This is a genomic window from Thermococcus marinus, from assembly GCF_055389025.1.
This window is the reverse complement of record NZ_AP042417.1, coordinates 333,769-389,350: the sequence shown is the minus strand read 5'-3', so window position 1 is coordinate 389,350 and position 55,582 is coordinate 333,769. Positions and strand designations below refer to the sequence as shown.

55 protein-coding genes and 1 CRISPR repeat array (1 of these 56 cut by a window edge) are annotated in these 55,582 nt (G+C 53.4%); of the genes, 30 read left to right on the top strand and 25 right to left on the bottom strand.

Annotated elements, in window-relative coordinates; genetic code table 11:
- The first annotated feature begins 103 nt into the window (after positions 1–103).
- From ACZ5ER_RS02050 to ACZ5ER_RS02020, 7 genes are all read left to right on the top strand, one after another.
- Positions 104–538 carry a hypothetical protein gene (locus tag ACZ5ER_RS02050; RefSeq protein ID WP_227738754.1) on the top strand — a complete coding sequence of 145 codons (435 nt, stop codon included), beginning with the start codon at positions 104–106 and terminating at the stop codon, positions 536–538.
- 169 nt (positions 539–707) lie between these two features.
- Positions 708–1,904: an MFS transporter gene (locus ACZ5ER_RS02045; protein WP_050002260.1), complete on the top strand. Its 1,197-nt coding sequence runs from the start codon at positions 708–710 to the stop codon at positions 1,902–1,904.
- 88 nt (positions 1,905–1,992) lie between these two features.
- The gene (locus tag ACZ5ER_RS02040) at positions 1,993–3,267 is read left to right on the top strand and encodes an amidohydrolase family protein (RefSeq protein WP_050002261.1); all 1,275 of its coding nucleotides are present in this window, start codon (positions 1,993–1,995) and stop codon (positions 3,265–3,267) included.
- A gap of 171 nt (positions 3,268–3,438) precedes the next feature.
- Positions 3,439–4,410: a DUF835 domain-containing protein gene (locus tag ACZ5ER_RS02035; RefSeq protein ID WP_050002262.1), complete on the top strand. Its 972-nt coding sequence runs from the start codon at positions 3,439–3,441 to the stop codon at positions 4,408–4,410.
- A 32-nt stretch (positions 4,411–4,442) separates the two neighbouring features.
- Positions 4,443–4,991 carry a [protein ADP-ribosylglutamate] hydrolase gene (locus tag ACZ5ER_RS02030; protein WP_464934684.1) on the top strand — a complete coding sequence of 183 codons (549 nt, stop codon included), beginning with the start codon at positions 4,443–4,445 and terminating at the stop codon, positions 4,989–4,991.
- 43 nt (positions 4,992–5,034) lie between these two features.
- Positions 5,035–6,477 carry an NAD(P)H-hydrate dehydratase gene (locus ACZ5ER_RS02025; RefSeq protein WP_464935056.1) on the top strand — a complete coding sequence of 481 codons (1,443 nt, stop codon included), beginning with the start codon at positions 5,035–5,037 and terminating at the stop codon, positions 6,475–6,477.
- Between the two features lie 129 nt (positions 6,478–6,606).
- Entirely contained in the window at positions 6,607–6,924 is a 318-nt protein-coding gene (locus tag ACZ5ER_RS02020) for a hypothetical protein (protein WP_144244797.1), read from the top strand.
- 62 nt (positions 6,925–6,986) lie between these two features.
- Here the strand turns inward: ACZ5ER_RS02020 and ACZ5ER_RS02015 are convergent, their stop codons facing one another.
- The 4 genes from ACZ5ER_RS02015 to ACZ5ER_RS02000 all read right to left on the bottom strand — a co-directional run bounded on the left by ACZ5ER_RS02015 (position 6,987) and on the right by ACZ5ER_RS02000 (position 10,027).
- Positions 6,987–8,372 carry an alpha-amylase gene (locus ACZ5ER_RS02015; protein WP_464934683.1) on the bottom strand — a complete coding sequence of 462 codons (1,386 nt, stop codon included), beginning with the start codon at positions 8,370–8,372 and terminating at the stop codon, positions 6,987–6,989.
- A gap of 210 nt (positions 8,373–8,582) precedes the next feature.
- Positions 8,583–9,140, bottom strand: coding sequence for an ArsR/SmtB family transcription factor (locus tag ACZ5ER_RS02010; RefSeq protein WP_050002266.1), 558 nt, complete (start codon positions 9,138–9,140; stop codon positions 8,583–8,585).
- Between the two features lie 3 nt (positions 9,141–9,143).
- A complete protein-coding gene (locus ACZ5ER_RS02005; RefSeq protein WP_050002267.1) occupies positions 9,144–9,446 on the bottom strand; it encodes a DUF211 domain-containing protein in 303 nt (100 codons plus the stop codon).
- 5 nt (positions 9,447–9,451) lie between these two features.
- Entirely contained in the window at positions 9,452–10,027 is a 576-nt protein-coding gene (locus ACZ5ER_RS02000) for a winged helix-turn-helix domain-containing protein (protein WP_050002268.1), read from the bottom strand.
- A 182-nt stretch (positions 10,028–10,209) separates the two neighbouring features.
- Here ACZ5ER_RS02000 and ACZ5ER_RS01995 point away from each other — a divergent pair, with 182 nt between their 5' ends.
- Positions 10,210–11,619 carry an acetate--CoA ligase family protein gene (locus tag ACZ5ER_RS01995; protein WP_050002269.1) on the top strand — a complete coding sequence of 470 codons (1,410 nt, stop codon included), beginning with the start codon at positions 10,210–10,212 and terminating at the stop codon, positions 11,617–11,619.
- A gap of 473 nt (positions 11,620–12,092) precedes the next feature.
- Positions 12,093–13,941: a CRISPR direct-repeat array (repeat unit 30 nt; unit sequence GTTGCAATAAGACTCTAGGAGAATTGAAAG).
- Between the two features lie 464 nt (positions 13,942–14,405).
- Positions 14,406–14,621, top strand: coding sequence for a hypothetical protein (locus tag ACZ5ER_RS01990; RefSeq protein ID WP_050002271.1), 216 nt, complete (start codon positions 14,406–14,408; stop codon positions 14,619–14,621).
- Here the strand turns inward: ACZ5ER_RS01990 and ACZ5ER_RS01985 are convergent.
- Both ACZ5ER_RS01985 and ACZ5ER_RS01980 read right to left on the bottom strand, forming a co-directional pair.
- Positions 14,618–15,385 (bottom strand): MBL fold metallo-hydrolase, encoded by a 768-nt coding sequence (locus ACZ5ER_RS01985; RefSeq protein ID WP_464934682.1) that lies wholly within the window; start codon positions 15,383–15,385, stop codon positions 14,618–14,620. The genes ACZ5ER_RS01990 and ACZ5ER_RS01985 overlap by 4 nt on opposite strands.
- On the bottom strand, positions 15,382–16,227 hold the full coding sequence (locus ACZ5ER_RS01980) for a DMT family transporter (RefSeq protein WP_464934681.1): 846 nt from the start codon (positions 16,225–16,227) through the stop codon (positions 15,382–15,384). The genes ACZ5ER_RS01985 and ACZ5ER_RS01980 overlap by 4 nt, the downstream gene beginning before the upstream one ends.
- 173 nt (positions 16,228–16,400) lie before the next feature.
- Between ACZ5ER_RS01980 and ACZ5ER_RS01975 the strand changes: the two genes are divergently transcribed.
- Complete coding sequence (locus tag ACZ5ER_RS01975) at positions 16,401–17,552, top strand: tryptophan--tRNA ligase (RefSeq protein ID WP_050002274.1); 1,152 nt, start codon at positions 16,401–16,403, stop codon at positions 17,550–17,552.
- 2 nt (positions 17,553–17,554) lie between these two features.
- Here ACZ5ER_RS01975 and ACZ5ER_RS01970 read toward each other — a convergent pair whose 3' ends face one another.
- Together ACZ5ER_RS01970 and ACZ5ER_RS01965 are read right to left on the bottom strand one after the other, a co-directional pair.
- Positions 17,555–18,247: a 3'-5' exonuclease family protein gene (locus ACZ5ER_RS01970; RefSeq protein WP_050002275.1), complete on the bottom strand. Its 693-nt coding sequence runs from the start codon at positions 18,245–18,247 to the stop codon at positions 17,555–17,557.
- Between the two features lie 45 nt (positions 18,248–18,292).
- Positions 18,293–18,535: a hypothetical protein gene (locus ACZ5ER_RS01965; protein ID WP_050002276.1), complete on the bottom strand. Its 243-nt coding sequence runs from the start codon at positions 18,533–18,535 to the stop codon at positions 18,293–18,295.
- Between the two features lie 112 nt (positions 18,536–18,647).
- On the opposite strand from ACZ5ER_RS01965, the gene ACZ5ER_RS01960 reads away from it, so the two are divergent.
- The 4 genes from ACZ5ER_RS01960 (at position 18,648) to ACZ5ER_RS01945 (ending at position 22,965) form a co-directional block, all read left to right on the top strand.
- Positions 18,648–19,727 (top strand): hypothetical protein, encoded by a 1,080-nt coding sequence (locus ACZ5ER_RS01960; protein ID WP_050002277.1) that lies wholly within the window; start codon positions 18,648–18,650, stop codon positions 19,725–19,727.
- A 583-nt stretch (positions 19,728–20,310) separates the two neighbouring features.
- Positions 20,311–20,895 (top strand): HXXEE domain-containing protein, encoded by a 585-nt coding sequence (locus ACZ5ER_RS01955; protein WP_464934680.1) that lies wholly within the window; start codon positions 20,311–20,313, stop codon positions 20,893–20,895.
- Between the two features lie 285 nt (positions 20,896–21,180).
- On the top strand, positions 21,181–22,221 hold the full coding sequence (locus tag ACZ5ER_RS01950) for an aromatic amino acid transport family protein (protein WP_464934679.1): 1,041 nt from the start codon (positions 21,181–21,183) through the stop codon (positions 22,219–22,221).
- A gap of 66 nt (positions 22,222–22,287) precedes the next feature.
- Positions 22,288–22,965, top strand: coding sequence for a fumarylacetoacetate hydrolase family protein (locus tag ACZ5ER_RS01945; RefSeq protein WP_464934678.1), 678 nt, complete (start codon positions 22,288–22,290; stop codon positions 22,963–22,965).
- 94 nt (positions 22,966–23,059) lie between these two features.
- Here ACZ5ER_RS01945 and ACZ5ER_RS01940 read toward each other — a convergent pair whose 3' ends face one another.
- From ACZ5ER_RS01940 to ACZ5ER_RS01895, 10 genes are all read right to left on the bottom strand, one after another.
- Positions 23,060–23,221 carry a hypothetical protein gene (locus ACZ5ER_RS01940; RefSeq protein WP_158506631.1) on the bottom strand — a complete coding sequence of 54 codons (162 nt, stop codon included), beginning with the start codon at positions 23,219–23,221 and terminating at the stop codon, positions 23,060–23,062.
- Between the two features lie 53 nt (positions 23,222–23,274).
- Positions 23,275–23,865, bottom strand: coding sequence for a phosphate signaling complex PhoU family protein (locus tag ACZ5ER_RS01935; protein ID WP_050002282.1), 591 nt, complete (start codon positions 23,863–23,865; stop codon positions 23,275–23,277).
- A gap of 9 nt (positions 23,866–23,874) precedes the next feature.
- Positions 23,875–24,480, bottom strand: coding sequence for a PhoU domain-containing protein (locus tag ACZ5ER_RS01930; protein WP_464934677.1), 606 nt, complete (start codon positions 24,478–24,480; stop codon positions 23,875–23,877).
- Positions 24,477–25,235 (bottom strand): phosphate ABC transporter ATP-binding protein, encoded by a 759-nt coding sequence (locus tag ACZ5ER_RS01925; RefSeq protein ID WP_050002284.1) that lies wholly within the window; start codon positions 25,233–25,235, stop codon positions 24,477–24,479. The genes ACZ5ER_RS01930 and ACZ5ER_RS01925 overlap by 4 nt, the downstream gene beginning before the upstream one ends.
- Entirely contained in the window at positions 25,232–26,065 is an 834-nt protein-coding gene (gene pstA, locus ACZ5ER_RS01920) for a phosphate ABC transporter permease PstA (protein WP_050002285.1), read from the bottom strand. Before pstA ends, ACZ5ER_RS01925 begins: the two co-directional genes overlap by 4 nt.
- Positions 26,052–26,966, bottom strand: coding sequence for a phosphate ABC transporter permease subunit PstC (gene pstC / locus ACZ5ER_RS01915; RefSeq protein WP_050002286.1), 915 nt, complete (start codon positions 26,964–26,966; stop codon positions 26,052–26,054). The genes pstA and pstC overlap by 14 nt, the downstream gene beginning before the upstream one ends.
- Positions 26,942–27,751, bottom strand: coding sequence for a sugar phosphate isomerase/epimerase family protein (locus ACZ5ER_RS01910; RefSeq protein WP_464935054.1), 810 nt, complete (start codon positions 27,749–27,751; stop codon positions 26,942–26,944). Before ACZ5ER_RS01910 ends, pstC begins: the two co-directional genes overlap by 25 nt.
- 25 nt (positions 27,752–27,776) lie before the next feature.
- Positions 27,777–29,273, bottom strand: a complete 1,497-nt coding sequence (locus ACZ5ER_RS01905) for an alkaline phosphatase (RefSeq protein ID WP_050002288.1) — start codon at positions 29,271–29,273, stop codon at positions 27,777–27,779.
- A 48-nt stretch (positions 29,274–29,321) separates the two neighbouring features.
- Positions 29,322–30,485 (bottom strand): phosphate ABC transporter substrate-binding protein PstS, encoded by a 1,164-nt coding sequence (gene pstS / locus ACZ5ER_RS01900; RefSeq protein ID WP_464935053.1) that lies wholly within the window; start codon positions 30,483–30,485, stop codon positions 29,322–29,324.
- A gap of 109 nt (positions 30,486–30,594) precedes the next feature.
- A complete protein-coding gene (locus ACZ5ER_RS01895) occupies positions 30,595–30,981 on the bottom strand; it encodes a hypothetical protein (protein ID WP_464934676.1) in 387 nt (128 codons plus the stop codon).
- 439 nt (positions 30,982–31,420) lie between these two features.
- Between ACZ5ER_RS01895 and ACZ5ER_RS01890 the strand changes: the two genes are divergently transcribed.
- A complete protein-coding gene (locus tag ACZ5ER_RS01890; protein WP_050002291.1) occupies positions 31,421–33,139 on the top strand; it encodes an OPT family oligopeptide transporter in 1,719 nt (572 codons plus the stop codon).
- Positions 33,140–33,143: 4 nt separating this feature from the next.
- The gene (locus ACZ5ER_RS01885) at positions 33,144–33,662 is read left to right on the top strand and encodes a cell division protein (RefSeq protein ID WP_227738755.1); all 519 of its coding nucleotides are present in this window, start codon (positions 33,144–33,146) and stop codon (positions 33,660–33,662) included.
- 23 nt (positions 33,663–33,685) lie between these two features.
- Here ACZ5ER_RS01885 and trm14 read toward each other — a convergent pair whose 3' ends face one another.
- Positions 33,686–34,783 (bottom strand): tRNA (guanine(6)-N2)-methyltransferase, encoded by a 1,098-nt coding sequence (trm14, locus tag ACZ5ER_RS01880; protein ID WP_464934675.1) that lies wholly within the window; start codon positions 34,781–34,783, stop codon positions 33,686–33,688.
- Positions 34,784–35,046: 263 nt separating this feature from the next.
- On the opposite strand from trm14, the gene ACZ5ER_RS01875 reads away from it, so the two are divergent.
- Entirely contained in the window at positions 35,047–36,081 is a 1,035-nt protein-coding gene (locus ACZ5ER_RS01875; protein WP_050002295.1) for an ABC transporter permease subunit, read from the top strand.
- A gap of 1 nt (position 36,082) precedes the next feature.
- Positions 36,083–37,354: an ABC transporter permease gene (locus tag ACZ5ER_RS01870; protein WP_464934674.1), complete on the top strand. Its 1,272-nt coding sequence runs from the start codon at positions 36,083–36,085 to the stop codon at positions 37,352–37,354.
- Here the strand turns inward: ACZ5ER_RS01870 and ACZ5ER_RS01865 are convergent, their stop codons facing one another.
- Entirely contained in the window at positions 37,355–38,428 is a 1,074-nt protein-coding gene (locus ACZ5ER_RS01865) for a GTPase (protein ID WP_464934673.1), read from the bottom strand.
- Positions 38,397–38,717 carry a TIGR04076 family protein gene (locus ACZ5ER_RS01860; protein WP_050002298.1) on the bottom strand — a complete coding sequence of 107 codons (321 nt, stop codon included), beginning with the start codon at positions 38,715–38,717 and terminating at the stop codon, positions 38,397–38,399. The genes ACZ5ER_RS01865 and ACZ5ER_RS01860 overlap by 32 nt, the downstream gene beginning before the upstream one ends.
- 88 nt (positions 38,718–38,805) lie before the next feature.
- Here ACZ5ER_RS01860 and ACZ5ER_RS01855 point away from each other — a divergent pair, with 88 nt between their 5' ends.
- From ACZ5ER_RS01855 to ACZ5ER_RS01835, 5 genes are read left to right on the top strand one after another with little or no spacing between them, the layout of a single operon-like run.
- Positions 38,806–40,254: a DUF515 domain-containing protein gene (locus tag ACZ5ER_RS01855; protein WP_050002299.1), complete on the top strand. Its 1,449-nt coding sequence runs from the start codon at positions 38,806–38,808 to the stop codon at positions 40,252–40,254.
- Between the two features lie 10 nt (positions 40,255–40,264).
- A complete protein-coding gene (locus ACZ5ER_RS01850) occupies positions 40,265–41,293 on the top strand; it encodes a hypothetical protein (RefSeq protein WP_050002300.1) in 1,029 nt (342 codons plus the stop codon).
- Positions 41,294–41,299: 6 nt separating this feature from the next.
- Entirely contained in the window at positions 41,300–44,938 is a 3,639-nt protein-coding gene (locus ACZ5ER_RS01845; RefSeq protein ID WP_464934672.1) for an ATPase, T2SS/T4P/T4SS family, read from the top strand.
- Positions 44,939–44,947: 9 nt separating this feature from the next.
- Positions 44,948–46,000, top strand: a complete 1,053-nt coding sequence (locus ACZ5ER_RS01840; protein WP_050002302.1) for a type II secretion system F family protein — start codon at positions 44,948–44,950, stop codon at positions 45,998–46,000.
- Positions 46,001–46,005: 5 nt separating this feature from the next.
- Positions 46,006–46,917, top strand: a complete 912-nt coding sequence (locus ACZ5ER_RS01835) for a type II secretion system F family protein (RefSeq protein ID WP_169741386.1) — start codon at positions 46,006–46,008, stop codon at positions 46,915–46,917.
- Here ACZ5ER_RS01835 and ACZ5ER_RS01830 read toward each other — a convergent pair.
- A complete protein-coding gene (locus tag ACZ5ER_RS01830) occupies positions 46,873–47,373 on the bottom strand; it encodes an FKBP-type peptidyl-prolyl cis-trans isomerase (protein WP_050002304.1) in 501 nt (166 codons plus the stop codon). The genes ACZ5ER_RS01835 and ACZ5ER_RS01830 overlap by 45 nt on opposite strands.
- 114 nt (positions 47,374–47,487) lie before the next feature.
- Here ACZ5ER_RS01830 and ACZ5ER_RS01825 point away from each other — a divergent pair, with 114 nt between their 5' ends.
- Positions 47,488–47,796 carry a hypothetical protein gene (locus tag ACZ5ER_RS01825; RefSeq protein ID WP_227738756.1) on the top strand — a complete coding sequence of 103 codons (309 nt, stop codon included), beginning with the start codon at positions 47,488–47,490 and terminating at the stop codon, positions 47,794–47,796.
- Here ACZ5ER_RS01825 and ACZ5ER_RS01820 read toward each other — a convergent pair whose 3' ends face one another.
- Positions 47,797–48,288, bottom strand: coding sequence for a DUF2118 family protein (locus ACZ5ER_RS01820; RefSeq protein WP_050002306.1), 492 nt, complete (start codon positions 48,286–48,288; stop codon positions 47,797–47,799).
- 60 nt (positions 48,289–48,348) lie between these two features.
- Between ACZ5ER_RS01820 and ACZ5ER_RS01815 the strand changes: the two genes are divergently transcribed.
- Genes ACZ5ER_RS01815 through ACZ5ER_RS01795 form a run of 5 tightly spaced genes read left to right on the top strand, consistent with a single transcriptional unit; the run spans position 48,349 to position 52,233 of the window.
- Entirely contained in the window at positions 48,349–49,194 is an 846-nt protein-coding gene (locus tag ACZ5ER_RS01815) for a DUF4129 domain-containing protein (protein ID WP_227738757.1), read from the top strand.
- A complete protein-coding gene (locus ACZ5ER_RS01810; protein WP_050002308.1) occupies positions 49,181–49,612 on the top strand; it encodes a hypothetical protein in 432 nt (143 codons plus the stop codon). The genes ACZ5ER_RS01815 and ACZ5ER_RS01810 overlap by 14 nt, the downstream gene beginning before the upstream one ends.
- Complete coding sequence (locus ACZ5ER_RS01805) at positions 49,602–50,555, top strand: AAA family ATPase (RefSeq protein ID WP_464934670.1); 954 nt, start codon at positions 49,602–49,604, stop codon at positions 50,553–50,555. The genes ACZ5ER_RS01810 and ACZ5ER_RS01805 overlap by 11 nt, the downstream gene beginning before the upstream one ends.
- 5 nt (positions 50,556–50,560) lie before the next feature.
- On the top strand, positions 50,561–51,805 hold the full coding sequence (locus ACZ5ER_RS01800; RefSeq protein ID WP_464935052.1) for a DUF58 domain-containing protein: 1,245 nt from the start codon (positions 50,561–50,563) through the stop codon (positions 51,803–51,805).
- Entirely contained in the window at positions 51,802–52,233 is a 432-nt protein-coding gene (locus tag ACZ5ER_RS01795) for a hypothetical protein (protein ID WP_464934668.1), read from the top strand. Before ACZ5ER_RS01800 ends, ACZ5ER_RS01795 begins: the two co-directional genes overlap by 4 nt.
- Here ACZ5ER_RS01795 and ACZ5ER_RS01790 read toward each other — a convergent pair.
- Complete coding sequence (locus tag ACZ5ER_RS01790) at positions 52,230–53,063, bottom strand: carbohydrate kinase family protein (protein ID WP_464934667.1); 834 nt, start codon at positions 53,061–53,063, stop codon at positions 52,230–52,232. The genes ACZ5ER_RS01795 and ACZ5ER_RS01790 overlap by 4 nt on opposite strands.
- Before the next feature lie 146 nt (positions 53,064–53,209).
- Between ACZ5ER_RS01790 and ACZ5ER_RS01785 the strand changes: the two genes are divergently transcribed.
- A complete protein-coding gene (locus tag ACZ5ER_RS01785) occupies positions 53,210–54,709 on the top strand; it encodes a carboxypeptidase M32 (protein WP_464934665.1) in 1,500 nt (499 codons plus the stop codon).
- A 53-nt stretch (positions 54,710–54,762) separates the two neighbouring features.
- Here ACZ5ER_RS01785 and ACZ5ER_RS01780 read toward each other — a convergent pair whose 3' ends face one another.
- A protein-coding gene (locus tag ACZ5ER_RS01780; RefSeq protein ID WP_144244798.1) for a hypothetical protein crosses the window boundary here: on the bottom strand, positions 54,763–55,582 show its 3' portion. The gene runs 599 nt beyond the window's last position; only the last 820 of its 1,419 coding nucleotides appear in the window; its start codon lies off the right edge, out of view — the gene reads right to left on this strand; its stop codon occupies positions 54,763–54,765.

The window sequence follows — 55,582 nt, the reverse complement described above, 5'->3', positions numbered from 1 at the left end:
ATTCGTAGATTAATCCGGGGGTAGGAAAATGAAGTGGTGGGTACTGATATTATTGACAGTCTTGGCTTTGGGATGTATTTCCCCCACCTATTCCAAAGGGGATATGGTCCCCTACTGGCACTCTATCAAGTCCTTCTCCGCCGAAGAGACAATAAAAATCGGCAATCAGACGTTTGAGAGCTACGTAAACTTTACAAAGCCCGACGAAATCTCCCGGGCCGACTACATAAACGGCTCCCTAATTCAGAAGGTTGTTATCAAAAACGGGATTGAGAAAATTGTAACCTCCAACGGGACTTTTACGCTCAACGCCACCATATATGACGTCAACGCCCTCGACCCATTCGCAGCAATACTCAACAACCTTGACTCCTTCAATGTTACGATGGGAGGTAACACTCTCATCTTGAAGCCGAAAAAGCCCGGCATGCCCGCTTACGAAGTTGAACTCAACGGAAAACTTCCAAAGAAAATTACAATAAAGCAGGACGGTTTGGTTGTTGTCGTTGAGTATCGGAAGATTACGACTAAGGCCTAATTCCGTCCAGCGATTGGCCGTAATGGTACGTTGGTTAGTTTGATTTCGTCCTTTCATTTCCTCAGCCCTATTTTTGACCCAAAATCTCGTGTGGTACTTTTGCAGGGGGTAATCCTTAAATATGAGTTCCCCTTCATAAGTAACACACTGCCTGCTTGGGGGTCTGAGCTTGGGCTCGAAGGGAGGGCCGGGCTACCGGGCACTGCTGAGAAGCGGCAACATTAAGGCCTTACTCCCTGCTTACTCTCTAAACATTTTCGCTGTGTCTTACCTCATCGGCTACTACCTGAACATAACACTCGCCTCCATCGGCGGCCCGGCGCTCGTGGGCCTCTTCGCGACAATCAGCAACGTCTTAGCGGGCTTTCTGCCGATTGTTGCCGGCGCTTTCGCCGATTCACACGGGAGGAGGTATATGATTGTTGTATCTGCGGTTTTTGAGGTGCTGGCGTTACTTTCTCTCGCCCTTGTGGCCGGTTCCGGAGGTAAGTTAATCGTTCTACCGGCAGTAATGCTCAGCGCCTCTTTTACATCCTCCTCCCCAGCGTTGTTCTCCCTCATGGGCGAGTCCGTGCCGGGAGATAGCATGGGAAAGGCCATGTCGCTCCTCTTCATCGCGAGCAGTGCCTCCGGAATTCTGAGCTATCCCACCTTCGGTTATCTTGCTGGGAGGATTGATGACTCCCGTCTTTTTGTCCTTTCGGCCCTTCTGGTGCTCGTCTCCATCCATCTCTACCTTCGCGTTTCTGAAACCGCCGGAAGAAGAGCCGGCAGACCCTTTGAGAGGTTTAAGGAAGCCCTTAAGGGAGTAACCCTTCTTAAAGAGCCTCCCTTGAAGCTTTTCATGGTTTGCATCTGCTTTGAGCTGTTCGTCAGCTCGATAGCCTCGCCCTTCGTTCCGGTGTTCCTTCAGAAAGTTTACTCGCTCAGCGTTTCCCAGATTTCCTGGCTGTACTCCGCCATAGGCTTTGCAACCCTTGTGGGTGCGTTTATAGCCGGCTACGTTGTGGACAGAATTGGCAGTCTAAACTCCCTAATACTGAAGGACTCTCTTTCGGTGCCCCTGCTAATTCTCTTCGCACTCGCCCCGTTCTCTGGCGCTTTCCTGTTCTTGGCGGTTCTCGCCTTCATCGAGCAACTCAACGTCGCTTCCAACAGATACGTGGTCGAGAACACGACACCTGAGCATAGGGGCCTTATTCTTGGCTTTAAGTCATCGCTGGCAAAGCTCTCCGCGGTTCCGGGACCGGTTGTGGGAACCCTTCTCTGGGGCATCGGTCCGGGGGTGACCTTTATAGTGCCGGCACTGCTAACGCCAATCGGAATCGGGCTTCTCTTCATGCTTAGGTCTGCTACGATTAGTTGATAGCCCGACTCTTGTTGAGTTTTAGACCCTTTTCCGACACCTTTTTAACTTCCAGGGGAAACACACCCCTTTAAAAGGGGTGGTGATCATGGGCATTCTCATCAAAAACGGCCGCGTTATCTACGGGGAGGGCTTTGAGGTCGTTGAGGCCGACGTTCTCATCGAAGAAAACCGCATCGTTAAGGTGGCCAAAAACATTACCGAGGCCGCGGATATCGTCATAGACGCAAAAGGAAAGGTCGTCTCTCCGGGCTTCATAAACCTCCACACCCACTCCCCGATGGGCCTCTTCCGCGGCCTTGCCGACGACCTTCCGTTGATGGACTGGCTCCAGAACCACATCTGGCCGAGGGAAGCGAAGCTGACAAGGGATTACACCAAGGTCGGTGCCTATCTCGGTGCCTTGGAGATGATAAAGACGGGCACGACTACGTTCCTCGACATGTACTTCTTCATGGACGCAGTTGCCGAGGTCGTCGAGGAGTCCGGGCTCAGGGGCTACCTCTCATACGGAATGATAGACCTCGGAGACCCTGGGAAGACTGAAAAGGAGGTAAAAGAGGCTCTCCGCACGATGGAGTTCATAGATAAGCTCGGCTCGGAGAGAGTTCACTTCGTCTTCGGGCCCCACGCGCCCTACACTTGCTCCATAGCCCTGCTCAAGGAAGTCAGGAAGCTGGCGAACGAGCATGGGAAGCTGATAACGATCCACGTCAGCGAGACGATGGCGGAGATGGGCCAGATAAGCGAGCGCTACGGCAAGAGCCCCGTTGTCCTGCTCGATGAAATCGGCTTCTTCGGGAGCGACGTCATAATAGCCCATGGGGTCTGGCTCGACAGCAGGGACATACAGATACTCGCGAGGCACGGCGTTACTGTTGCCCACAACCCCGGCAGCAACATGAAGCTCGCCAGCGGCGTGATGCCCCTCCAGAGGCTCATCAACGCCGGTATAAACGTCGGCCTCGGCACAGACGGCGCCGCCAGCAACAACAACCTCGACATGGTGGAGGAGATGAAGCTGGCCGCCCTGCTCCACAAAGTCCACAACCTCGACCCGACCGTCGCCGATGCAAAGACTGTCTTCAAGATGGCCACCCTCAACGGCGCGAGGGCGCTCCGCCTCAACGCCGGCGTGATAAAGCCGGACTACCTGGCGGACGTGGTCATCTTCGACTTCAACAAGCCCCACCTGAGGCCGATAAACGACGTCGTGAGCCACATTGTCTATTCGGCAAACGGCAACGACGTCGAGACGACGATAGTGGACGGAAAAATCCTCATGCTCGACCGCGAGGTTCTCACGCTGGACGAAGAGAAAATCCTCGATGAGGCCGAAAAAACTATAGAAAAGCTGGCTTAGCTCGACAGTTGGTTACAGAAGGACTACTTTTGAGTCCTCTTTCCCTCATATATCTTTCTATGCCGTTAGGTCTCAAATATTTCGGGTGTTAGAGGGTGGCGGAAAGGTTTTAATGCTTGAGGGAAATTTAACCTTGGGTAGATGTGTGTAAGCTACAGCCGGTGAGCGGTAATGATAGAGTTTGTTTTTGGCGTGGCGCTTCTCGTGTCGTACGTCCTGCTCTTCTACAACTATCACCTGACTGGGCGGAAGGCGCTTTTTTACTACGCCCTGGCCTGGGTCAGTCTCTCCGTGCCCTTCTTCGTCCCGCGGGAGTCAGTATATATGACTGGCCTCGCCGTTTTTGCGTTCCTTATCTGGCTGGGGAACATAAAGGCCTCGGATGAGCTTCTGTGCTCCATTAAATATTCCAGGGAGCTGAGGTACTTTTCCGTTGTTCCCATAGCCGGGTTGCTTTTCCTGTTTCCCAAGCATCTCTTAGCTTCGCTTGCGGTTCTCTCGATTAGTGTAATGTTTGCCGGAACGTACTTAATTCTAACCGGAAACAGCGATTTTAAGCTTATGGGCTCCCTTGAAGTTCTCTTTGGGGTCGTCTCGTTTTTTAGGGGCTACTACTTTTCTAACCTCCCCCTAAGTCTGGTTGAGGCTGTTTTGGCCTTTGTTCTCGCCTACGTTTCCATAAAGGCCTTCCTCGATAGTTCGTTCATCGGCGAGTTTGGGGAGATGAGGGATGTAAAGACCAAGCTGAAACCGGGCGTGGTCATGCTTAATCCGGTTCCAGAGGATATCCTCGAGGGTGCCTTGGTGTTTTCGCGGAAGAAGAATGAGGCTCCCAACTGGTTCTGGATAACCACGGTGTCCAGCGAGGGAATCGCCCCCACCAACCTTCCCAAAATGCTCGATATTGCCGTTAAATTCATGAAGATGGCCAGCGAGCACGGAAAACACCCCGTCATAGTTATCGACGGTCTTGAGTATTTGACCCTGCAGAACGGATTTCCTGCTGTTACCAAATTCCTGGCAACGCTGAGGGACTACGCCCTTCTCCATAACGCGACCGTCATTATCTCCGGAGACGATTCTTTCCTTGATGAAAGGGAGCGGGCAATACTCCGCAAGCTCCTTGACTGGTCGGCTGAATAGGCTCCTCCGGTGAACTGAGTGGGGGTGAGTCCATGGTTCACTTTGAGATTGTCCGCGGGGACATAACCCGATTTCCGGCAGAGGCCATAGTCAACGCCGCCAACAGATACCTTGAGCACGGCGGCGGTGTTGCTTATGCAATAGCAAAAGCGGCCGTGGGAGACGTCAGAGAGTACATCAGGATAAGCAAGGAGGCCATGCAGGAGCAGGTTGGGAAGGATTACGTTGAACACGGCGAGGTTGTGGTCACGCCCGCCATGAGGCTCGAAAAGTACGGAATCAAGTACGTCATCCACACGGTTGGCCCCTACTGCGGCGGCGTCTGGGACGGGGACAAAAAGGAGAAGCTCAGGAAGGCAATTCTCGGCGCGCTGAGGAAGGCTGACGAGCTGGGCGTTAAAACTATAGCCTTTCCCGCTATAAGCGCCGGCATCTACGGCTGTCCGCTTGAAGAGGTCGTGAAGACCTTTAAGGAGGTTGTGGAGAAGTTCTCAAAGGAAGCGAAGAGCGTGGAGAAGGTTTATCTGGTGCTGTACTCTGAAGAGAGCTATCGGAAAGCGCTGGAAGTTCTCAACGGGTGAAGTTTTTATCGCCGGTTTCTAAATATTCTCTTGGGTGGTGCTCATGCGCATCGAGGACGTTTACATCTGGGACATCAACGCCAAGTGGCTCGGGATTACCCCTTACCAGCTTATGGAGAACGCCGGTGCTGGAGTTGCACGGGTGATTGAGAAGCGCTTTGGAAAGGGCCTCAGGGTAGCAGTCTTCTCCGGAACCGGGAACAACGGCGGTGACGGCTTCGTTGCCGCGAGACACCTGAGCTTTGAGAACGAGGTTACCCTTTTCCTCGTCGGCGATGAGGCCAAGATAAGAAGCGAGGAAGCCAGGCACAACTGGGAAATCCTGAAGGGCCTCGACTTCGTGAAAATCAAAGTGCTGAAGGACTCGGCCTACATAAAGTCTCTCGACCTGAGCGGCTACGACGTCATCGTTGACGCCCTCCTAGGGGCGGGCACAAAGGGCGAGCCGCGCGAGCCAATCCGCTCTGCTATTGAGAAAATCAACGAGTACGCCGGGAAGGCAAAGATAGTCAGCATCGACCTGCCGAGCGGCTATCCAAGCAACGTACTCGTTAAGGCAGACTTCGCGGTGACATTCCAGTGGGACAAGGAGGAGTACGGGGGTTTTGAGCGTGTTATAGTAACGATAGGCTACCCGAGGGAGCTCTACCACCTCGTCGGGCCCGGTGACGCGAAGTTCGCTCTGAGGAAGAAGGGAGAGCACAAGGGCCAGAACGGGAAGCTGCTCGTAATCGGCGGGAGCGAGGACTACTTCGGCGCGCCGTATCTCGCCTCCAAAGCGGCGGGCTACCTCGTGGACTTGGTCTACCTCACGATGCCGGAATACTCAGCAAAGCGCATAACAGACCCGGACGTTATCCTTAGGCCTGTTGAGGGAAGGAACTTCACAGAAGAGCACCTTGAGGACGTGCTGAAACTGGTGGAAAAAGCCGACGCCGTCGTCATTGGCCCGGGAATAGGCCTCGCGGAGGAGACAAAAAGGTTCGTGAGGGAGTTCGTAAGGCGCTGTGAAAAGCCGATGGTTATTGACGCCGACGCTCTCAAGGCGGTGGCTGAGGACTTGAGCGTTCTGGAAGGGAAGACCTTCGTCCTGACCCCGCACGCGGGAGAGTTCAAGGTTCTGTTCGGAGAGAAGCCAGAGGGTTCGCTCATGGAGAAGGCAAAGCTCGTGACGGAAAAGGCCGGTCAGGTTGACGGTGTCGTCCTCCTCAAGGGCGCCTACGACATCATAAGCGATGGAAAAACATGGAAATACAACAAGACAGGGAACAGGGGAATGACTACCGGTGGAACGGGCGATGTTCTTGCCGGCCTCGTTGGTGCACTCCTCGCGCTCGGCAACGAACCGCTGAGGGCCGCTTCGGTCGGGGCATTCCTCAACGGCCTCGCCGGGGACATGGTAAAGGAAGAACTCGGCGAGAACTTTACCGCGCTGGAGCTGGCGAAGAGAGTGCCAAAGGCCGTTAAGTGGGTGATGGAGTTCTGAGGTGGCGTGGCGAAACCCGGAGGGTCTTTTCTTTTCTCAAGTTTATCTTTCTGGCTCTGGTTAGGGAAATCCTGAAAAATCAAAGAGTCTCGTTTGTTTTCCTTCCAAGCTTCAAACGAGACGACCTGCGTGAACGAGAGCGTTGAAGTCTTTGGAAGGGCTTGTGAGATTTCTACGGAAATAATCAACGAAAACGGAGATGGTCATCCGGTTGAGTATATGATTATATCATCCTCCTGGTATTTGTTGCATCCCCGTGCAACTTTTTTTTACATTTTTCTTTTGAAAGCCTCGCCCTTCAGGGCGGGGAGGAGGTCAGCCGTACTCCGCTACGGTAATTTCGCTCCTCTGGACGCTTCTTTTGTTCTGGATTGGGTTGAAAACGGGGACCTGGGAGTTTCTGGCGGTTTCCCCTCCAGGGGACGGGTAGGGCCTTTTAACTACTGAACTCCGGAGTTGAAACGGCTTTTGATGGGAACTAAAAGAATAATTAAAAACGGGGCGAAAGTTCAGCCCACCCCGCAGTAGCTCCAGACGGAGTAGCCGTAATAGCCGTTGGCCGGGTCGTGGGCAGGGGCCTCGAGGTACACCCACCCGCTTGAGTCCACCCACTTGTCCACCCAGCCGCCGAGGTTGCCGGTGTACTCGTGGATGCACGCTCCCGCGAACTTCGGAACGTAGACCCACCTCCCGGCCTTGCTCGAGCCGAGGTTGATGTAGGTTATAAGCCCCGGCTTGTCCCCGTAGCCGTTCCTGACGAAGATGAGTTCATCGTTATCGTAGTAGACGATGTCGGTGCTTCCCCCGGCGAGGTGGTCGTGTATCCAGATGAGGTTGTTGAGCCTGTCCTTGTTGAGCCACTCCTCGTAGTCGCGGTAGAATATCGTCGGCTGGCCCTCGTAGGTGAGGATGAAGGCGTATGCCGGGTACTTGTTCCAAATTATGTCCGTGTCGTGGTTTGCAACGAAGGTTACGGCCTTAAACGGGTCGCGGCTGACGACTGTGCCCCCGTTCTTGAGGGCCTCGACGAGTGCGGGAATGTTCTTGTTGTCAAAGGCCGCGTCCATCTTGTAGTAGAGCGGGAAGTCGAAGACTTTTGCATCGCTCGAGTAGGCCCAGTTGAGCAGTGCATCAACGTTTGTGTCCCAGTACTCCCCGACGGCCCAGCCTCCCCACCAGTCCAGCCAGTCCTTGACGACCCACGCTCCGTAGCCCTTGACGTAGTCGAAGCGCCATGCGTCAACGCCGATGCTCCTGAGGTAGGCGGCGTAGCTCTCGTTGCTCGCCCAGAGCCAGTACTGGTCCCAGCTCTTCTCGTGGGCTATGTCCGGGAACCCTCCAAAGGTGCCCTCGTCGCAGCACTTGACCTCGTTGGGGTGGAAGTCGAGGTAGTTGGCCGTGTACTTGCCGGAAGCGACCTTCGAGAAGTCCGTCCAGGTGTAGTCATTGACGAAGGGGTTCCACTCAAGGTCTCCTCCGGCGCGGTGGTTGATTACTATGTCTGCGATGACCTTGATGCCGTAGGCGTGGGCGGTGTTTATCATGTTCACGAGCTCCTGCTTGGAGCCAAAGCGCGTCTCTACCGTTCCCTTCTGGTCGTACTCACCGAGGTCAAAGAAGTCGTAGGGGTCGTAGCCCATCGAATAGGCGCCGCCCATGCCCTTGCTCGCCGGGGGAATCCATATTGCGGAGATTCCGGCATCGTACCACTCCGGTATCTTCTGCCGTATTGTGTCCCACCATATTCCTCCTGAAGGCACGTCCCAGTAGAACGCCTGCATTATGACGCCGCCCTCTTCGAGCTCCAGGTACTTGGCCGCCCCCGCGGGCTGGGCGTAGAGCCCCGCGAGGATAGAGACTACGAGCACAAAGACGAGGAGTTTCGCAGGCTTCATACCTTCGCACCCCACTTATTTGAAGCCTCGTTTTAGGTCATCGGCCCAATATGTATCACCGATGGTGAGATATTTAAGCTTTTGCCATTAATGGCCATCAGAGAATATTTCTGTTCATCAATCAAAAATTCGTTCCTGTCCGGGCGTGTAACACTGCTCACAAAACTCTCCCGTCCCTGCTGGAACCACGGGACGGTGCAAATAAAATAACTAAAACTGGAGGAGCTTCTTCATTTCTTTGGCCTTCTCACACATCTCACAGCTCTGGAGGAACACCAGCACGTTGAGAAAATGGAACGTCTCTATTTCGCTCAGCTCCACGTTGGCCTCGGATATTTTCTTTATTATTGGCTGTGAACTGACTTCAATTTCATTTAAAACGTCCTTTATGAGCTCTTTCAGCCTTTCTCTGTCCGTAACCTCGATTCCTGCCTTTTCGAGAATCCCTACCAGGCGCTCGGCCTCCACCTGGAGGTACGACTGCCTGAAGTTCTCAACACTCTCGTCCGGCTCGGCCTTTATTAGGAAGAGCCTTGCAGTCCTGCCGTAGAGCTTCTCATTGCCTTCACTGCCAAGCTCCTCGACAAAGCCCGCATTCTCAAGGGCCTTTATGTGCCGATAGATGGTTGTCCTGTCCTTTCCGAGCGCTATGCTGAGCTCCCATACAGTCATTGGCCTCTGCCTGAGAAGCTGGAGTATCTTAAACCTGGTCTCCTCGGACAGGATTTTAACTTTCTCAGGCTGTGTGATTATTATTACTTCTTTCAACCGCTACTCCTCCAGCTTGTCCTGTGGGGTTTCCTCTTCCTCAATGATTCTTTTCCCGGCGGCAACCATGTCAATGCTGTGCACGACCCCGCCGAACTCCTCGATCGTCCGGACTATCTCGTCGTAGTCAAGGTCGTCGCCCATTATCGTTATCTTGACGTTTTCGGTCTCCTTGTCAATCTCCACGAGCGTTATGTTGACTCCGTCCACGCCTTCTAGCTCGCTGAGACCCAGGGCCAGCTCCGTGACCATCGGCTGGTGGGGCTTCAACACATCGAGGACGAGAAGTCTTATTCCCCGCGCCATTGCTATCACTTCTTGAGGAGCTCTCCAAGCTTTTTAAGCAGTTCTATGCTCTCCTCGTCTCTACCCATCTTGGCCATGGCAAGCCACTCAATTGCGTGGATTATGTCTTCGTTCGAGAAGTCCTTGAGCTTGTCTTCGTTTGCTTCAATCTCTTTGGATATTTCTGTTTTGAACTCGTGTTCCTTTTTGAGGAGCCTGTCCATGACGTTGAGGAGTTCCTCATCGTTGAACTCGTATCCGAGGGCCTTGAATATGTCGAGCTTGGTCTTGAGCCTTGAGCGGGCGAAGTAGCGGAGCTCCTCGTCTCCGAGGTAGAGGTTGATGTAGAACGCGTCGGCCGTTCTTCCGTAGTACTTCTCAACGAGGTTGCCCTTCATTTCTGTCCTCTTGACCTCGACGAGGCCCGCCTCCTTGAGCTTTTCGATGTGGTGGTAGACCGTCTGGGGTGTCTTTCCCAGTATCTCACTGAGCTGGGAGATTGTCATCTCTCTGTTTCTGAGCAGGGCCAGTATCTTCCTTCTCGTGTCTTCCAGCATCAGTTTTATCACTTCTGGGTCTGTTATGACCTTCACCTTGGGCATCACGACCACCCAATCTTAACGCTCCAATGCTCTTTTAAACGCTTAATTGTTTTAACCTTTTCCGTTCCGGTAGCTTTATATATGTAAAGGAACACGGCATTTTAAAAAGCCCATTGGATAAAATGTCCACTTTCGGAACCCTTAAATAGATATGGCCGAAAAACTTTCGGAGGTGGAGAAAGGTGGAGGCTCCAAACCTTGACTTCCTGTTTTACCCCCGGAGCGTCGCTGTTATAGGCGCTTCCAACGTGCCAGGGAAGGTCGGAAACGCTATAATGCGCTCCATGACGCTCCGCTTTGACGGCAAAGTCTACGCAGTCAACGTTAAGGGTGGTGAAATCGAGATAAACGGGAAGAAGTTCCCCGTTTACAGGAGCATTAAGGACATACCCGACGAGGTTGACGTCGCCGTCATAGCCGTTCCGGCTAAGTTTGTTCCTGACGTCATCGACGAGTGCGGCGAGAAGGGCGTCAAGGGCGCAGTCGTTATCTCTGCCGGCTTCAAGGAAGCCGGAAGGGCCGACCTTGAGGAGGAGATTGTGAAGCGCGCCAGGAAGTGGGGAATAAGGCTCGTCGGCCCAAACTGTCTCGGCGTCACCAACCTTGAGAACGGCTTCGACTGCAACTTCAACCCGCCGGAGAGACAGGCCAGGCCGCCCTTCGGAAAGGTCGCCTTCATGAGCCAGAGCGGTGCTTTCGGAGCGGCGATTCTCGACTGGGCCGCAAACCACAAGATAGGCATGAGCAAGTTCATTAGCCTCGGAAACATGGCAGACCTCGACGAGAGCGACTTCATGGCCTACCTCGGCGACGACCCCAAAACCGGCGTCATCACCGGCTACATAGAAGGCGTCAAGGACGGAAGGAAGTTCTTCAACACCGCCAAGGAGGTCACGCTCAAGAAGCCCATCATTATTCTCAAGGCGGGAAGGACTGAGGCCGGGGCAAAAGCGGCCGCGAGTCACACCGGCTCCCTTGCGGGCTCCTTCAAGATATACGAGGCCGCCTTTGAGCAGACCGGTGTTTTAAGCGCCAAGAGCATGCGCCAGCTCTTCAACTACGCCAAGGCCCTGGCAATGCAGAAGCCCGCGAAGGGCAATCGTGTTGCCATAGTCACCAACGGCGGCGGTGCCGGAGTCATGATGAGCGACGGCCTGCTTGAGAGTGGCATGAAGCTCGCCGAGCTGAGCGAAGAGACGAACGAGAAGTTCAGGAAGGACATCGAGGCCGGAAAGCTGCCCGCCCACATGTCCTACAAGAACCCGATAGACGTCATCGGCGACGCCCCGTCGAGCAGATACGAGGTTGCCATGCGCTACGCGCTGGAAGACCCGAACGTCGACGTCCTCGTCGTCATAGCCCTCTTCCAGAGCCCGGCCCTCGACGAGGGAATAGTTGATGCCGTCGCAAAGATGCAGGAGTACGGCAAGCCGATAGTCTTCGTTGCCCCGGGTGGTGAGTACCCGCACAAGATGGCGAGGAACATCGAGCTCAGGGGCGTTCCAGTTTACGAGACCGTCGAGGACGGCGTTGATGCGGTCTACGCCCTCGTCAAGTACGGCGAGTGGCTTATGGAGAACGGAAGGCTCTGAGCTTTTTCTCTCTTTGTATCACGTTCATAAGCCCTATTTTCCAGAACTCTTGTTTTTGGTCGTGAGTTTTGCCGTATAGAGTTCTGTTTGGGTTTTGTAAATCGGTTTTTGCTCTTTTGGAATTGTGACATTATGTTGTGGTTTGAGCAGGTATTTGTAACGAATTTTTTGTGGAAATTTGAATGGGGGAAGCTTACCCCTCCGTTGGCCTTAAACCCTGTTGAAAATGCTGTTTTTCATTATTTTGGGAACTTTAAGGGAAATTGCTCGAAATACCTTCCCTTTGGGGCCCTGGAAATCTCGTGTACTTTGATGTTCATTGTATTTTTTAAGGGGTTTATTTGGTTGCTGAAGACGGCAAAGGGCTCCAATCAGGGGCCTTTGGGGGGCTTTTTACCGCCGTTTTCCAGAAAAGCTTAAATATTTGGGTGTCTATAGCCCTCTGTTGGGCGAATGGGCGAATTTTCCGCCCTGTTGCAATAAGACTCTAGGAGAATTGAAAGTCAGAGCCTACTTCAGGCTCTATGAAAGAGACAGCTCTGTTGCAATAAGACTCTAGGAGAATTGAAAGCGAGCTGGCGAAGGAATACTTACCGCCGGCACCGGAGTTGCAATAAGACTCTAGGAGAATTGAAAGCTGGCTCCTGCTCGGCATACTTGCGGACACGAACCCAGTTGCAATAAGACTCTAGGAGAATTGAAAGTTATCCTCGCTCATCGTCCAACCACCTCGAGGTTATTGGTTGCAATAAGACTCTAGGAGAATTGAAAGCTGGGTCAGGAGGTATCAGAAGGCCGCGACCTCTGGAGTTGCAATAAGACTCTAGGAGAATTGAAAGGAATAGCTACCGTTTGAGCTCTCACGGGCATAAACAGTTGCAATAAGACTCTAGGAGAATTGAAAGATATCGGGTCACGCTTACCACCTCACCGCGACCATTGTGTTGCAATAAGACTCTAGGAGAATTGAAAGAGTCAGATCCACGTTGTTGAAACGCTTGGCTATTCCAAGTTGCAATAAGACTCTAGGAGAATTGAAAGAACAGGGTCAGAGTCCTCTACAAGAGCACCATCAAGCCGTTGCAATAAGACTCTAGGAGAATTGAAAGCCATCTCGGCCAGCCACTGGCTCAGGCCGTTCACGAGGTTGCAATAAGACTCTAGGAGAATTGAAAGCATTGGCGTTGTCCAGACGTCGACTGTGACGGGGGCCGTTGCAATAAGACTCTAGGAGAATTGAAAGACCTAACGTGGCAACAATACGCGATAAAAACGGCCCTGGTTGCAATAAGACTCTAGGAGAATTGAAAGTCGTTACCCCGTGCGTTACTACCTGCCCCTCCTCCTCGTTGCAATAAGACTCTAGGAGAATTGAAAGCTATTAGAGAGGAATGCTGACATATTCGGTAGTATCCCGTTGCAATAAGACTCTAGGAGAATTGAAAGTACATTCCAGCCAAGCGCGTGGTTTTCTACGCCAAGTTGCAATAAGACTCTAGGAGAATTGAAAGGGGAAGGAGTTGGAACAGTTGTTCAGGGAGGGGAGAGGTTGCAATAAGACTCTAGGAGAATTGAAAGTGAACTCGTGGGACATGAACAGCACTTTACGCTCAAGTTGCAATAAGACTCTAGGAGAATTGAAAGTAAGATAAGAACAAATAAAGAAGAAGGAGTCATCTACGGTTGCAATAAGACTCTAGGAGAATTGAAAGCGACGGACAGATTACCGTTCCGGCCGGAGGGACGAAGGGTTGCAATAAGACTCTAGGAGAATTGAAAGTTGACTGAAAAGGACGTTTCAATAGCCTTCGCCGTGCGTTGCAATAAGACTCTAGGAGAATTGAAAGCCGACATGCTCAGCGACACGCTGAAAGAGTATGAGGAGTTGCAATAAGACTCTAGGAGAATTGAAAGCAGGGTGAAGAGGTTGGCCCGGCTTCTCAAGATTCCGGTTGCAATAAGACTCTAGGAGAATTGAAAGAGGGTTCGGCCCCGTCCAACATCGCGACCCTCTCAGGTTGCAATAAGACTCTAGGAGAATTGAAAGCAACATTGCTCGCAATTGCGACTATAAGAGAAGGCCTTGTTGCAATAAGACTCTAGGAGAATTGAAAGTCACCGCTCACCACCTCACCACGACCATCGTCCAGTCTTTCAATGTTGCAATAAGACTCTAGGAGAATTGAAAGTTGAACTCTGGGGGAACGGTGAGGCTCTCGACAAACGTTGCAATAAGACTCTAAGAGAATTGAAAGAGTCGCGAACATCGAGATGGAAGACGAGAAAATCAAGGTTGCAATAAGACTCTAAGAGAATTGAGGTGTGACTGCTTCATTGGCCCGAACCTGTAGGCACAGGTTCTAATAAATGGAGAACGGGAAAAGCAGAACAAAGACGGCTCTTCTACGACTTCTTTACAAGGGTGTAATAAGCCATGGCCAAGAAGACGATGTACATTCCCACTGCCAGTATCACCGCTGTGATGTTTGGCTCGGTGCTTGTTTGGTCGTTCTTGCAACGACTCCATACAGCTGTGTGTCTATTAGCATATCACACCACCAGTATGAGCATTGTGTTTGAAAATTAAAACTATTCGCGTGGTGTAGTACTATATGCAACCCTTTGTCAATTTCGATACTGTATTGTTGAGAGGGCCCAATTGGACAAGTTTTGACTCTGGAGGAGTTGAAATGCACTCTGATGGTAGATGCTGATGGGGTTTCGGTCCTCTTTCTTACGACTGGATAAACGAAAAACATTTAATTCAAAAATCAAAAAGTATAAACATGGGTCTCAGGAGAAAGATCAGATCTTTTGTTGAGGACTACCTAGTAGTGATTCTGATAGCGGCGATACCCGTTATTCTCCTCCTGTTCCGCTCTCTTCTACTCATTTCCTACTACCTGACCGGTGGTTTTCTCCTTGGGGTGATCTTAGTCTTCTTGGCGATTTTTTGTATAGCATTGATTTTGAAGCCTGCAGACCTTAGAAGGCAGATCTAAACCTCAATCCACGTGAAGTCCCTCGAGACTTCCCCAGCGACGCCGCTTTCCCTGACCCTCTTCTCTAGGACTTCGTGGGGGTAGTTGCTGTGGCTTATGTGGGCGAAGACCGTGTAACCAGCGCCAACCCTCTTTGCGAGCTCTATGGCCTCTTTGACTCCAAGGTGTGTGCCTGGGATTGCCTCCCTGTGCGTCATCTCGGCTATGAGAAGGTCGGCCCCCTCCATCAGCTTTAGGGCCCTCTCGTCCTTTAGAATCTCCGGCCCGGTGTCCCCGGTTACAGCTATCCTCTTGCCCTTCACCTCTATGACGAAGCCCCCCGCCGTTGTCGTGTGCACGACGGGGAAATGCGTGACCTTCATGCCCCCTATTCCGGTTTCTTCCCACGGTTCGAGCTCGTGGTAGCTCCAATCGTACCCCTCCGGGTTCTCCGAGCCGAAGGCCAGCCTGGCGATGCTCTTCGCGACCTCAATCGTCTCCCTGCGGGAGTAGAACTCCATCCTCTTGAAGACCTGAAGTTCCGGCAGGCCGAAGACGTGGTCGAAGTGGCCGTGCGTGATTAAGACTCGCTCCACCTTCTTGTTCAGCCTCTCAAGGTGGTAGTGCAGGTCTGGGCTCGGGTCGACCAGAGTTCCCTCAAAGTACACCGAGAACCTTGTCCTCCTCGATGCCGGATTGACCCTCGCCCGCGAGCAGTTCTCGCAGGTGCACATTGGCTTTGGAGTCCCGCTGTAGGAACCGGAACCCAGGATTACGACCTTCATTTTACCACCTCACTTTCTTCCCTGCTGATGGTCAGCGTTCCGATGGTTATTAAAGCTAATCCCGCCAGGTGGTATGCCGTAACCGCCTCCCCGAGGACGGCGGTTGAGATTAGCACGGTTAAAGCAGGGGCTGGGGTCAAGATGGCGGTTGCCTTCGAGAGGTTGATCCGCGCTATCGCCATGTACCAGAGGCCCTGGGTCAGCGCGATTATAATGCCCTCTGCCAACGCGAACTCTGTGAAGGCGAAGCCCGTTATTACTGCCGGGACGAGGAGGAGAAGCCCGCCGAAGGTGTTCCTCAATGCCGCTATGGTCAGCGGGCTGTAGTTGGTCTTCTTCGCCACCGCGTGCCCGAGCTGCCAGAAGAGGGGGGTCAGGAGAAGCAAGATATCGCCCTTCAGGAGTTCGGGCCTCTCCCCTTGTGTGACCACGAGGAACACGCCCGCGATTAGGGCGAGTGCAGAGAGCACGGCCCTTCCGCTTATCCTCTCCCTCAGGAGAAGCCACGAGATTAGAAACGAGTAGAACACCTCGAAGCGCGTTATTATGGCGGAGTTTATGGCCGAGCTCAGCCTGGTTCCGTAAGCGAAGAGTGAGTACGCTATAGCCGTCGCGAAAAGACCCGTGAGGAACGTCTTCTTTATCTCGCCCGGCCTCTCAAGGACTTCCTTTGTCTGGCTCCGGAGCAGGACGAGGGGCCAGAGGACTAAAGACGCGACTATAGCCGAAAGCGAGGCGAAGGCGAACGGGCTAACGGGGTTGGCCTTGATTACAACCGGCTCGAGACCGAGCAGTACAAGCACCGCGAATGCCAGCAGGGTTCCTTCGGTCTCGCTGTTCATGGTGGGCCGTATAGGTTGGCCGGGTTTTTATGGTCTTCGTCCAAAAACTTTAAATGCTCCCGCCCCCTTTTTCAACCCATGTTCGGTGGTTGTTTTTGGCCTTGGTGAAGCCCTCCTCTTCTGCACCGCCTTAGTCTTGAGTTTCGTTTCCACTGGAAATGGAGGTGTTTTGAATGGACGAATTTAAGGTTACCCCATGGGACGTTGAGGGTCTGGTGGACTACGACAGGCTGATAGAGGAGTTCGGAACGAGCCCGCTGACCGATGAACTGCTGGAGAAGACCGCAAGGCTCACGAAGAGCGAACTGCCGATATTCTTCAGGAGGAGGTTCTTCTTCTCCCACAGGGACTATGATAAAATCCTTGCCGACTACGAGAGCGGAAGGGGCTTCTTCCTGTACACGGGGAGGGGCCCGAGCGGGCCGATGCACATAGGTCACATAATCCCGTTCTACGCGACCAAGTGGCTCCAGGAGAAGTTTGGCGTCAACCTCTACATACAGATAACCGATGACGAGAAGTTCCTCTTCAAGAACCTCACCCTGGACGAGACAAAGAGATGGGCCTACGAGAACATACTCGACATCATAGCGGTCGGCTTCGACCCCGACAGGACCTTCATCTTCCAGGACAGCGAGTTCACGAAGATTTACGAGATGGCCCTTCCGATAGCCAAGAAGATAAACTTCTCGATGGCTAGAGCAGTTTTTGGCTTCACCGACCAGAGCAAGATTGGAATGATTTTCTACCCTGCCATACAGGCCGCACCGACCTTCTTCGAGAAGAAGCGCTGTTTAATTCCAGCAGCAATTGACCAGGACCCCTACTGGAGGCTCCAGAGGGACTTCGCCGAGAGCCTCGGCTACTACAAGACCGCTGCTTTGCACTCGAAGTTCGTCCCGCCGCTGACGGGCCTTGAGGGGAAGATGAGCGCCAGCAAGCCGGAAACTGCCGTTTACCTCACCGATGACCCTGAGGAAGCTGGAAAGAAAATCTGGAAGTTCGCCTTAACGGGCGGTCAGCCGACGCTCAAAGAGCAGAGGGAGAAGGGCGGAAACCCGGAGAAGTGCGTCGTCTTCAAGTGGCTTGAAATCTTCTTCGAGGAGGACGACAAGAAGCTGATGGAGCGCTATCACGCGTGTAAAGCTGGAGAGCTTACCTGCGGTGAGTGCAAGCGCTACCTCATCAAGAAGGTGCAGGAGTTCCTGAAGGAGCACCAGAAGAAGCGCAAGGAGGCCGAGAAGAAGGTCGAGAAGTTCAAGTACACCGGCGAGCTGGCAAGGGACCAGTGGGATAAGGCGATTCCTGAGCCGTTAAAGAACTGAAATCAGGGGCGGCCGGGGAGGCCGTTCCTTAATTTTCTAAGTTCTTGATAAACCTTCCTCGCGAGTTCCACCTCCTCGCGGGTTCTTTCCATTATGGCCTGATATTCCCCTGCATCGTATAGTTCCCACACGGTTGTGCCGCTCGGTTTTCTTCTTCCGTCTCCGAGGAGGTTCCGAACTGCCCAGTTCTGTGACACAGGGGCGAGCACTTTTCTGTTCCTGCTCTCGGGGAGTACAGGGGCGGAGGCGACGCTGAGGTCGAAGTGCCTGAGTTTAAAGTATGTGTCGTAGAGCCTCTCCAGCTCGGCTATTCCGTGAATTAGACTCCTGACAAAAAGCACGGGAATATCGAGGCGCGTTATCCCGAAGCCTACTGCCATCGGCTCCGTCAGCCCGGGGTCTTTGCCCAACAGTTCCCACCGTGTCCAGCTCTCCCTGAAGTAGAGGTATATTTTCTCCAAGAGATTCTTCTCCTGCTCCACGACGTCCTTACCTTCCATGTCCCATATCCAGAACTCCTCCTTCTTTTCCGGCTTCTCATCTATGGGGAAGTACCTCTGGAAGACGCCGCCCATGACGAAGCTTCCGTTCAGGTAGGGGTTGGCTCTTAATCCGGGCCCGTTCCGGTGTTCTCTGGGAACGTAGTATTCAATGTCAAAGAAAATAACGTGTGTAACCCCGCGTTTAAACCTCATGTTGAATCCTCCCCCGGTTGTAATGCCATCAAAAAAGTAAGGATATCAGAACCAGTTGCCAATATCAAAAATATCATCAACGTCTGTTCCTTCCTCTGATGCCAGCATTATTTCTTCGACAACCCAGTCCTCGAACTCGTCGTCATTGTTCTTCGAGTTCCTCGCGGCGGCGCTCATGGCCCTGGCCTTGAAGCCCTCGTCCGCCTTGACGGCCCTTCCGCTGTCCACTGCGCTCTGTATTCTCCTCGCGGCCTCCCATGTCATGGGTTTGGAACCCTTCTTGCCCATGGTATCACCTCCGAAAACTGTCAATACTTATTTCGCAGTTTACTTTATAAGGGGGTATTCTCAAAAAGAAACACTTTTTTGTGAATACCTACTAACCATAACGGGGGCCTATATGGGGAGGTTAAAAGATACTGAGGAATTCACTGAGATTGCATACCGAATAATTGAACTTGCACAGGAGGGTAAAGAACTTACCGTGTATAACCTCTCAAAAGAACTTGGAAAACGACAAGAGTCTGTTCGAAGGGTCTTGAATGAGCTTGTGCGTTTGAAGGTTTTGGACGATCCTATTCCTGTGCAAAACTCGCAGGGAAGACAAAAGAAGCCCTATAAACTTCTTTGGGACCCTGAAAAGGCCAAGGCGATTATAGAGTGCTGGAAGGAGTTTTATTCTTTACAACAGAAGCTTAAATTTTTGAAACATCTTGCTGATTCTAAAGAGAATGAGCCTGAGCTTTCAGAGTTGTCATACAAGTTTTGCCCTTACATTGTTCTTATCGGAATTGATTGGATTGAGGGACTCTCGGGCTTTCTTGGGAAGTTTGATTGGAAAACTTTCCTGGACAAGGCTATTCCTCTCTACTGGGCGGTGTTTTCGCTAAGGCACGATAAAAAACTCAGAATGCTGAATGAAGGGTACGCCGGTGGAAATTTCTTTATTGTCGCGGGCAAAAATTCATGCATATTCTTTGAAGAAGCCCGGTGGGTTGAGTATGTGTCTCGCAGAAAGGCCAAAATGGAGATTGAAAATAAGCTTTTGGAGATGTTCTATGGAGGGAATGACTTTCACTGTTTAAGCGTTCACTATGGAGACAGTGCAGGAACGCTTTCAAATTACATCTTTGGAGTTAGGTATTTTATTGGGGATTCACGTCTTGTTATCTTTGATTTCTCTCCAAATCCCTTTCTGAAAGGAACTGATGATAACGAAGTTATGAGGGCCTTTGAACTTTTGCTTGAATATCTGCAGGAAAAATATCCTGAAGTAAAGTCTGTTCAAGTTAGGTCAGTGTCCCGCGTTATGGAGAATTTTTTAGCCTCCCTTGGATTTGAGGAACGGAAAGAGCTGTATCTATATACAAAAACTGAAAAGTTGCCCGGCAGTTCAAGGTTTATCATTGAACTCTCTAAGAATCCTCCTTCTGTAAGTGAAATGGAATGGGTAGTAAGAATTTTTGAAAAAAGGCTTTAAGTTCTTGTTAGTGCTTAAAGCTTATGCCTAGCCTCGTGGTTAAGTTCAGGAGGGTACAGGAGGACATTACAAGAGGTAAGAGACAATCCTCAGCCGTTGAGAGGCTGAACAAATTCAGCAGGTAACTCTCTCGTCTCCCGTTCGTTTCTTTCTCTTTAGCTCCCAAACTTTTCTGTGCCAGCTTTAAGGAGATATTAGGAAAAGTACTTAACCCGCCCTTGCCAATGGTGGTTGGGTGAAAACATGAATCAGATATGGGGAGTTGTTATGGCCGCGGTGGGCCTTTTCATGCTGGTTTCTGGCGTTACCCGGAGCAACTTCATCGTTTACAGGCTCCTGGTTGCGCGCTCCAGGGGGGCTCTGGGGCGAAAACGTGCACCGGTTCTACCAGGTTGTTGGAGCCGTTATAACCCTACTCGGGGTTCTGGCGGCACTTGGGGTCATTTGGTGAAGGCATGCTGTCTTCGATAGCGGTTCAAGTGACTTTATTCAGACCCCAGCGAAAGTACCATCATGGTTATATCTTGCAGGACATTCGTCTAAACAGGTGGTCGCCGTGAAGTCCACGAAAAAACGTTCGGTGATGGCGTGGCTTGAAGAGTACTGGCCGGTCTCGACGCCTTTTCTCGCAGTGTACATAACGGTTGTGCTGGTTCTCTTCGTCCTCAGGGAGAACTTCGCCCTCTTCCTCATCTGGCTGCAGACGCCGGTCTACTGGGTGCACCAGTTCGAGGAGTACATCTGCCCCGGCGGCTTCGTGGAGTTCTTCAACAGGAAAGTCCTGGGCTCAAAGCGGGAGGACTGGCCGCTCACAAAAACACACGCCCTCTGGATTAACGTTCCAATAATCTTCGTCGCGTTCCCGCTCTCGGCCATACTTGCGAGTCTTATTGATATTTCACTCGGGATATGGACTGCCTATTTCTCAATCCTAAATGCTCTCTCGCACGTGGGCATGTTCTTCAGGCACGGCTACAACCCCGGCCTCGTGGCGAGCGCGCTGCTCAACATACCCGTTGGCGTCTACACGGTTTACTACTTCGCCACCAGCTACCCGCTCTCGCTCGGTGCACATATCGCTGGCTTCCTTGTCGCTCTGGCAATCCAGGGAGCGCTGATGGTCTGGGGACTGAGGTTCATGAGGGGGAGGGCGGGGCAGCCCTCCTGAGTGCTTCTGCGGCCTTTATATTTTTCTTTCGAAAGCCTCGCCCTTCAGGGCAGGGAGGAGGTCAGACCGGAGTGGCTTTCCGGCCCTGTACTCTGTAGGTGTTCATGTATCCATTCGACCAATAAAGAAATTCCTTGAAAATTTTTTCATGCTCTGCTGTTCTTTGTTGTTCATTTCTCTTTACTCCAGTTCATTTTGGCATATTATAGGGGCCTCAGGCCTGTGTTTTTTGCGGGAAAAGGGATATTAGCTCCGAAAAGCCTTCATTCTAATGGGGGTGGTCTTATGAAAAGGAGTGAAGCCCTCGCAGTTTTAATTGGGACTCAAATAGGGGCCGGTGTCCTCGGATTACCTTACGCGGCCAAGGAAGTGGGCCTAATCCCTGCAGTCCTCGTGCTCGTTGGGGTAATGCTCCTCATGCTCTTCACGGCCAGAATCGTCCTGTACTTCTCGGCAAGGATGGGCGGCGCCCAGCTGAGCACAATGGCCAGAAAGATGCTCGGGCCCGGTGGCGGCCTCATAATGTTTGCGAGCGTGACTTTCATGAGCTTCGGGGCCCTCCTCGCGTACATCGCGGGAATGGGGGACGTGTTCGCGGCCCTCTTTGGGGTGAGCCCTAAAGTAGGCGCCCTAATCTTCTGGGTTCTCGCGTCCATAGTGATATACCTCGGCCTTGAAGCGAGCGGAAAGAGCGAGCTTGCCATGAGCCTTGTGATGCTCGCCCTCTTCCTGGCCGTTGGAGTGATGCTCTTCCCGAAGGGAAGACTTGAGAACGCGCTGTACTCGGACACTTCAACCCTCTGGAAGATTATCGGAGTCTCAATATTCGCCCTCGGCTGCCACTCTGTCATTCCAGACGTTTACAAGGGGCTCGGAAGCTACGAGGAGACCAAGAAGCTACTCACGTGGGCCTTTGTTATACCAACCGCAATCTACACCCTCTTCATGGCGTCGTTCCTGCTCGTCTTCGGAAGGGACACGCCCCAGATAGCCACCCAGGCCCTTGAGAGCCTCTTCGGCAGGACTGGCTTCCTCGTTGGAAACCTTATTCCGCTCTTCGCTATAACCACGAGCTACATAGGAATCGGCCTCGCCCAGCTCAGCAACATGGAGGAGTACCTGAAACTGGACAGAAAGCTTGCGTGGGCGATAACGGTCGTCCCGCCGCTGGCGGTTTACCTCTCCGGAGTCGGGGACTTCGTGAGCGTCCTGGGGCTTGCAGGAGACACCGGCGACCTCATGGCGTTCATAGTGCTGCCCCTCGTCCTCTATATAACCTACAAGCTCGGCTTTGCGACCGTCGAGGGAGAGGCCGAAGCTGGGTGAACTTTCTCCCTTTATTTTTTCGGAAAGGTTTAATTCCAGTTCCGTGATTGAGGTGTAGGTGGTATCATGGTCAGGCTTCCCTACATGGACGGCTTCTACGAGCTACGCCCGAGCAAGATTGTGGCTTTGGCTAAGAACTACGCCGAGCACGCAAAGGAGATGGAGAGTGACGTCCCGGAAAGGCCGGTTTTCTTTCTCAAACCGCCGAGTGCTCTAATCGGTCCCGGAGAACCGATAATCCTGCCGAGGATTAGCAGGCGCGTTGACCACGAGGTCGAGCTGGCCGTCATAATAGGAAAGCGCGCCAGGCGCGTGCCGGCTGAAAAGGCAATGGACTACGTGATGGGCTACACGATACTGCTAGATATAACTGCCAGAGACCTTCAGGCCGAGGTGAGGAAGAAGGGCCTCCCCTGGACGGTGGCGAAGGGCTTCGACACTTTCGCACCCGTCGGGCCGAGGATTGTGGACAGGCGAGAGCTGAAGATAGACGACCTTGAAATCGGCCTCAAGGTGAACGGCCAGGTTAGACAGCTCGGGCGGACGAGCGAGATGGTCTTCAAGGTTCCGGAGCTGATAGAGTACATAAGCTCGATAATGACGCTTGAGCCCGGCGACATCATAGCGACGGGGACTCCGGCCGGCGTCGGCCCGCTGAGGCACGGGGACAAAATAGAGGCGTGGGTAGAGGGCATCGGAAAGGTCGAGTTCGACGTCCTGAGCGAGGACTCGATTCTGTGCTGATGGGTTTTTCTCTTTAGACTTAACAATTCTTTTAAGGCCGGGAGAAACCTTTCCTGCCGGGAAAACAGGGAAAATGAAAGGCCGTCAAAAGGGCTCAAAGGCGCCTGATGCGCTCCTTGACGTCCTCTGCCTCGTACCTTTCGAGGAAGGCGCGCCACTCCTCCTCGATTTCTTCCATTCTCGTCTTCTTCCGCTTCCTCCCCGTCATGAGCTCGACCATGGAGGGGTTCAGTATCGCCGCGAACATATCCTTCACCGGTTGAATATATCATGACAAAAATATAAAGATTTTCGCAATAATCTATATAGTTATACTCGCCTGCCCTCGCGAATATATATCACCCTCGCGCCTATCTCCTTGGAGTGGTCGCTTATCCGTTCGAGGTGGCGCATTATCAGCGCGTCCGCGGCCTTCTCCGGGCTCTCGTTCAGGGCCTCGAGGGAGAGCAGGTAGTACTTGTCAATCTGTCTGTCTATCTCGAGGAGCCTGCCGACGAGGGTCTCGTCGAGTTCCCTGAACGCGTCAACCGAGAGCCTGACGGCCTCCTCGGTTAAGGGAAAGGCCTTTCTCGACAGCTCCACTGAACCCTTGACAATCCTCGTCGTCCTCTCTATTTCCATAGCATACCTCGAAATCCTGTAGAGGTCGTAGGAGACGTCTATGGCGCTCTGGATGAAGCGCAGGTCGCTCGCAACCGGCGAGTAGCGGACGAGGAGTTCTGTGGCTAGCTCAAGGACGTCTGCCCTTATTATGTGGAGCCTGCTAGATATTTCCTCAGTCGAGTCGAAGTCGCCTTCTATGCTCCTCCTCGCCGACTCGAGGGCCTCCATCGAGCCGTTCGCCATCTCCCTAATCATCTTCTTCATCTGTTCAATCCCTATGTCGAGGAGCTTCCTCATGCTATCACCTCACGAGATGAAGAGTATCGGGGTCCTCTCGAGCCCCTTCGAGCCCTCAAGGTAGTAGAGGGCCGAACGGAGGACGTTCTTCGTGTGGTTGTAGATGCCTTCGCAGTGCATCAGCATTCCCATGGCCGTCGGGCTCTCCGTCTTCACGTTCTCATTCCAGAAGTCCTCGAAGGACGACTCGAGGAAGGGGAGCTCCTCCACCGGGTATGGCCTGCCACGGGTTAGGGCCTCCAGCCCGATGGTCAGCCACGGTCTGATGAGGTTCATTCCCCCGACGGCCACGTCCCGGGCGCACTCGGGGCTGCCTATGAAGAGCAGCGCCTCCATGCGCGAGAGGTGCCTCGCTATCCTGTAGAGGTCGTAGGATGAGTCGAGGGCCGAGCGGACGAAGCGCAACTCCCTCGCGAGGGGCTGGTAGCGGAGGAGTATCTCTATGAGCACGTCGTTGAGCTTCATCCTCAGGTCCACCGCCTCCCAGAAGAGCTCCTCGACTTCGCCGGGCTCGTTTTCCTTGGCTTCCCTTTCGAGGGTCTCCATGGCGGTCAGTACCGTTCCCCCGAGCTCCTCTAAAAGGTTCTGGGCCTTCTCCATCGCCTTCCACTTCATCCCAGCGCCCCCGTCACGTACTTCTCGGTCAGCTCGTGCTCCGGGTTCTCGAAGACCTTCCTCGTCGGGCCCACCTCTATCAGCTTCCCGAGGTAGAGGAACGCCACCCAGTCCGAGACGCGCGCCGCCTGGGCCGGGGAGTGGGTGACGAGGACTATGGTGTACTCCTCCTTCAGCTCGAACAGGAGCTCCTCAATCTTCGCTGTTCCAACGGGGTCTATGTTCGCGGTCGGCTCGTCCATCAGGAGGATTCTCGGCCTCATCGCGAGGGCCCGCGCTATGACGAGCCTCTGCCTCTGGCCGCCGGACAGGTTGGAGGGGTAGTCGTCGAGCCTGTCCTTGACCTCGTCCCAGAGGGCCGCCTTCTTCAGCGCCCACTCGACCCTCTTCGGTATCTCATCCTTCGGGAGCAGGTTGTTCAGCTTCAGCCCGAGGGCCACGTTCTCGTAAATCGTCAGGTGAGGGAAGGGGTTCGGGTACTGAAAGACCATCCCCACCTGCCTCCTGACCTCTATCGGGTCAACATCGGGGGAGTAGATGTTCCTCCCGAAGAGCCTGACCTCCCCCTCGACCCTCGCGCTCTCGTTGAGCTCTATCAGCCTGTTGAACGTCCTCAGCATCGTTGATTTTCCGCAGCCGCTCGGCCCCATGAGCGCGAAGACGCCCTTCTCGGGAATATGGAGGTCAACGCCCTTGATAACGTGGTTTGAGCCATAGTAGACGTTCAGGTTCTTCGTCTCAATCGCGTGGTTCACAGTTTCACCTCCCTCAGGCTGAGCCTTATGGGGACGAATATCCCGAGGAAAATCAGCAGGAGGACGAGCGAGGCCCCCCACGCCGTCAGGTGGTCGGCCTTACTCGGGCTCTGGACGAGCTGGTAGATGAGGAGGGGGATGGCCCCCACGGGCTTCGTCACGGAGTGGGGGTAGCTCTCGTAGAGCCCGCCGGCGGTGAAGAGGAGCGGTGCCGTCTCTCCGGCAACCTTGGCGAGGCCTATGAGGACTCCGGTCAGGACTCCGCGCTTTGCCATCGGCGCTAAGACCCGGAAGAGGACCTTCGCCCTCGTGAGTCCGAGGGAGAAGGCCGCCTCGCGGTAGGTGAATGGTATCTCGCGCATGGCCTCGTGGGTGTAGACTGCCACGTAGGGCGTGAGGATTATCGCGAGGGCCAGCGCGCCGGCTATGGCAGAGTAGGTCCCCATCGGGACCACTAAGACCTGCATCACAAAGACCCCTACGAGTATCGTCGGGAATTCGAGCATTATCTGGAGGAGCGTCTTCGTCCACCTGCCTATGGTGCTGTTCGGGAACTCGTAGGCGTAGAGGCCGACGAGGAAGGCAACCGGAAGCCCGAGGAGGGCCGAGAGGAAGGTCAGCAGGAAGGTTCCGGCCACGGCCGGCCCAATTCCGCCCTCGGAGAGCGTCCCAGTGATGAACTTCCCCCCGCGCTCCGCTATGACGGGCAGGCCCTTCGCGGTTACCGTGAGGATGATGTGGAAGAGAGGCAGGATTGCGAGGAAGGTTAAGGCTCCAACGCAGGCCAAAAAGACCTTCTCCTTCAGCTTTCTTGCGTTAAGCCTTGACATTCTCCTCCCACCTCCCCAGAATCCTGAGGCCGAGCAGGTTCACGGCGAGGCCTATCGCGAAGAGCGCAAGTCCAGCGGCGTAGAGGGCCGGCGTCATGTACTCGTAGATGAACGCGTTGCCGAACTGGTTCGCTATGAGCGACGAAACGGTGTAACCGGGAGCGAAGAGTTCCCAAGTCATGTTGAATGTGTTGCCTATAACCAGGGACACCGCGACGGTCTCTCCTATCGCCCTCCCGAAGGCGAGTATCGTCCCTGAAACTATTGCGGGCCTTATGTAGCCGAGGAGGAGCCTCGTCGCCTCGAACCTCGTCGCGCCGAGCGCGTAGACCGCCTCGCGGTAGGTGAAGGGGACCATCGAGTAGGCCCCCCTGATTATGGCCGAGGCGAAGGGTGTAATCATAATCGCGAGCAGTACGCCGGCCGAGAAGTAGCTGTAGCCGGTCGTCGGCGGGTAGGAGAAGAGCGGGATAAAGGAGAGGTGCTCGTGAAGGGGCTTCATGACGTGCTCCCTGAGGAACGGGACGAGGACGAGGGCCCCCCAGAGGCCGTAGATTATCGTCGGGAGCCCGGCCATTATGTCGGAGATGATGATGAGGGGGTTCTTGAGCCACTTGGGTGCGTAATCAACGACGAAGATGGAATAAGAAATCGAAAGCGGGAGCGCGAGCGCTATTGCAATCAGCGAGGTGTAGATGCTCCCCCATATGGCAGCGGCGACGCCGTAGATCTCGTCTTCCGGGTTCTCGGCGGCTATCCACACGTTCTTCAGGTAGACGTCAATTCCGAAGCGGTGGAAGGCCGGCACGGCGTGGGTGAAGTAGACGAACAGCATGCCGGCGAAGAGGATAAAAACCGCGAGGACAGCTGGAAACGTCATCGCCTTAAAGGCATCCCCCATACGGCCACCCCCTTAACCTCGACCTTTTTGAGGGACTTGACGAAATCTATCGCCTCGAAGACGCTCTCGGGCCTTGAATAGCGCCTGATTTCGAGAACCGCATATTCCGGCTCGACGGCCTCGATGAGCCGCCCTATGTAGTTCTTCCCTATCATCCCCTCCCCCGGTGGGAGGTGCTCGTCCATAATCCCGTTGTTGTCGTGGACGTGAATTTCCTCAGCCTCCAGCAGGGCGAACTCGTCCATTGGAACGCCGTACTTCATGGCCGTTAGGAAGGCGTGACCGACGTCGAGGCATATCCCGACGTTCTCCTCCACGAAGGGCAGCAGCTCATGGGGAAAGGCCCCTATCCTGCCGTCCGTGAGGTTCTCGATGAGGAGCTTGACCCCGTAGTCCTCGGCTATGGCCGAGATCTCCATAAGCTGTCTCCTCGTGTTCGCGAATGCCCTGTGGTAGCTCCCCCTTATATCTCCCCCATGAACGACCACAACATTGGCGTCGAGGGCGCTTGCAATCTTGAGGACGCGCTCCATCGTCACGATGTTCATCCTGCTGTAGCGGCCGAGGTCGACGCTGACGTTCCTCCCGTCTGAGGTTGGTGCATGCAGGGTGAACTCCGTCCCGAGGCCGGCGAGGTCCTTTAGGATGCTCCAGTTTATTCCTTCCTCTGTGAGAACCTCGACGTCATCAAAGCCGAGCTCCAAGACTTCAACGCCCAGTTCCTCAAGGGAAAAGCCCCTTCCGCTGACCTCTTGAACTATGCAGGTGTTTACGCCGACTTTCATGGCCACCACCAAAAAAGAGGGAAAGTCAAGCTTCCTGGAGAATCAACATGACGTCATTTAAGTCAACCATGCCGTTGTTGTCTATATCGACTCTCTTTTCAATTTCATTATCCACTTTTTCTCCGAGAAACATCATGAGCGTAACGTAGGCATCCTTCTCATCAACCCTGTAATCACCGGTTATGTCTCCCTTAACACTGCTCACGCTTGAAATGGTAACTGGAATATTCCTCCTTCCAAAGAGCATTAACTTTGCAACTAATCTTGCTGTATCCACATGGTGTAAGAAACCTCTGAAGTTCTCTGCCCCGGGACCGTAAGCTAAGAGCGGAACTGGAACTCCTGTATGCTCATAGGAGGTGAATCCAACACCAATACGCCTGTTTATAACATCGGCTACTGCATTTGAGAGGGCATACTTGTTTGTCGAGTGCAGCGCATTCTCAATATACTTGACTTCTTCCTCTGTTGGGACAAATCCGGCATACCTTTTGAGGACCTCTTTTACACTACTCCCTGCCTTAACCTCTTTGGCCATCCTCAACGTGCTTGCTTTTATTTTTCTTATGGCATCTTCATCGATTGCATTTCCATACGTTAGACCTATTGCAAGACCTCCAGTTTCGTGATCGGCAAGCACTATTACCAAGGTATCTCCCCTCTTCTTCGCATATTCCAGCACGTATCTGACAACATCGTCAAACTCCTTAGTTTCTGCAACAACCGATGCGACATCGTTTCCATGGGCTGCATGGTCAATCCTTCCGCCCTCAACCATGAGAAAGAATCCGCTCGGGTTCTTCTCGAGTATTGAAATTGCCTTTTTGGCCATTTCTAAAAGTCCAACATCATCGGGTTTTCTATCCAATACGTAAGGGATGTGACTTTCTGCAAAGAGTCCTAGGACATAATCTCCTTCAACTTTTTCAAGCTCTTCCTTCGTGAAAACTACTTTGTATCCCTGCTTTTTGGCCAGCTCCAAATTTTTCTCATCGAATTTCTCCCTTCCACCACCCAACAAGACGTTAACTTTGTGCATTATGAGTTGCTTTGCTATCTCCCCCTCCATATCCCTATCTGGGACATGGGACGCAAAAACTGCTGGAGTTGCATGGGTAATCCTTGTAGTGGTGACCAGTCCTGTTGACTTCCCAAGCTCTTGAGCCACTTCAAGTAGGGTTGTTAAGTTAACTATCTTTCCGGTTATGTTGGTTACTGAAATCATACCATTATACGTTTTAGCTCCAGTGGATATTGCAGTTCCTGCCGCAGCAGAATCTGTAACTTCACCACTTAGGGAATCAGTAAGCTCAAATCCAGTAACTGGAAAGTTTTCCATGTTTAAGTGTCCATAAACGAGCTTTGTAATTTCTACATGCCCAAGACCCATGCCGTCTCCAACCAGGATTATGATGTTTTTGACACCGCCGTGTGGGGAGTATGCAAAGCTTGGCTGGAATGAAATCAGGCTCAAAATTAAAAGACCCAACAACAGACCGCTAACAAGAGACTTTCCTTTCATTTTTTCACCCCCATTCTTTTTGCTTTTCGACAAAAGGGAAATGAAAAATCACCCCTCCTGTATCATATTAACGGCCTTGAGACCTATTTCGGCAACTTCTTTCGGTAGGCCTACATATCCTGGAGCGATGTATTCATTCTTCTGGCCCTCGGTGAGAACCCACTTCAGGAACTCCTTTATTGCCCTGGCCTTCTCGGGGCTGTAGTGCTTCCTGTCCTTGTTCTGCCAGACGAGGATGTGGGTGAAGGCCACTATCGGGTAGGCGTTATCACCTGGGGCGTTGAGGAGCCCCTTGAGGTCCTCCTTGTAGCCCTCGGTCGGGTCGGGGATTTTGGACTTGAGGGCCGAGACGGCGGCCTTGATGCTCTCATCGGTCGGCTTCACGAACTTCCCTGCCCGGTTCTTCAGGGCGACGACCTTGAGGTTATCCTCTATAGCAAAGGAGAGCTCGGTGTAGGCTATGCTGTACTTGGTGCTCTTGAGGGCCTGAACAACACCGGGGTTGCCCTTTCCGCCGATTCCCCTTCCCATCTTGTCCACCGGCCAGTTGACGAGCTTTCCTGCACCAACTTTCTCGGCAAACTCCCTGCTCACGAGGGTGAGGTAGGTGGTGAATATTGCCGTCGTTCCGCTCGCGTCGCTCCTGTGGACGACGATTATCTTCTCGTGCGGGAGTTTCGCGCTGGGATTGAGACCCTTTATGGCCTCATCGTCCCAGTATTCTATCTCGCCCATGAAGATCTTCGCAAGGGTTTCGCCATCGAGCCTGAGCTCATCGATACCGGGAACGTTGTAGACAACGACAACGGCGCCGACTATCTCCGGGAACTGGAGGGGCTGGTCTCCGGTTTCCAAGAACTTCTTCCACGTTGACTCCTTGACGGGTGGGTCAGTCCTCCCAATGTCGGTCAGGCCCTTTAGAAACGCCTCCTGCCCGTGGCCGCTTCCGCCACCTTCATACTCAATCTTAATGTCCGGGTGGGCCTTCATGTAGGCCTTAATCCACTTCTGAATCTGATACTGCGGGAAGGTCGCCCCCGTCGTGCGGAGGGTTATGGCCTTGATGTCGGCTTTAGCACCGGGTGACTGAGTCTGCTTCCCCTTCTCGGGGCTCGGCTTCGTGCTGCTCTTCTCTTCCGAGCCTATACACCCGCTCGACAGGACGGCAATCCCGAGGAGGAACACCAGCAACAGTGCCGCGAGCCGTTTCATTGGTTTCACCGACTGGGGAATAACGATATGAAATATAAAGATTGTCGCAATAAAACATAGTGCCACACAAAAACTATATAGATGTATAATCTATAGGGCTGTTGGTAGGCTACTTCTTGTCCACCAGCTTCACCGAAATCCACTGCATGCCATTCTCCTCGTTTTTGACGACGAGGACGTAGTCCCCTTTGGGGATTTTGACGTCCTTGAGCTCGACGCTCTTCACGTGCTCCCAGGCCCGGTAGTAGTCGAAGGGCTCGCCGTCCTTGAGCTTTTTGAAATCGTCCTTCGTGATGATGTAGACGCTTATCTCTCCGTCCGCCCTCACGTAGCCGTTTAAAGTTGAATCCCCCAAGAGTCCGTACTCTTTATAGTCGTTGAGATTGGTCTTCCACTGATAGGTAATAGTGCCATAGTGGGTTACTAAGTAGTACGTTCCGGCACTTATCGCCACGACCAGCCCGATGGTCAGCAGGATTATGGAGACCTTCTTCATATGACCACCCAATGGAGTATAATACCACATGCTTATAAGTTTTGTTTGCTGTGGTTCTGGCGTTGGTTGTCTTCACAACTGTCCTTGGGGTCCTAATCTTTGTTCGGCCCTTTGATTTGTTCTCCTCAACTTCTTTTGAAACTGCTGATGTTATGGGTAATTGTTCACATCCCTCTACTACTTTTCTAAATTTTTTCGAGTGGTTGATGTCGTAATGTGCGCTGGTGTTCATTTGTTCATTCTGTTGATGTGTTTTTATCCATGTTGGAACTTAAAAAGGCAAAAAGGCCTCTTTTGACCCATTAAAGGTTTTATCGTGGCTTTCTTGACTTTTACAGGTCTAAAAAACTTTAAATTTCGTAACGGGGCAACATTATCGGTTTGCACATTCGTCCCTTACATGGACATGGGTGCACAAAATTGTACAGGGGGTTGAGAGATGGTAGAAGCCGGTTCGAAGAAGGGGACCTACCGTGAGATAACTCCCGCGGCGATAGTTCTCGGTGTCATCTGGGGCGCCTTCATGGCGGCCAGCTTTACCTACGCGGGAATGATAATGGGCTTCACCTCCGGCGGTTCGGCCATAGCTGCCATCGTCGGCTGGGGAGTCCTCAGGGGAATCCTCAAGAAGGGGACCATCGTTGAGAACAACATCGTCCAGACCATAGCCTCTGCGGTCAACATCTCCGTTTCGGGAGTCATCTTCACCATCCCGGCGCTCTACATCATGGGACTCCACGAAGAGATAAACATGCTGTACTTCTTCCTCGCCACCGCGGCGGGAGCTATACTCGGAATCACCTTCATAATCCCGCTGAGGAAGCAGATGATCGAGATTGACAGGCTCCGCTTCCCGACCGGAACGGCAGTTGCGACCGTCCTCAAGACCCCGGGAAGCGGAATCGAGAAGGCCAGGCTCCTCTTCATAGGCATGGCCGTCAGCGCACTCATCTACCTCGTCCAGCAGTTCCCGGTGCTCGGCCTTCCGGAGATAATCCCCGAGTACGTTGACCTCGGTGCAGTGCTCCACCTCCCGGAGTGGATTGACTTCAGCATGGCCCTCTCTCTGATGGTCTTTGGAATGGGTCTCATCACCGGAAGGAACGGTCTCATAGTCCTCGCCGGCGGAATACTCTCATACTACATCATCACGCCAATAGTCAAGGCCCTCGGCTGGCTCCCGAGCGACGTCACCGGTGCGGCGGTCAGCGGCTTCGTTTACTCCAACATGACCAGGCCGCTCGGTATCGGAATGCTCCTCGGCGGCTCGATAGCGGGCCTCATACTCTCGATGCCAGTCATCGTCGTGGCCCTCAGGAGCATAGCCAGCGCGAGCAAGCTCGGAACAGGCAGGAACGAGGAGCTCCCGATAAAGTACCTCTACGCCGGAATAGCCCTTGCGTTCGCCCTGTTGCTGATCATCACCTACCAGATTGGCGGTCTCGGCCTCGGCAGGAGCCTGCTCACTGCGCTCGTCGGTGTCGCCTGGATATTCGTCGCCTCACTGCTCGTCGCCATGGCAACTGGAATGACCGACTGGAGCCCGGTTTCCGGTCTCTCCCTCGTGTCGGTCATGATACTCCTCTACCTCACCGGCAAGCAGGTTCCGCTCACCATACTCCTCGGAGCCACCGTCGGTGTCGCCATCTCCGGTGCCGCCGACATGATGCAGGACCTCAAGACCGGCCACCTCGTCGGTGGAATTCCCTCCAGGCAGCAGAAGGTCGAGCTCCTCACCGCCTGGATAGGCCCGATAATAGCCCTCACCGTCGTTGACCTCATCTGGAGGGCCTACGGTATCGGAAACGAGACCGTTCCTGCCCCGCAGGCAATGGCCCTCAAGTCCATGGTCGATGCTATCCTCGGCGGCAACGTCCCGGTGGACAAGTTCTTAGCTGGAGGAATCCTCGGCTTTGCGCTCTCAATGAGCGGAATACCCGGACTTGGAGTCCTCGTGGGTCTCTCAATGTACCTGCCGATGCTCTACATCCTGCCCTACGGACTTGGCTGTGTCGTCCATGACGTCCTCAAGAGGAAGAGGGGCCACGAGTTCATAACCGAGAAGGTGCTCCCGGTCGCGGCAGGGCTTATGGTCGGAGAGGCGGCAATGACGCTCCTGTTCGCCGTCCTCACAGTCATGGGAGTGCTCCACCCGTGAGGTGATGGAAATGAAGAAGCTCGTCGGAAACGTCCTGCTCACAGCGGGCCTCATCGTCGGCGCAATAACCGCCGCGAGGATACCGCCCATGTGGGGCGGTGTGGCCGTTTCCCTGGCCATAATGGGCGTTGGTATCTTCCTCAGGCGCCAGGGTGAGAAGGAGGAGCTCCACAGGGCGGCAGAGAGCGGAACCGGTGGCGTCAAGGAGCTCGACGCCCTCCTCACCGATGCCATCAGCAGGATTGAGAAGATAATGGACGCCCCGCGCGAGGAGGTCGTCAGGGAGCTCACCAAAGTCCTTGAGGAGCTCGAGGAGTTCGCCGAGAAGGCCCAGCCCCTCAGGATAGAGGGCCTCATGACCTACGGAAACATCATGAGCATCTTCAGCAGGGGCGAGAGAGCCCTCAACAGGGCCTGGAGCGCCTTCGCAGACGGCTACGAAGAAGAGGGAAGGAAGTACCTCCGCTACGGCTACGAAGACCTAAAGGAGACCCTCAGCGCGGTTAGGGCTCTGAAGGTCTGAGCCCTCTCCTTTCTTCTCTTTGGCTATTCTATCACGTAGGTATGAACCATCAGCCCGCCGTGGCCGATGAGGCGGTGGTGTTTGATTTCAAAGCCGTTCTCCGTTATTGCTTTCTCTATGGCCTTCTTTTCCGTCGTGATGAAGACGCCGCGCTTTTCGAGGACTTTGGAAAGCTCGCTGAAAAAGTCCATGTAGAGCTTCGGTATCATGCTCTTCCGCCCGATTTTGAGGCCGTATGGAAAGTTGCTGACGGCAAAGTCCACGCTCTCGACGTACTCGCTCAGCCTGGTGGCGTCGCCGAGTATGAACTCTATCCGCTCTAAGACTCCCGCGGAGAGGGCGTTCATCTTGGCCCCGTTGAGGTGTTTTCTGTACTTCTCCAGGCCGATTATCCTTCCACCGTAGCCCCTGAGGGCGAGCTCTATTGGAATAGTCCCGCTTCCGCAGAACGGGTCGATGAAAGAACCGCCGTCCGGCTTCGCCAGCTCAATCAGCGCGTTGGCTATGCTCGCCTTCAGGTGCGCGGTGTGGTCGTAGACGCGCCAGGGCCTCTTATGGAGCGAGCTGTCACCGGTAGTGTCAATCCCTAGGAAGAAGACGTCCCCAACCAGTTCGGCCCTGAATATGACAGCGGGGTGGTCGAGGTTCACCTTCGGAGTCCCGAACCGGGACAGGCGGTCGAATATGGCTTTGCCAACGGTTTTGGCTATATCAACGCTCGTTATCCTGTGCTCTCCCTTCCGGAAGCTCCTAACGGCGAATGTCTCGCTGACCTTGACGTGTCTTTCCACTGGAAGCGATGCCACGAAGTCCTCAATCCTCTTGAGGGCCCTCTCTGGCTCGTCTTCACCGATGCCCTCAAACCTCTCGCTCGCTATCTCGACTATCACGCGGTGGAGGAGCCTTGAGCGCTCGTTTAAGTAAGTGGAAACGCTTAGCTCCCTCTTCCGTCCCTTCTCGTCGGTGTAGAAGGCCTCGCCAACCTCTGCCAAAACCCTCCCCTCGACACCGAGAGGTCTCTCCTCCACTCGAAACTGAACTCCAAGGGGCGAGAGAAGGCCCTCCACCTCGGCCTTTGCCAGGTCTTCAATTCCCTGTGAAGTCGTGAGCAGGAGCTTCATGATGACGAGTGCTCGGCACGTCTTTTAAGCTTTGTCTGGCCGGCCCGGGTGGGTATAACTTGGCTGTTGATGTTTTAGTTTAACATTTTCATTTATTCTCCGGTTAGCTCTGCCTAAGATAATTTTATAAGTCCGCACGGTATCATATGAATGTACAACAGCGTCCTTGTGCGAGGTGTGATGACACCCTAATTGCAGTTGCAATATTTCGTTTGTGCGTTCCTGCATGTCTCTGTATAGCTCAATACTGGGGGAGATTCAAAATGAAGCTCCCGTTCAAGAGCATTGCCCGGCTGGTGGCGATATACCTCTGCGTCCTTCTGGTTATTGTCCTCGTTGCGGGGGCCGCTGCCAACAAACGTACTTGGAACTACGTTTATGACGCTGTAGAGTCCTTCAGGATTTTTAATCCCGAGTTCTACTCCGAGCTTGAACGAAACGCCACCCGCGAGGGAATCAGCGTTGAGGAGTACTACTATAGAATCCTGACCAAGAGTGCGGGGGTGCGAACCCACAACCTGTTCGTTATGGGTATAGACCTGCTGAAGAAGAGTTTCAAGTACCTTTCGACTCAGAATGACTACGACCTGGGACGTTCAATCGGGGTCTCTATTCTGGTGCTGGCCGTCTCTATGCTGGCCATCATGCTCGGCGGCTACATCATCGGTCGGCTCGCCGTGAAGAGGAAACGGCTCTCAACGGTCGTTGACAACCTGGCACTTTTCTTCGCTGGGCTGCCCTCTTGGTGGGTCGGTGCCGTCCTTGTGTCGGTTTTCGCGGTCAAACTTGACCTTCTGCCCATCAGCGGGATAACAACCGTTCCTCCAAAAACAGGGTTTGCACTCGTCCTGGACGTTTTGAAGCACCTGGTTCTCCCTGTGGGGGCGATTTTCCTTATCCACGTCTGGGAGTTCGCTTCGGTGGTTGCCCATGCGTCCAGGGAGGAGCTTGGCAAGCCCTACATCCTCGCGGAAGTGGCTAAAGGAATTCCGGAGGGGGTTATCTTCCGAAAGCACGTGCTCCGGAACATCTCAATACTGCTCGCGTCCTTCAGCGTCCAGAAGTTCATGGAAATGACCACCGACTACCTAATTGTGGATGCCTTCTTCGGCCTTGGCGGGCTTGGCGTCCTTCTGAGGAACAGCTTCGTACGCACGGTCGTGGTTCCCCAAGGAGTGGTCATGAGGTTTAACTATCACCTGTTTTTCGTGGTTCTGCTGTCAATAGCCACCATCGGCTTTCTGATGTCCCTGCTCCTTGAACTTGTTAAGGGCATACTTGACCCGAGGGTGAGCTGAGATGAGGCGGAAGGTGGGCGCTCTGATACTGGCCTGTTTCCTGCTCTTTGTCGCTGTTTCGAACCTCACCGTGGATAGAGAAAAGCTTGAGAGGTGGGAGGACATAAACTACTGGAAGGACTACCCGAGGAGGGCTTATCCCTCCTGGTTCTCTACGTTCCGCGACTTAACTCCCACCGTAACGCTCTCCCCTGAGGTTTCGGAAGAAAACGGGACTTTTGTGTACCGCTTTGTTTACAATCACAGGGCCTCCGACAAGCCAAACGACGTAAGGTTCTACGGCCTTTCGCGCCAGGTTAAGGTTGAAATAAGCGTCACCCGGCCGGACGGCATCGAGGTGACCCTTTACAGGGGGAGACCCGTTTCGGAAAACATGAGCCTGAACGTCAATATGAAGTCCGGGGTTGAAAGCCAGATATCTTCTGTGTTCGGCCTCTCTGTGGAGAGCTACGTCCTGCGGCCCCCCGCACACCTCCTTTTCATCGCGGACGCTTCCTTTGAGACCCTTAAAGGTGAGTACGTCTTTGAGATCAGGTCGCCGGAGCCGCTTTCCCCGCAGATGCAGGTTATAGGAACGTGCTACGGCCTGATGGGCACTGATTCAAAGGGTCGGGACCTCTGGGTCGGCTTTGTCAAGGCAATGAACAACACCCTGTTCCTGGCCTTCTTCACCGCTGTGTTCGTCGTTGTCCTGGGCGTCATAATCGGGATGGTCTCTGGCTACGTTGGTGGGGCAGTGGGCGAGGCTTTGAGCTTCATTCTGGAGGTTCTTATGACCCTCCCCCTCCTTCCGATGCTCGTTGTCCTCGTCTGGCTGTTCTCTACCCAGGGTCTGAGGGAGCAGGTGCAGATTAACCCGGTGGTTTTCATGCTGCTCGTTGCTGTAATGATAATGGGCAAGCTCGCAAAGACCATCAAGATGATGACCGTGAAGGAGAAGGTTAACGAGTACGTCAAGGCCGCGGAAATCATGGGAGCTGGGACACTGTGGGTCCTCAGGAAGCACATATTCCCGCCGATTCTGAGCTTCTCGGCCAGGTACTTCGCGACGCTCCTGGTTAGAGTCGTGGCGCTTATTTCCCTCTTTGGGTTCTTCGGGCTAATCCCAGGCACAAACTGGGGTTCCTTCATGATAGAGGCAATGATGGAGGGGGCAATCTACGGTGGCTGCTGGTGGTGGATACTTCCCCCGGGACTCGCCATGGCTGTCCTGAGCGCCGGTTTAGTTTTAATACTGCCCTCGGGAGAGGTCCAGTCCGTCACCATTGGGTAGTCACTCCAGTATCGCTATGACCCCTTTCCACTTCTTCCCGAAGCACTCGCTCGCTATGACGCTCTTTCCGGTCAGTTCCTCAAGGAACTTTAAAGCTGAGTCGCACTTCTTGAAGCCGGTCGCTATGCCGACGGTTACCCCCTCGATTTCCCTCATGCCGGCCCTCTTCTGGTTGTCCAGCTTTTCCATAAGCTCGTCCCCAAAGCGCCAGAGGATTCTTCTCGGGTCGACTAAAAGCTCCTTCTCAACGCCCTCGAGGACGTCCTCAAAGTCCCAGGCGAAGTCTCTGTTCCTCTCTTCCTCGCTCGCGAAGAGGGTAAAGCGACCTGTCTGCCACTCCCTTAGGAGCCACCTCGCTGTTTCCTCAAGGTCTACCTCTCCGCCGGCCTTTATGAGGCCCCTCTTCTCCCCTATTTGCCTCAGAATTTCCTCCTCGCTCTCAAACTCCTTTATGCCGAACTTCTCGGTTATCGCTTTCTTTCTCGTCTCAAGGATTCTGGATATGAGCTTCAGCGCCGGCTTGACCGGCTCTTCAATCTTGTCCGCCGGGAAGCCGCCCTTTATGACGAGCTCGTCGAAGTCGTCTATCGGCACTACTCCGGGGCTGTCAAGGAGCCAGAGCCTCTTGCTGAGCCTTATCAGCTGTTTGCCCTTTGTGTAGCCGGGTATGGGCGCTGTCCCAACTGCCCTCTTCCCCTTAAGGGTGTTTATTATCGTGCTCTTGCCGACGTTGGGATAGCCTATCAGGGCCACCTTGACCTTCTCTTTCTCGCCTAACAGGGGCTTTGCGAGCTTTTTGAGCTCCCTCCTGAGGATTCCGGTTCCCTTCCTCTCGCGGGCGGATATGAAAACCACGGGTATCTCGCTCTTCCTCTTGTACTCCTCGGCCCACTCTTTGGGCACGAGGTCTGCCTTGTTCATGACTATGAGGAGCGGTTTGCCCTCCTCCTGGATGAGCCTCTCCAGCTTCCTGTTGCGGGTCCCTATTGGGTCCCTGGCGTCAACTACCTCAACGACCACGTCGGCCTCGTCTATGACTTCCTTAACGACCTTCCAGGCCTTCTTCTGCTTCATCTCTAACCACCGTTATCTCAAAGATTACGGTTCCTCCGTCGGTGTACGGCGGTCCCGGGTCGAGACACTGGACGTATGCCTTGTCTCCTTTGCCCAAGCCTAACTCGCTCGGTTTAATACCCTTTCGTAGCGCAACTATGTACGGCAGTAGCGATGCGAATGCATGGGTGCATACCGCATCGGTCTCGTCGAGCTTGACCCTTGGGCCTTCTACAACGATTCTGTCACCTTTTTTGAAAACTGGACATTTTCCTCTCACTTCTTTGACAACTATTTCCAATCGCTCCACGTTCCCACCGAAACGTAAATAAGGATTAAGAACTCAAAAACTATTCGGGACATAATACATTGCGATAACTGTTATGGTGGTGCTCAAAGTGGCTGAGGATATTGAGGCGAAAATACGGCGTCTGAGGGAGCTCGGGAAGGTAACTACCGAACCCGAGGCTCCTCCGGTTAAACCACCAACGGCTTCGGCGAAGAAGCCCCCCCGCAGACCCCGCTCCATCAGCACTATCCGCGAGAAGGAGAGGCGTAGGAGAGTCCTTGTTGGAGCGTCTGTTTTAATCATAGTACTCCTTCTAATCTCTGTTGGCGTCTACTCATACCTTCAGAGCAGAAGCACGGCCAAGCTAAACGAGCTCCGCACCAGTAAAATCAACGAACTCAACACCTATTTTTCAAGCTACAACTTCTCCAATAGAGACTGTGTCCAAAAGGCGCTCCAGTTTAAAGACCTGGCTCTACGGCAGATTCAGAGTGCAGGTAGCGTTGATGAGCTCGAGGGGATAAACGTTAGGGCTTACTTCGATAAGGCAGTTCAGGCATACTCTGAGTGCGTCCGCGAGCAGGAGAGAATAGCCTATGAAAAACAGCTGAACCAGACAAAACAGGCCAAAGTCAGGGCAATTAAAACTGCATTCCAGCCGCTTCTCTCGATGCCGCTTCCAGACAGCATAAGAACCAAGGTCGTCTCTGCAATGAAGACCCTTGAGACCCAGGTCGCCAACGCTCAGACCATTGAGGAAGTTGAATCCATAAGCCCGGACTCATACCTGCTCTCGCTCTGGAAAGACTACTACTTCTGGAAGATTGACGAGATTCCCGGTAACGAGATTATCCTTGAGAGGGGTGGCTCCAAGCAGCTGGTTTCCAAGTCTGAGGCGAAGGCCCTGCTCGGCGCGGCCACTGATTACGCCGAGCTTCTGCAGTACAGTGTCCACGAAGTTCAGTACGTTGAGATTGCCCTTGTGCTTCCAAGGGAGAGGATTACCGGCGGGTTCCTCACCCCGGGAGACCCCGTGATGTTCTTTGCCAAGAACGGTACTCAGGGCCTCTACCGTGAGATAGTGAACCAGGGCTACGTTGAACTCGTCCTGCTGCCGACTGATGCCGGTCGTATCTCGGCCAGTGAATCTCAGAGCCAGAGCAGCTCGACGGGCTCATCAACTTCAACGACCTACCAGGAGAACCATGCCTCTGAGTACAACCCCGGTAGCTTCCAGTACTCGAACGGCACCCAGGTCTCGGACACCTACTCAAACTCCCAGAGCTCCAGCCAGAGCTCCTCAGCCAGCTATTCCTACAACGTTGACCTCAAGGAGATACTGAAGGCGATAGCCGCCGGAAAGATACAGGCGAGTGACCAGGCCAAGCAGGCCCTTGAGAACTACGGCTGGAAGATTATTGACCTTGAGCAGTCTTCCGACATGCTCGTGCTGTCCCCGGATACGGAGTTCCTCGTGATCGTCAGGGTTCCGTCAATCTTCGTCCCGGATATACTCCAGAACCAGCAGTACCTCTACATAGCGAAGGTATCAACGTGAGGTGGTGCCCATGAGGAAGCCCCTTTCCATTCTTTTGATTTTCGTAGTGTTGCTTTCAGCCCCTGCATTCTCTCTGGCCAAAGATTACAGCCTTCCGGGCGCTATTTCGGGGGGAATCACCTACAACAACATAGGCCTCTACGGTGAAATCATGGTTGATTTCAACGTCACGCTCGTTAACACTGCTCCGTATCCCAAATACGTCATGGTTAACCCGAGGTATGACTTTAAGGTTCTCCGGGGGAACGGTAGTGAGTACCATTACAATTACAGAACCAGCGATGGAAACATCAAAGGGGCGATTTCGAGGGAACTCGTTTCCAGGTCCGTTAACTACGTCACCGGCTTTTGGCTGGCCCCTTACGAAACCGTCGTTGTTAACTTCAGGATAAACGAAAACGCGTCTTATCCAGTTCCCCTTGTCGATTTCAGGTCTCACTGTGGCAATCTAGGCAAACTGACAGAGCTCACATATGAAAACGGCACTCTCGTAGGTGTGGTTCTTGACAACAACGGGGGCCTGGACGGGTTAATCTGTGATTCCCTCTACCCCTATCTCGTGAACAGCCCGATGTTCCTGAGTGTCCGCTCGATGTTTCCTATTCCTGACCGGAACATAGAGGTGCTTAAGTACGAGGGCGTCGTTAACTTCAGGATTACAAACGTTCCTAACTTTGAAAACAAGGATAAGCTCTTCGACGTTTTCTTCGCAGTTGCACAGCCCGTGGTGTTCCTCGACGGCGAGACCTACGGCTACAGTCCGAACTATACGATGACATACAGTGAGTACGTCCAGAAGTTCGTTTGGGAGTACTCCGGCAGGAGCAGGCCTGAGAAAAAGGCCCCAAGCGTTTCAGTTCCTGAGAACGGCCTCTTCAAGCTCACGGACACCCTGATTTCGGGCGTTGAGGTTGGCTCGCCTTTGAAGGTGGAGAGAAAGTCTTATAGCGGTCCGGATTTCCCTGTATGGATAGTATTCATGGGAGACAGGGTTGATATAACATACCGTGTGAGCTGGAATAACAACTCCGGACGGTGAGAGTTCGTGTTCGGCGAGAAAAAGAAAAAGGAGGAGGGCTTTTCCTGGATAGACGAGATACTCTCCGGTAATGCGGATCCATTAGAGAATGTTCTCAAAAAGAAGGGGGAAGAGAAGCCGCCCCTTCCATTTTCTTCCTCAGAGGGCTCTCTTGAGGATATCCTTGGAGGCGTTTCAAAAGAAGGGACAGAAGCCAAGAAGGGGCCGGAGCAGACGTCTGCTGACATACTGAGCTCCATACTCGGGGGAGAGTCATCTAAACCAAGGCCGGAACCCCAGCCCCCAAAGCCGGAGACCGGTGCTGATATTCTGAGTTCCCTTCTCGGTTCCTCTCCAGCCCCTGAGCCGAAGCCCCGGCCAAAGCCCGTTGAATCAAAGCCTCCTGAAACTCCTGCTGGTTCGGTGGGACTGCCCTCCACTGGCGGCGGTACCGGTGTTGATGTCCTGAGCGAGATTCTCGGGAAACCCTCCTCAAGTGCCCCTCCAAAGAAAACTCTCCCAGTTCCGCCTGGAAGGCCCCCAAGCGATATCCATGATATCCTTGGCTCTTCGCCCTCCGAAGAGTCGTCCCTGGCCGGAAGGGGTGAGGTACTTGACGCGTACGGCAATGTCCGTATCATCAGGGTCAAGGGAGAACCCGTTCCAATTTACGAGGTTCGCTTCCCCAAGCTCAGCGCAGAAGAGCAAAGGCTCTTCCGGCGCATCAAAGAGAGGGCTATAACCGAGATTCAAATTGACCCGACGGCCATACCAAACCCCGAGGAGCGCAGGAAGGTCTTCATGAACGCAGTGAAAAAGATGATTAAGGAGGAAGCCCCCCACTACTCGGAGGGCAGAATTGAGGTTCTGGCCGACATGATAGTCCAGCAGATGATAGGCTACGGCAAGCTTGACCCTCTCGTCAGGGACGACAACCTTGAGGAAATCATGGTCATAGGCACCAACAGGCCTGTTTACGTCTGGCACAGGCGCTTCAACATGTGTAAGACCAACATAGTCTTCCCGGAGGACAAGGAGATACTCAACATAATCGAGAGAATAGCGAGGGAAGTTGGCAGGAGAATTGACCAGCAGAGCCCCCTCCTGGACGCCCGTCTCCCGGACGGAAGCCGTGTTAACGCCACTATTCCCCCAATCAGCTTGGACGGTCCGACGATAACCATACGTAAGTTCAAGAAAGACCCGCTCACCATAATAGACCTTATCAAGTACGGTACCATAAGCCCTGAGATAGCGGCGTTTTTCTGGGTTCTTGTTGACGGACTAGGAGTTAAGCCCGCGAACATTCTTGTGGCCGGAGGAACGGGTTCCGGAAAGACGACGATGCTTAACTCCCTTGGAATGTTCATTCCACCGAGCGAGCGCGTTATCACCATCGAGGACACCGCCGAGCTCCAGCTCCCCGTTGAGCACTGGGTAAGGCTTGAGACCAGGCCGCCGAACCTTGAGGGTAAGGGAGAGGTCACGATGGACGACCTCGTCAAGAACACCCTCCGTATGCGTCCGGATAGAATCATCGTCGGTGAGGTTCGTGGCCCAGAAGCAAGAACGATGTTCACTGCTATGAACACGGGCCATAATGGTGCCCTCTACGACTTCTCGGTCATACAGCTCTCAGACGGGCGCTTTGTCCTCATCGGCGACCTTCTTGAGGAGCTCTTTGCCAAATACTCCGACAGAATCGAGACATACAAAGATCTGGAGTATGTGGTTCTCAATGAAGAGGACAGGTTTGAGGTCGTCAGTGTCGGGCCCGACTTAAAGGCGGGGAAGCACATTGTTTCGAGAGTCTGGCGGAGGAAGGTGAGGCCCGGCGAGAAGCTCATTCGTGTTAGGACGAGGACTGGCAACGAAGTTATACTCACAAAGACCCACCCGTTCTTTGTGTTCTCGGACGGTGACGTGGTCAGGAAAGAGGCGGAGAAGCTAAAGCCCGGGGACAGGGTTGCGGTTATGAGAAAACCGCCGAAGCCACCCCAAAAGAAGGCTGTCATCAACCCCGAACTCTACGCTGGAATAAGCGACTACTACCTCGTTCCCAATGGAAATGGCCTCGTAAAGGTTCCGAACGATGGAATTCCGCCGGAGACGGCCCAGTATCTGCTCTCAGTTAACTCCAAACCGGTGAGGATAGTCCGTGAAGTGGACGAGGGACTCTCCTATGCCGTTGGAGTCCTCCTCGGGGACGGCTATATATCCTCCGACGGCTACTACATCTCGGCAACATTCGATGATGAGTCGTACATGGACGCCTTCACCTCTTCCCTCTCAGAGTTCCTCCCTGAGAGCAGGCCGCAGGTCAAGCGCGAATCAGCGTACACCGTGGTGACGTACGGATCAAAGCCCTTTGCGGAGTTCCTGCACAGAGCCTTTGGAGTACCTAAGGGACACAAGGAACAGATTGATGTCCCTGACCTGGTTCTGGCAAACGATGAACTGCTGAGGCACTTCATAGCGGGTCTGTTCGATGCCGATGCCTACGTTGATGAGAAGGGCCCCGCTGTCATTTTAACCACGAGAAGCGAGAACCTGGCGAGAAAGGTCTGGTACGCCCTCCAGAGGCTCGGAATAATAAGCACGGTCTCCCGTGTGAAGAACAGGGGTTACAAGGAGGGTATAATCTTCAGGGTCACCGTCAGGGGCGTTGATGACCTCATTAAGTTCCACCGCTACATCCCGCTCAGGCACTCGAGGAAGAGGGCAAAGCTTGAGGAAGTCATAAAGAGGTACAGGTCGTACCGCGTTAAGAGGACCGACCGCGTCCCGATTTCCCCGGTGATGCTCGAACCGCTCAGGAGAAAGCTTAACCTCACGGTTTCAGAGCTTTCAAGGCTCGCCTCAACCTACGCGGGCGAGAAAATATCGGAGAGTCTTATAAGGCACGTCGAGAAGGGCAGAACGAAGGAAATCAGGCGCTCTGCCCTGAAAGGAATAGCACTCGCCCTGCAGCAGGTTGCTGATGACTTAAAGGACGAGGACGCGTGGGTTCAGGCCAAGAGGCTTGAGCTGATAGCCGATGGAGACGTCTACTGGGATGAGGTTGTGAGCGTTGAAGAAGTCGAGCCGGGGGAGCTTGGCATAGAGTATCTCTACGATCTCACCGTTGAGGAGGATCACAACTACGTGGCCAACGGGATTCTCGTCTCGAACTGTATGGGTACCATCCACGCAAACAGCGCCAGAGAAACGATTGTCAGGCTTGAGAGCCCGCCGATGAATGTCCCGAGGATCATGATTCCTGCCCTGGACATCATCATTATGCAGGTTCGTTTCCACAGCAGAAAGAAGGGAACGATAAGACGTGTTACGGAAATAGCTGAGGTATCGGGAATAGAAGGGGAGAGCGTACAGCTCAACAAGCTCTACAAATACGACCCTGCTAAGGATGAACTCGTCCCGACGGGCGTGCCGAGCAAGACCCTCAACACACTCGCCCACCACACCGGCATGAGCGTAAAGGAAATTGAGCTTGAAATAGAAAAACGCAAGATAATCCTTGAGTGGATGATCGAGAACGGCATCAGGGGCATAAACGAGGTAGGCTACTACATCAGGCAGTTCTACATCGACGAGGAGGAGCTCATGAAGAAGATAGCCTCCGAGAGCAGTGTTGAGACTAGCAAACAGATTCAACGGATGATGTGAGGTGTTCGCATGGGGTTCATAGAGTTCCTTGAGAAGTTGGGTGGCAAGACCATAGAGATTACCGAGAAGCCGATGCGCCGTATCCCTCAGGGTAAGTCAATCCAGGAGAGGCTTCGCGCTCTAAAAGAGCTCCAGAAGGAAATAGAGGAAGAAAAGAAAGAAAGCGAGCAGGAGAAGTTCGTTGAAGAGGTCATTGAATGGCGCAAAGAGGAAATTGGCCAATCCTTCTCTGAGAGACTCGCGGAGGCTATGCTCAAGTACTTCAGAGGCCCGATAGAGTCCCTTACCCAGTCAATCAAGGGCCTTGACCAGGACCTTTACAGGGCCAGCATCTTCATGCCGAAGGAGAAGTACGTAGCTTATATGCTTGGAGTTTCAATGATGGCGGCGTTCTTTGGGTTTGTCTTTGCCTACCTCCTCTACATGCCCATAGACACCGCCCTCCTCATAGGGCTCCTTGGGTTCTTCGGCGGGTTCTTCTACATGAGGCAGTATCCAAAGATGGTATGGCGGAAGCGCGTGACTGAAGTGGAGAGGACTATGCCCTACGCACTCAGACACATGGCGTCCCTCCTCAGCGCGGGAGTTGGCATTGCCGAGGCCATACTTTCAGTTGCAAAGGCCGACTACGGAGTGCTCTCAGAGGAGTTTGAGCTCATCTTGAGGGACATGAGGACTGGCTCCTCTTTCGAGGATGCCCTGACGAAGTTCGAGGAGAAAATGGCATCTGAGAACATAAGCAGGGTCGTTAAGCAGATTCTTAGGGCCGTTAAGTTCGGTGGAAACCTTGCAGACATCCTATACAAAATGGCTGAGGACTTCTCATTTGAATACAGGATGAAGCTTGTGGAGTATGTCCAGAAGGTCAACGGTATAGCCTTTATCTACATGTTCATGACAATAGTTATGCCGACGATGTTCGTGGTTGGTGTCCTGGCCGGTTCAGTTATGGCTCAGCAGCTAATCTTTGACGTCCAGACCCTTGCGGTCATCTTAATACTGGCGTTCCCGGCCATCTCGCTGATTATCGTTAACATGATTAAGAAGGCTGAACCGAGGTGAGAACGTTGGCTCGCGGAGGCGTCTCACAGCTTCTTGTCACATTGTTTGAGAAAATTATTCCCCAGAAATACCTCAAACGGTATGAGCTGTACATCTATTCTGCCGGTATAAACTTCCTAGCGGCGGAGTACCTGGTGATTTCGTTCTTAATGGGGCTTATCTTTGCGCTCGTCGTATCTTTCCTGGGCAATACCCTTTACAGTGTAGTTGCCTTTATTGGTGGCTTCATTGGAATGGCGTTTATCTACCCCTACTGGAGGATCTCCAAAAGGATAGAGGACATGGAGAAGAACCTTCCTGATGCGTTTTTCTACCTAGCGAGCTCCCTGAGAGCGGGTATATCCTTCTCCGAGGCCCTTGAGGAGCTGACGACTGCCAAGTTTGGGGCTTTGACCGACGAGTTCAAGAGAACCGTTGCGGAGATAAAGAAAGGCCGTCCAACCGTTGATGCTCTCAGAGCCTTTGCCCTAAGGAACAAAAAATCTCCAGTTATCTATCGCTCGATGATGATTATCATCGAGGCCCTTGAAAGGGGTGCGCCGATGAGCGATGTCCTGGTGTCAGTCGGAAACGATGTCCGTGAGGTTCTCAGAATAAAACAGGAGAGAAAGGCTTCAACCGGAATGCAGGCAATGTTCTTTATAATCACGAGCGGTTTCGTGGGCCCGCTGATTCTGGGGATAGTTACAAAGGTCATGGAGTCAATGAGCGGTGCCGGGACTGGAGTTCACTTGCCAGTGGAGTCCATGACAAACGTGCTCATGGCGTTCGTGGTGGCGCAGGCACTTGTTTCAGGGCTCGGAATAGGGGTAATAAGAGAAGGGAGCTACAACGCCGGTTTGAAGTACGCGGCGTTGCTCGTTGCAATGGGCTCAATTGTCTTCAAGGGCGCTGCCCTCATCAACATCGGCTTCTGACTTCTTTATCTCCATTATCTCGACTTCAAAGATGAGGGTCTTCCCTGCGAGCGGGTGGTTGAAGTCGAGGGACACCATGCTCTCCTCGACCTTCAGGATCTTCGCTATTCCTGAGTCAGTCATAACGTAGAGCCCTTCCTGGGGCTCGAGTCCTGCTTTTGTGAACTCCTCGATGGGAACCTTGATTATGAGCTCCGGTTTGGGCATGCCATAGGCCTTCTCTGGCGGGACGGTGACCGTCTTCTTCTCGCCCTTCTCCATCCCTATGAGGGCCTCGTCGAGACCCGGAATAATCTCGCCAACTCCAATCCTTGCCCACATCGGGCCGTACTCCCTTTCCTCAACGTAAATGCCGTGTTCCCTGGCGAGCTCCTCTATGCTCGTGTCAAAAACTTCACCGTTCTCAAACCTTCCAACGTAGTTAAACAGAACGTAATCACCAGCTTCAACCTTCATTTCCTTCAACTCCAAAAATTGCTTCACTGAGGACTTACTTCGGCCCTTTATAACCCTTTTGGTTTCTCGCTTTTTTGTGCGGTAGGTATATAAGTACCTTTGCTCAATGTTATCATGGTGATCGATATGGGATACCTTTCTGACGTTCTTCGGGACGAGTACGGCAACCTCGAGGTTCGTAAGGTTTACTCCTCGAAGCTCGGGGACACCGATGTTGAGATAGTCGAAGTGAGCTCCGGTGGTGAGAAGTTCATAGCGATGTTCCAGAGCATTCCGGTTAAGGACGAAATCTACAAGTGGTCTCTGATTATAACGAGCGCCCACAACACGCGCACGATAAAGGGAATGGACAGGCTCGACGCCATAAACCTCGCCTTGAGGTCGAGCATCGAGGCGATAATAAAGGGGATAAAGGGTGAGTGACTACTTCTCTGGGAGAATGTAGTAGACGTAGTGGGGCCTGTTGGTTATCTCGTCAATGAACACCACAGTCCCGTTCCTCGGTGGCTTCAGGTAGTGGATCTCTCCCTTCCTTGTCGTTACCGCCGCGAAGGCATCGCCCGTCCTCACCCTGTTGCCGACGTTGGCTATCAATGTCTTCGTGAAGCCCTCAACGGGGAGGAGCATCAGCTCGTCGCCCTTCTTGAGGTAACTCCTTGTCCTGCCGTCAGGGAGGACGAGGATAGCGTCTGCGCTCATCTTGTGGGCTGTCCTGTCAACGTAGAGGTAAAAGCGGTCGTAGACTTCCTTGATGAGGAACTTTGCCTTCTCGCTCACGAACTCGGGCACGGGCTCTCCCTTCCTGAGCCACACCTCTACGTTGCCGTCTATTATCACGCAGTCGCCGGTTACTTTCCCGTCCTTCACGCACTCCTCCCTTGTGCTCTCGACGTAGAGCTTTGGAACCTTCTCCATGCTACCACCAAGGTTTAACTTGCATAAAAGCTTTTAAACGTGCTCTTCCTACTGTACGTGATGAAAATGTCCATCAGGGTAAAGTCACTGTCCCTGCTGGTTCTTCTGTTTTCATTGATGACGCTTCTAGTGAGGTACAGCGTCAGGACGGAGGAGTTAAAAAGAACTTCTGCGTCATCAATAGGAATCCTCCTGGGTGCCGCCGCGGCAGTCTCGGCGCTGGCCCTCCTCTTTATAGTTCTCAGCTGGCGAGACCCCACTTCCAGGTGGGAATTTAAACCCTCGTCTTCGATTTCGTGGGTTGCAATTTTTATCGGGCTTCTGGGATATTATTTTGTTCTCCTCATTATGGGCCAAACGGAGACTCCCCTTCCTTCCAACTCGTCCTTCAACGCCACCACCAACCACACTTCCGTGGGCGGGCCGGCGCTTCCCGAATATAACGTCACTTCAACAAACGCTACCCACAGAGTTTTTTCTTCGCCCGTTTACATTTTCTACGCCGCCATCATCGTTTTCGTGGTGGCTGTTGCCTACTTTGCTGTTGCCTATTACCGCGATGCCCTCAAGAAAAGGAAGCTCCGGGAGATGAGGCAAAGGGCTGAGCTTTTCGACAGAAAGGTGGAGGAATTGGGTCTCGATATGTTCAGCGACCCGAGGGAGGCCGTTGTTGGAATATACAAGAACGCTGTCCTCTGGCTTGAGGTTCTCGGCGTTCCATACAAGGAGAGCTGGACTCACTGGGAGCACGCAAGGCGGGTAAGGTTCAGGAAGGAAGCCTTCACCGAGCTGACAAGACTGTTTGAGAAGGCCAAGTACGCACCCGAAAAAGTAACCTGGGAAGACGCTGAACGGGCTTTGAGCCTCTATAGGGAGATCAGGAGGGGGATAGATGAAAATACGTAAATCGTTTCTGATCCTAATCTCCCTGCCCCTGATAGGTGGCGTGGTGTTTGGGACCTATATGCTCAGGTGGCTCTCTGTGCTGGCATTATCGCTTATCACACTCGCATACCTCTTCGGAGAAGAGCTAAAGATTTCGTACCCCTCCGTTACCAGAAGGCAGAGTGTAAAGAGAAGAGACGAAGTCAAAAGGATCGCCAAGATAATCGAGAAAGCAAAGAAAAGCCCCCTCTCCAGGTCAATACTGAAAGAGCAAATAATCGAGATCTACATGACCCTTTCGGACGATCAAGCCAAGACATATAGGGAGCTCCATGAAAAGCCCAACAAAGCCCTCCTCTTACTTGATAAGGAGGGGGATTTTGTGGAGAACCTTGAGAAGGCCTTGAAGGTTGTTGAGGTGGACATAAATGAAAGTTGAGGAAGTTCAACTGAAGGGTAACGAAGTCCTTAAGGAAGTTAAGAAGGCAATAGTTGGAAAGGACGAGGTGCTCAAGCTTATACTGACGACGATCCTGGCAGACGGCCACATCCTGCTGGAGGATCTGCCGGGCCTTGCAAAGACCCTCATGGCCAAGAGCTTCGCCAGAGCCCTTGGGGTCGAGTTCAGGCGTGTCCAGTTTACGCCGGATCTGCTCCCAAGCGATATACTCGGCGTTTCAGTCTTCAACCAGAAAACCCTTGAGTTCGAGTTCAGGAAGGGACCTGTCTTCACCAACGTCCTCCTGGCCGATGAAATAAACCGCGCTCCCCCGAAGACCCAGTCCGCTCTGCTTGAAGCAATGCAGGAGAGACAGGTGACGGTTGAAGGCAAGACCTACGAGCTCCCAGAGCCCTTCATAGTTATAGCCACACAGAACCCGATAGAACAGGAGGGCACTTATCCCCTGCCCGAGGCCCAGCTCGATCGTTTCCTCGTCAGACTGCGCGTCGGCTACCCAAGCAAGGAGGAAGAAATCGAGATACTGCGCAGGAGGATGGAAAGGAAGAAGGAAGAGGTAGATATCCAGTCTGTAACGACGCCCAGGGAAGTCGTGGAGATGCAGAAAGCCATCGAAGACGTCTACGTAAGCGATGCGATTCTAGAGTACATAACTAACATCGTCACCGCAACGCGAGAGGACAAGAAGGAGATCGAGGTTGGCGCATCCCCGAGGGGAAGCTTGGCCCTGCTCAAGCTCTCTAGGGCATACGCGGCACTCAACGGAAGGGACTACGTAATCCCCGATGACGTCAAAGCCGTTGCCGTTCCCGCACTGAGTCACAGGCTCATCCTCAAGCGCGAGCTCTGGTACACAAGGGTCAGTCAAGAGAGTATAATGGAGACGATTCTCGACCGGGTTCCAGTTCCAAAGTTCGAGTGATGGCTATGGCAGAGGAAATCAAGCCCGAACTGACAGAGAGAGGGGCAGAGACCCTGTTCGCGATGTGGATTATAATGATCTCCGCCTTTTTGTTCCTGCGCTGGGAGTTAGTTTACCTGATGCTCCCAATACTCTGGGTACTCTTCGTGTCGCTGTTCTTCTTCAGGCCGGGGATAAAGCTCGAAATCCAGAGGGAGATTCCCCACGATAGGATGCTCGAAGGAGAGATCGCGGAGATAAAGCTTAGGATAAAGTCCAGTACAAGGATACCCAGTCTCAAAATCGAAGAAGACCTCCCGGAGGGCCTTGAACTGGTCGAGGGGAGCAGAGAACACGTGCTCTCGCTTGGAAAAGATGAAGAACGGGTAATAACGTACAATGTTAGGGTCAAACGAGGGATACATGAATTCAACGGCGTGAGGGTGAGTTACCGGGATCCAATGGGCTTCTTCAAGCTCGATCACTTCATAGAGCACTACACAGAACTCATAGGAATGCCCCTAATAGAGGACGTCCCAACACCCTACTCAACCAAGGGCACCAAGATCACCGCGGGCCCGCTCCCATCTCCCAGAGTCGGAGAAGGAGTCGAGTTCCACGCAATAAGGGAGTACCAGCCGGGAGACCCGCTGAAGATAATCAACTGGAAGGCAACCGCAAAGACGGGCAGGATAATGGCCAACGAATACGAGAGCGAAAGAAAGGTGGACGTCATTTTCATAGTCGATGCCTCTTACAAAAGCCAGAGGGTCTTTGATTATCTCATCCGAGCTGCGGCCTCGCTAATGCTCAACGCCTTAAACAATGGAACGAGCTTTGGTCTGCTCCTGGCCGAGGCAGTGCCCCTGTGGGTTCGCGTTGACTACGGGAAGAGGCACTTCTTCAAGTGCATTGACTTCCTCAGCACGGCCCGGCCCGACAAAAACAATATGATAGCCTACCAGGTCGAGCACCTTATCAGGTCTCGTTTTCCCCCCAGGGCACAGCTCCTTTACTTTTCCACCCTTCAGACCGAGGAGAGCAGGGAGGCCCTCAGAACCATGGCTTCCTACGGCTACCGTGTCGTTGTGATTTCCCCAGATCCGTACAGTGGTGTAGAGCCCAAAACTAAGGAAGAAGAGCTGGCCCTCAAGCTACTGAGGCTCAAGAGGAAGGCGCACCTCAAAAAGATGGCCGCCCACGGCATTATAATAGACTGGGATGTCAAGAAACCTCTAAAAGCCGCCATCGCAGAGGTGATCCTCCTATGAGAAGGCTCCAAAGGAGGCTCTACTCGTTGATTCCCCTGGTGCTCTCAGGTTACCTGCTCTACACCACAGCAGGAGAATGGGCCCTCCTTCTTTTCCCGCTGGCGTTGATAGGAATACACTGGCACTTCTTTGGCATGATATTCCTGATTGGGACGGGGATAATACTCGTTTACAAAAATATCGGGGGAGTACTCGGGCTGTCCATCGTCGCACTGGCACTTCTGGCGGTTGAAATGGGCCAAATGGACAGGGAGAGGGCCCCTTATGAGCACTACGCCGTTCTGGCACTGGCAACTTTCCTGAGCATTCCAACGTACCTGTTGATCTACACGATATCCCCCTTCCTGCCCAAACTGGAGGTCACCGCAATAGCGGCCGGCCTCGTGCTGGCTCTTTACCTGTTTACAAAAACCGCAGGGGAGGGCTAAACGCTCCAGCTCCCCTTTTTCTTCAAAACTTCCCTCGCCCGCTCCAGCCCGAGCTTTACGCAGGCCTCCAGCGGCTCTCCCCTGGAGTAGCCAGTCAGGAAGCCGCCGGCAAAGGCGTCCCCGGCACCGGTGGGGTCAACGATTTCCTCGGGCCTTATTGGAAGTGCAGGGAACTCCCTGAACTGTCCGTCGTAGGCAAGGACTCCCCTTTCGCCGCGGGTTATGACAACGATTTTTGCTCCCCAGTCGTGGAGAACCTCTGCGGCCTCCTCAACGCTCTCCGCGCGGGTTATGAGGAGTGCCTCCTTCTCGTTCGGGAAGACCACCTCGGCCCGCGAGACGATTTCTCTCATGAGATCTCTTTTCTCCCTGTAATCGACCATATATGTCGGGTTGAAGTCGAGGCTTATCCTCTTCCCTTCAAGCCTTTTAACGGCCTTCAACTGTTCCTCCGGCGGAGTAGGGGCTATATGAAAGACCTCTGCCCCCATGTACTCCTCTGGAATTGGCGTCTCCCCCATCTTCTCGGCGACTCCCATATCTACCGGTGCGTCAACGCTCCCGTCCTCGTGGTAAATCATGTAGATGTGGATTGTCTTTCCAGGAAGGACTTGGACTCCCCTAACATCGAGGATAGAGGCCAGCTTTTCCATCCATTCCTCTGGAAAGTCCTCGCCGACTTTGGTCACAAGGCCGACCTTTGCACCCGCCAGTGCAGCCGAAGTTGCCACCGCCGCCGCAGCCCCACCTGGCAGGAGTATCTCTTCCTTCCCCGGAAAGATGATGTGGTCAACGGAAACGTGCCCCATGACGACCAGGTCGAGCTTCATCTTCACCACCAACTGCGCGTTTTTCGGTGACTACGACCGTCCCTTTAAGCGGTTTCCGGTTGAGTAATCGGCTTTTACCCCCTCGTTTAGATGTCCATCGAAAAGGTTTAAAAGTTCCGACGCCCAAAATTTTTCGGTGATACCCCATGGAGTCTGTTTTCCAGAACGAAACCATTAAGGAAATTCTAGCCAAGTACAGGCGCATCTGGGCCATCGGCCACGCCCAGAGCGTTCTCGGCTGGGACATGGAGGTCAACATGCCGAGGGAGGGAATCCTTGAGAGGAGCGTTGCCCAGGGTGAACTCTCAGTCCTCAGCCAAGAGTTCCTGCTCAAACCGGACTTCGTCGAGCTCGTCGAGAAGGCCAAGGGAATCGAAGACCTCAACGAGTACGAGCGCGGTGTTGTTAGAGTCCTTGACAGGCAGATAAGAATCAGCAAGTCGTTCCCGCCGGAGTTCCTCAGGGAGATGAGCGAGGTCACAAGCCAGGCGACCAAGGCCTGGGAGGAGGCTAAGAGGACAGACGACTACTCAAAGTTTGAGCCCTGGCTCGACAAAATCATAGACCTCGCCAAGAGGGCCGCTGAGTACCTCGGCTACGAGGAGGAGCCCTACGATGCCCTCCTGGATATGTTCGAGGAGGGACTCACGACCAAAGAAGTCGAGAAGATGTTTGACAAGCTCGAGAAGGAGCTCAAGCCGCTCCTCGAGAAGATAATGGAGGAGGGCAAAGTCCCGCAGAGCCACCCGCTCGAGAACGAGCGCTATGAGAAAGAGCAGATGGAAAAGGTCAACCTCTGGATTCTGGAGAAGTTTGGCTTCCCGCTCGGCGTTCGCTCAAGGCTTGACGTTTCGGCCCACCCGTTCACAACCGAGTTTGGGATAAGGGACGTCAGGATAACCACCCGCTACGAGGGCTACGACTTCAGGAGGACTGTCCTGAGCACCGTCCATGAGTTCGGACACGCGCTCTACGAGCTCCAGGGGGACGAGAGGTTCATGTTCAGCCCGATAGCCGGCGGAGTTTCCCTTGGAATCCACGAGAGCCAGAGCAGGTTCTGGGAGAACATCATCGGACGCTCAAGGGAGTTCGCGGGGCTAATCTACCCTGTCCTTAAGGAGAACCTGCCCTTTATGGCCAGCTACACGCCGGAGGACGTTTACCTATACTTCAACATGGTCAGGCCGGACTTCATCAGGACTGAAGCCGACGTCGTCACCTACAACTTCCACATACTGCTCCGCTTCAAGCTTGAGAGGATGATGCTCAACGAGGGCGTTAAGGCGAAGGAGCTGCCGGAGCTCTGGAACGAGGAGATGGAGAGGCTCCTCGGCATAAGGCCCAAGACCTACGCTGAGGGAATACTCCAGGACATCCACTGGGCGCACGGAACGATAGGCTACTTCCCGACCTACAGCATCGGAACGCTCCTCGCGAGCCAGATATACTACCACATGAAGAAGGACATCCCGGACTTCGAGGAGAAGGTCGCTAAAGCCGAGTTCGAGCCGATAAAGGCCTGGCTCCGCGAGAGAATCCACAGGTACGGAAGCATCTACCCGCCGAAGGAGCTCCTCATGAAGGCCATCGGCGAGGAGCTGAACCCGGACTACTTCATCAGGTGGGTGAAGGAGAGGTATCTTTGAGTTACAGCTTTGCCACTCTTATTTTTCTTCAGAGGATAAAAGAAAAGGCCGTATCAGCTCTTATCGGCAGAGTCTATGCAGAGTCCGGTTCTCGGGTCACAAATTCCGGGGGATTTCCCGTCCGTCACCGTAACTAAAAGCATTGGGACGTCAACGTGACGGTAATCGCTTGTGTTTACCTTCATCATGTATACCAACGCGTAACAATCGCGCTCGGGAGTCCCCTTGATGGAGTAAAGGAACCCGGACTGCTCTCCCGAGTAATAGTGGAATCCGAACGTGAGCGATATTGAGTTCAGAACCTTGGCGAGGTTCGGGTACCTCGATATGAGATCCGTTTCCTGCAGGGCTTTAACAATTCCCGGCCCAATCGGAACGGAGAGGCTTGACTCGGAGGTGAACCTCCAACTTGAGTGGCCCCTCATATAAACTATCGTCTGTTCTCCACTCGAGGACAACCAGATTCTTTGCACTTGGGAGGAGTCAGGAACGCGATAGTAATGGGGCTCTGAGGAAATGAAGGGAGACCATAACCCTTTTGTCCCCTCGACGAACTTGGGCCCATTGGATGTCTCCTCGACAGTGTATCTGCCTTCGGAGATGATTTCAAGGGGATACGTGGCCATTACAGGTAGCTTTGTGAACTTCTCCGTGTAGCGGTCGTAGGCGAGGACGCCAAAAACCACCACTTGATACTTGACATAAAGATTAACGTAACGCGACCAGACCGAGTCTTCGGGGTGGATGTTGCCTGGAGTACGGTAGCCTATGTCAATGCCCTTTCCATCAAAATGTTCGCCGAGTTTTTTCGTGTAGACCGTAATGGGTCCAACGTTTAATCCCACCGTCCAGTAGGCGTACGTTGAGCGGTGG

Excerpts from the sequence above, each read along its gene's own strand:
- ACZ5ER_RS01820 (WP_050002306.1), bottom strand. The coding sequence starts at position 48,288 with ATGGAGAAGGTTCCAAAGCTCTACGTCGAGAGCACAAGGGAGGAGTGC.
- ACZ5ER_RS01825 (WP_227738756.1), top strand. The coding sequence starts at position 47,488 with ATGGTGATCGATATGGGATACCTTTCTGACGTTCTTCGGGACGAGTAC.
- ACZ5ER_RS01895 (WP_464934676.1), bottom strand. The coding sequence starts at position 30,981 with ATGAAGAAGGTCTCCATAATCCTGCTGACCATCGGGCTGGTCGTGGCG.
- ACZ5ER_RS01885 (WP_227738755.1), top strand. The coding sequence starts at position 33,144 with ATGGAAATGAAGAAGCTCGTCGGAAACGTCCTGCTCACAGCGGGCCTC.
- ACZ5ER_RS01945 (WP_464934678.1), top strand. The coding sequence starts at position 22,288 with ATGGTCAGGCTTCCCTACATGGACGGCTTCTACGAGCTACGCCCGAGC.
- ACZ5ER_RS02005 (WP_050002267.1), bottom strand. The coding sequence starts at position 9,446 with ATGGCGCGGGGAATAAGACTTCTCGTCCTCGATGTGTTGAAGCCCCAC.
- ACZ5ER_RS01870 (WP_464934674.1), top strand. The coding sequence starts at position 36,083 with ATGAGGCGGAAGGTGGGCGCTCTGATACTGGCCTGTTTCCTGCTCTTT.
- ACZ5ER_RS02025 (WP_464935056.1), top strand. The coding sequence starts at position 5,035 with ATGCGCATCGAGGACGTTTACATCTGGGACATCAACGCCAAGTGGCTC.
- ACZ5ER_RS01840 (WP_050002302.1), top strand. The coding sequence starts at position 44,948 with ATGGGGTTCATAGAGTTCCTTGAGAAGTTGGGTGGCAAGACCATAGAG.
- ACZ5ER_RS01805 (WP_464934670.1), top strand. The coding sequence starts at position 49,602 with ATGAAAGTTGAGGAAGTTCAACTGAAGGGTAACGAAGTCCTTAAGGAA.
- ACZ5ER_RS02040 (WP_050002261.1), top strand. The coding sequence starts at position 1,993 with ATGGGCATTCTCATCAAAAACGGCCGCGTTATCTACGGGGAGGGCTTT.
- ACZ5ER_RS01985 (WP_464934682.1), bottom strand. The coding sequence starts at position 15,385 with ATGAAGGTCGTAATCCTGGGTTCCGGTTCCTACAGCGGGACTCCAAAG.
- ACZ5ER_RS01875 (WP_050002295.1), top strand. The coding sequence starts at position 35,047 with ATGAAGCTCCCGTTCAAGAGCATTGCCCGGCTGGTGGCGATATACCTC.
- ACZ5ER_RS01810 (WP_050002308.1), top strand. The coding sequence starts at position 49,181 with ATGAAAATACGTAAATCGTTTCTGATCCTAATCTCCCTGCCCCTGATA.
- ACZ5ER_RS01785 (WP_464934665.1), top strand. The coding sequence starts at position 53,210 with ATGGAGTCTGTTTTCCAGAACGAAACCATTAAGGAAATTCTAGCCAAG.
- ACZ5ER_RS01865 (WP_464934673.1), bottom strand. The coding sequence starts at position 38,428 with ATGAAGCAGAAGAAGGCCTGGAAGGTCGTTAAGGAAGTCATAGACGAG.
- ACZ5ER_RS01850 (WP_050002300.1), top strand. The coding sequence starts at position 40,265 with ATGAGGAAGCCCCTTTCCATTCTTTTGATTTTCGTAGTGTTGCTTTCA.
- ACZ5ER_RS01930 (WP_464934677.1), bottom strand. The coding sequence starts at position 24,480 with ATGAAGTGGAAGGCGATGGAGAAGGCCCAGAACCTTTTAGAGGAGCTC.
- ACZ5ER_RS01990 (WP_050002271.1), top strand. The coding sequence starts at position 14,406 with ATGGGTCTCAGGAGAAAGATCAGATCTTTTGTTGAGGACTACCTAGTA.
- ACZ5ER_RS01790 (WP_464934667.1), bottom strand. The coding sequence starts at position 53,063 with ATGAAGCTCGACCTGGTCGTCATGGGGCACGTTTCCGTTGACCACATC.
- ACZ5ER_RS01955 (WP_464934680.1), top strand. The coding sequence starts at position 20,311 with ATGGCGTGGCTTGAAGAGTACTGGCCGGTCTCGACGCCTTTTCTCGCA.
- ACZ5ER_RS02050 (WP_227738754.1), top strand. The coding sequence starts at position 104 with ATGGTCCCCTACTGGCACTCTATCAAGTCCTTCTCCGCCGAAGAGACA.
- ACZ5ER_RS01980 (WP_464934681.1), bottom strand. The coding sequence starts at position 16,227 with ATGAACAGCGAGACCGAAGGAACCCTGCTGGCATTCGCGGTGCTTGTA.
- pstA (WP_050002285.1), bottom strand. The coding sequence starts at position 26,065 with ATGTCAAGGCTTAACGCAAGAAAGCTGAAGGAGAAGGTCTTTTTGGCC.
- pstS (WP_464935053.1), bottom strand. The coding sequence starts at position 30,485 with ATGAAACGGCTCGCGGCACTGTTGCTGGTGTTCCTCCTCGGGATTGCC.
- ACZ5ER_RS02015 (WP_464934683.1), bottom strand. The coding sequence starts at position 8,372 with ATGAAGCCTGCGAAACTCCTCGTCTTTGTGCTCGTAGTCTCTATCCTC.
- ACZ5ER_RS02030 (WP_464934684.1), top strand. The coding sequence starts at position 4,443 with ATGGTTCACTTTGAGATTGTCCGCGGGGACATAACCCGATTTCCGGCA.
- ACZ5ER_RS01815 (WP_227738757.1), top strand. The coding sequence starts at position 48,349 with ATGAAAATGTCCATCAGGGTAAAGTCACTGTCCCTGCTGGTTCTTCTG.
- ACZ5ER_RS01800 (WP_464935052.1), top strand. The coding sequence starts at position 50,561 with ATGGCAGAGGAAATCAAGCCCGAACTGACAGAGAGAGGGGCAGAGACC.
- ACZ5ER_RS01935 (WP_050002282.1), bottom strand. The coding sequence starts at position 23,865 with ATGAGGAAGCTCCTCGACATAGGGATTGAACAGATGAAGAAGATGATT.
- ACZ5ER_RS01950 (WP_464934679.1), top strand. The coding sequence starts at position 21,181 with ATGAAAAGGAGTGAAGCCCTCGCAGTTTTAATTGGGACTCAAATAGGG.
- ACZ5ER_RS01970 (WP_050002275.1), bottom strand. The coding sequence starts at position 18,247 with ATGAGGTTTAAACGCGGGGTTACACACGTTATTTTCTTTGACATTGAA.
- ACZ5ER_RS01795 (WP_464934668.1), top strand. The coding sequence starts at position 51,802 with ATGAGAAGGCTCCAAAGGAGGCTCTACTCGTTGATTCCCCTGGTGCTC.
- ACZ5ER_RS01965 (WP_050002276.1), bottom strand. The coding sequence starts at position 18,535 with ATGGGCAAGAAGGGTTCCAAACCCATGACATGGGAGGCCGCGAGGAGA.
- ACZ5ER_RS01910 (WP_464935054.1), bottom strand. The coding sequence starts at position 27,751 with ATGAAAGTCGGCGTAAACACCTGCATAGTTCAAGAGGTCAGCGGAAGG.
- ACZ5ER_RS01890 (WP_050002291.1), top strand. The coding sequence starts at position 31,421 with ATGGTAGAAGCCGGTTCGAAGAAGGGGACCTACCGTGAGATAACTCCC.
- ACZ5ER_RS01960 (WP_050002277.1), top strand. The coding sequence starts at position 18,648 with ATGGGGAGGTTAAAAGATACTGAGGAATTCACTGAGATTGCATACCGA.
- ACZ5ER_RS01830 (WP_050002304.1), bottom strand. The coding sequence starts at position 47,373 with ATGAAGGTTGAAGCTGGTGATTACGTTCTGTTTAACTACGTTGGAAGG.
- pstC (WP_050002286.1), bottom strand. The coding sequence starts at position 26,966 with ATGGGGGATGCCTTTAAGGCGATGACGTTTCCAGCTGTCCTCGCGGTT.
- ACZ5ER_RS02000 (WP_050002268.1), bottom strand. The coding sequence starts at position 10,027 with ATGCCCAAGGTGAAGGTCATAACAGACCCAGAAGTGATAAAACTGATG.
- ACZ5ER_RS02035 (WP_050002262.1), top strand. The coding sequence starts at position 3,439 with ATGATAGAGTTTGTTTTTGGCGTGGCGCTTCTCGTGTCGTACGTCCTG.
- trm14 (WP_464934675.1), bottom strand. The coding sequence starts at position 34,783 with ATGAAGCTCCTGCTCACGACTTCACAGGGAATTGAAGACCTGGCAAAG.
- ACZ5ER_RS01975 (WP_050002274.1), top strand. The coding sequence starts at position 16,401 with ATGGACGAATTTAAGGTTACCCCATGGGACGTTGAGGGTCTGGTGGAC.
- ACZ5ER_RS01905 (WP_050002288.1), bottom strand. The coding sequence starts at position 29,273 with ATGAAAGGAAAGTCTCTTGTTAGCGGTCTGTTGTTGGGTCTTTTAATT.